Here is a 57671-nt window from a genome sequence, read left to right on the forward strand (position 1 = left end):
AATTTTAGAGGTAAAAGTTCAGATTTTTCAAGAAAGGAGGTTTTGTAACCAAGGATGCTCGCTACTTCTCAAACACAACATTTGACATTAACTCCAATTAGTTTTCCACCATCGTATGTTCCCTGCGTTATTAATCTCTCTTTTTTATATATCGATAGAATATTTTTTCCTTTTTCAAAAGAAAATTCACCATACATATCACCACTATTTTTTAATTCTTTTATCTTTCTTGAAACTTCCGCTTCCTCTTTCTTCTTTATTTCTTCACCAAATATTCCCTGCTCAAGACGATCCAAATATTCATCAACATTGATAGTTCGTGTTTCCGATTTACTAAACACATGCTTTAAAACATTTACTTCTTCTTTAAATTTACGCCACCCCTCTTCTTTTTTCTTCAGTGTCTTAGAAATTAATAGTTTCTCGACCAGATTTCGAAATGCTTTCTTATCATTCTCCTTAGTTTCATTGTTTGAATATAGTGCTTTATTTTCTGTATTTATTTCCTCAATCCGATTGGCATAATATTTATTATCCAAATCATCCACCAAGCAATTGTTTTCAATTTTTTTAATAATTAGCGCGGAAGGTGATTCATAATGCGCCAAGAGAAGTTCAAAAGTATCATTTATATCAATTAACTCATCAACTCCGTCATTATCAATATCTTTAATAAAATCTATCTCACCTAAAACCTTGAATACATTTTCACTCGCTATTGAAACCACATAATATAACCTCGACCGCCAGGCATTTCCTCCTCCCAAATCCGATTGAATACATAGCAGCTTTTCTTTCCTTTTCGGAATCACATAATTCAATTTCTTTAAAGGTCTCAGACTGCCCGACATCAATGATTGTCTAAAACACTCTTTATCATTACTTTTAATAACTACAACATTTGTATCTAAACGGTAATTTTCGTTAGATTTTAAGGCATAAAATTCCATAGTATACGGGTTTTCACCAATGCTAATATTATAGACATCTATCTTCTCATACATATTATTAAAATTACTAACACCCGCATCCTCGCTAAAAGCAAACGAAGAAACGCAGATTATTAATGATCCAATCCACACTAAAGTTCTTTTCATTTATCTCACCCTTTTTATCTATTTTATTATCTTTTTCTTTTTAAGTATGTACCCGATAGTGAATCCTAACAACCCTGCTACGCCAATACCAATAAATGCTTTTAATAGACTCATCTCCCCCCTTTATTATGTTTTCTATTTATTATGATTTTGTTTTTATAAAATCAATATATTTCTTTACCGAGAATGCATTTAATATCTTCATATGAGTATCATCTTTTCCAAGACAAATGATTCCTGGTTTTTGAAGTTCAGGAATTTTTAGTCTATTTACGAGTTCTTCATTCATTCTCAAAATATTGTGTGAAGGAGTTTTTGTCAACTTTATTTCAAATGGATAATATTTTTCACCGATTTTCACTAAAAGATCTATCTCTTCAAGATTTTTTGTTCTCAAGAAATATATATCCGGCCTTTCTCCCTTGTTAAAAAATACTTTTATCGTTTCCTGGATAATATAGTTCTCAAAAAGAGGACCGGCAAGAAGCCCTTCCAGCAAAGCCTCTTTATTTCTTATCCCTGTAAGATGACACACCAGCCCGCAGTCCGTGAAATAGATCTTTGGGTTTTTTGTTAAGCGTTTTCCAATATTTGCATGGTAGGGCTGAAGCAAAAATACAGTATTATTTGCCTCCAAAACGGAAACCCAGCTTTTTATGGTGTTTGCACTCACACCCAATTCTTTTGATATATTATCCATGTTCAAAACCTGCGCACAACGACCGGCAAGCAATTTTAAAAAGCTTTGAAAAGTGTTCAAGTCACCGATGTTATAAATTGTCCGGATGTCTTTCTCCAGAAATGTCTGGATATATCCGGAATACCATGAATATGCGTCAAGTTCAGGTCTGGATCTCGGTTCCGGGAAAGATCCTCTTAGACAGGCTTCCGTAAAATATTGCTCGTCTTCTTTTGCTCCGGCTTTAGAAGTAGAACTCAGCTCGCCAAATGAAAACGGCAAAAGTTCGAAAAGGGCAATGCGTCCTGCCAATGTTTCGCTAAGATTCTTTATGAGAGTGAACTTTTGAGAACCGGTAATAATGAATCTTCCGTACTTATCCCTTTCTTCATCTATCATCATCTTTATGTATGAAAGTATCTGTGGAACATACTGGATCTCATCAAGTATAAGCTTTTTCCCGCCGCGTTCAAGTAGACCTACAGGATCAGATAAAGCTTTTTGCCTGACAATAGGATCATCAAAGCTTATTAAATCATGGGTTTTCCCAAACAATTTTTTAAGTAAAGTCGATTTTCCTGATTGCCTCGGACCGGTTAAAGCTACAGCCGGAAATTGCAAGGAAATCTTCTCGAGTTTACTTTCAATCTCTCTTTTTATGTATTTGTCAGGATGATTCATAATCATATTATTAACATGATAAAAGAACCTTGTCAAGGACAATAATGCATTCTCACTGCAGAATTGTCCACTTGTTAATCTATATGCTGACCCAAAAAGTGGGAAGGAACTGAAGCTGTTTATGCATATTTTCAGATATTTCTATACAACTCAGGATATCTCGATTATTCTGATAGGAAAAGGACTTTACTTATTTTACAAGGGTTTTCAAAAGGATTAAAAAGGGCTTAGGAAACCACTGCTATATCCATTTTTGCCTCGGCAAAAATAGAGCAATCGATAATCGAAATTCGATATTTGATTCATTATTTCGATTGCGGTCAAATCTCGACTCTCGATTCTCGAAAAGTCTTAATAAATCAGTTAATTATATCAGAAAAACAGAGGTTTTTCAAAAGGTTTTTGCAGGGAAATGCATGGTTTTAACTGGGTTTTAAATCTTTTCGCAACCTATTTCCCTACATCTTCATAGCGATTTGGTCGTGATTAGGATAAGCTTTAAAACAGAGGATTGAAGTAACTTTAATCATAAGAATTTCAGTCCCCACTTCTTCACCCAATTAAGCATTACTTTAAATATTTTACCACAAAAGTTACTTAAAACAAAGGGTTTTGGACCAAATAATTCATTATAAAATAATGCTTTTCTTTGGATTTGTGGGAGAGAAAGGAAGTCATTTATGAGGATTTTATTTAGGGGCCGGCGGTCGCCAGAAATGCAGAGCAATTGAGCAATCGAAATTCGAGAATTGATATTGTAAGCGGCATAATACACCCCGCCGGATGGAATAATAGAACTACGGGAAGTTGAGTGGCTGAGTACGGTACTCAAGTTGAGCAAAACTTAATACTTATCCTTTACTCTTTTGCGAAATCTCTTAGTTGACCCGCCAATCTTTAAGGAGGGCCGCCTGGGAGGAGGGTGAAACGGAGCGACCTGAAGGAATTGCGTCCGGCCCGTTTATAACTATTCGTTGATTTTATGAAGTCTTTAAAATGTTACCAAGCTGGTTATTAGTTGCAGTTTTGCAGCACATTTTGAATTACTTTTAAATCTGCAATGATATTCTTCATTTCTTCATCATCATTTGTACCAAAAAGAACACTGTCGTACAAGTTTTTTTGTTCAATATGGAACAGGTGGTCATCACAAATGTTTTTCGTTATCCCTGCTGATTCTTCTTCTAAAATGCGCCTTAAAACCATAATCCGGACTTTATCATAATCAATGTCAAAATCCCCCATCTCTCCCCCTTGCTAACCAGGCGGGTGGTTAAACCCGCCCAGCGCCAATTTTACTCGTTGATTTTATTCTTCTTAATAAATGTCCAAATAAGCTTGATCATCTCGCCCATCCCGCAATCTTTGTTATCAAATATTTCGCGAAAGATTAAGGTTCTATATATTGGGGACAGACACCGAAATATCCTCCTAAGAGATTGGCGGATGAACAAATATGTATTTTACATTATGGTTGTTCAGATGTTGTCAGTCCCTGCTATTTCGCTTCATTGACTTTAACGGCAGATTCATCAAACTTTTTCAAAAGCTTTATTTCCGGAGGAAGAAGAAACTTAGTATTTGAAAGTGAATTTAGCGTTAGTTTCTCTATTTCCGTCAGCACCACGTTTATTCTATATTCAGGCATTGAATTGCTCCTTTCATATTATTCCTTTGTTTACAAGCCTTTTTACCGCTTTTTATCCATTAATTGATTACTCATTAATTTCCAGTTCCGTTTTTTCATCAGCTTGCTAAATTTAACTATTTGAAAATAAACACTTTACAATATCCTTTATTTATAAGGCTATTCGTGAGTTTTTATTTTATTTTCACTGCGCTTTGAAAATAAATCTAATGGAATATCTCTTCCTGGCTTGATGTAGTAAACCACTTTCTTGGCATTCGTTCCCACTTTCTGAAGCAATCCTTCTTCTACCCATTTTTTAAGGACTCTAGTCATTTTCAAAGTATCGGGCACATCAGTTATCTGTCTTGCTATTTTGTTTGTTATTCTATAATTCGATTCAAGATATTTATTGACAATATCCCAAGCTTCAACCTTTTCAATATTATAAAGTATTAAAAATACTGTATTTGGTTTTAAGGAAGTTGGAAAGTATACAGGACTGTATAGATTTTCATCTTCCATGACCCGGAACATTCTGTTTACACCTTCTCCTATATCGAGATTTGGAGCGTCGCTGAACCTGTTGATAGTCCTGAGAATAATTGGATTTCGAGAACATCTTTCTGTTAGAATATTATGTATGCTGATATGACCGGGAAACCCGCCGGGACTCTCTATTTCTATACGATTGTCGAAGAACCGTATTTGAATATCATCTGACACTGAATAGTTTCTATGGATCACAGCATTTGTTACAGCTTCCTGAAATGCCCATTCAGGTATTTTAAATGTTGTTTTAAATGCAGAATTCTTAAGTTTTGGCGGAGCTGAATAAATTATCTCCTTAAAGTACTCCATGGCTTTTTCTATCTGCTTAATCAGGGAACCTTCAATAGTAAATGGCCTTCTTACAAAATTTGGGTCCCCCGAATAATTCGCTTTATTACCATAATAATGAGATATTTTTATCCCGAATTTTCCCTTAAGCAGAACAGAAGGATTTTTCGCAAAAAGAAGTACGCCGCCTTTTGTTAATTTAAAAGCACTATCCCTTTTTATTGCCAATCCATTATCTTTAAAAAGCTGACAAGTTTCTGTTCTCTCCCCTGACACATCTTTTTTAAATTTATTAACAAGCTCTTGGTCTAAATCGTCAAAGCTGCATTCATTTGCGCTCTCGTCTTCAAATTTAATAGCACCTTTTTCATATTTAATCCTGATAATTTCCTGGGACCCAATCTTTACGCACTGATCTCCTCGTCTGACAAAAGTATCTCCATTTCTTAACGAATGTACTTCGTCGCTTTTACCGACACTGATTATTAATATTTTATCCGGCTGTTTTTTAGTATTAACAACAGCTATCTCTAATGTCCTGAATAATTTTAACGGCGGGTCAATATCCTTATTCGCTAATTTAAGAAACTCGGAAACATTATCTACATTTTCTGAAACACCAAACAATCTGTTCTTGCCTTCAGCTTTTAAAGGGTCCTCTACTCCTAAGGCAATTATCCCGCCGGCTGTATTCGCAAAAGCTATTACTGCCTCCAATAATTTTGCCGGCTTGATTAAGGCTCGTTTACAATCGAATGTCTGCCATTCGTTTGTTGATAAAATCAGGTCTAGTAATTCTTTATCTGCGCTAATTCCCATTTTAAATATTCACCTCTACAATTTTTACAGCTATTTTACGACAACCTTTGGGAAACTCTCGGGTAAAAACAATTTTACCACAAAAGTGACTTAAATCAAAGGTTTTTGGATGTTGAAATTCATTGCAGAGTAATGAATTTCTGATTAATATTGACAAAAAAAAGGGGCCTCGCTTTCGCGAAGCCCCTTTGTGATTTCTAGGATTTTTTTGCTTGCCCGGGCTATTTTTGCAACCACTTATTTCTTAACAACTTCCCAATGGCCGCTTTTGGTCGGGCCGATGTGTTTTAGCGTTCCGTCTTCCTGAAGTTTTCTTAGATAATGAATAACGGAACTTTCTGTCATTCCTGTTTTAATTGAAAGTTGCTTTCCGGTTATATTTGAATTCATCTTTATTGCATCGATTATTTCCTGTGCGTTTCTTGTGTGTTTCCTGTGTGTTTTCCAGAACCTTTACAAGGTCCTTTCCGGTAGTTTCAGGACCCTTCCTTTTTCACTGAAAATTTGGCCATTTTTGATCAAGATTCGCTCCAAAAAGTAGGAAGGAACTGGAGCTGTTTAGGCATATTTTTAGATTTTTCTATACAACTCAGGATATGTCGATTATTTTGATGGGAAAACGCTTGGTTTTATTAAGGGTTTTGTGCTTATCAGGAGGCAACACACCTTTCATAGATGTCCCCAAGTCTATTTGTTCTCCTCATGAAAGTAAGTATCCTTCTTTTCCGCGCACAAATCAACAATTATATACGCACACATTGACATTTTATTGTGCACAAATAAGCATTTTATTACGAACATATTGGCAAAATATGCATTCTCGGTGACTGTCACAATTGAAGGCGAGACATGCGCATAATTACTTATAATTTAATGGTTTTAGGGTGACAGTCACCCGGAAAGAATATTCTTATTTTTTTTCCGTTGTAACCGGTTCTTTTATTACCGTTTCATCTGGAGGGGTGTCTGTATTATTCCACTCTTCTTTAAGTTTTCCTTCTTCATTATAACTTCTTGCCATACCATTGGTTTTACCGTCTTTATAGGTAATTTCAGACATTAGCTTTCCGTTTTCATAATATATCTTGAATATACCGTTTTCTTTACCGTCTTTATAGTTTTTTTCCTGCCAAAGAACACCATCTTCATAGTAAGACTTATATAATCCATTCATCTTATTATCTTTGAAATTAAACTCTAACAGTAGTTTCCCGGATTTATAATATTCTTTAACAATACCGTCCGGAACATTTCCGGTAAATACTCTATTCCTTTGTTCATTAAATGTATCTTTCGCTATTTCCTGTCCTTTGTTATAGAAAGCCCATCCGTTTGGAAATCCAAAAGCATCAGTGATGGCTATCCTTGTCACTTCCGGTACTTCTTTCACAACAGCTGTTTTTTTCTTAGAAGATTGCCTTTCTTTCGCTATGCCGGAGCCGGCAACCGCAAGGAGAGATACAAACACTATTACAGCCTTACGTTTATTCATACTCATAAATTTACCCCCTGACTGCTTATATCTCAATTTAAGAGTCAAACGTCTGTTCATTCTTAATTTTTTCTTTACTTTTTCTTAACCGCCTTTATTACTCCGTAGAAAAATTCAACCGCTTCAATGACTATAAGCACGCAGATGATTGTCAGCAATACCCCAACGGCTGTTTTGTTTAAGCCGGCAAATAGAGCTACGATACCGGACAGGTATATAAGTATTACAAAAATACGCCGGACGTTGTAAACAAATATTTTTCCCGGCTCAAGCGGTTTATGCGGATCCCCGTAAAAAAAAGTATCATAAAGCAGTTCAAGTATATTTTCCCAGATTGTCATTTTTCCTCCCCTCCACCCAATATTTTTGTGACACTGTCCGTCCGGAAACCAGCGGCCAGGATATTTCTCTTTTCTTTACTCTCCAGTATAGTACCATATTTTAGTAATTTCACAACAACATTATTTCGCATGAATTTTTTTCAGGAGCCAGGCCATGTTGGCACCGAGGTTGATCATAGTCCGGAAACCTTCTTCGTCCTTTTCCACATCCCCGGAATCTTTTCCGACACCTATATTCCAGTATGACGAGCCGACTAAAAACATCTGTCTTACTTCAAAAAAATGATTAATCGAATCAAAGGCGTGTATGGCTCCGCCGCGCCTTACGGAAACTACGGCCGCTCCAACTTTATGTTTTAAGAGTTCGTTGTTAGCCATACCCACAACTCCGGCACGCTCTATTAAAGCTTTTATAGAAACGGTGCAATCAGCAAAGTAGGTTGGTGAACCAAGGATAATACCGTTTGCTTCTATCATTTTTGCAATACAATCATTTACAATATCACCGGTCTCTGCGCATTTTTTATCTTTGTTGACAGTACATTTCCAGCAGCCCACACAACCCTTAAGATTATGTCCTGCGAGCTGGACCAGTTCTGTCTTGATCCCTTCTTTCTCAAGCACAGAAAACACCTGTTTAATTAAAATGGCAGTATTTCCATCCTTACGCGCGCTTCCGTTAAAGGCTACTACTTTCATATTAAATACCCCCCTTAAAAACGATTCCACTTCCGCCAGTTATGTTAGGCGGATCTCTCGACGATCTGCCCTATAATGTTAGGCGGAGCTTTTGAAGAGCTTACAAGTCTTTTATATAGCTTTCAAAGCATCTGTCATTTGACCTTATACTTTGTCAACCTTCAGTTTTTTACTTCTTATCTCACTCGGGAACCATCTTTCTAATATCATATAGAAAGAAGGTACTATGAACAGAGTAAGTACCGTGGAAATAAGTACACCAAAAATAACCGCAATAGACATCGGAATACGCGTTTCAGCGCCGGGACCAAAGGCAAGCGCTGACGGGATGGCTGCTGCAATTGTAGCCAGTGAGGTCATAAGAATAGGCCTGAGCCGGATAGGACAAGCTGCTATTAGCGCCTCCCGTACCGGTAAACCCTGAGCTCTCATCTGGTTGGTAAATTCAACGAGAAGGATAGAATTCTTCTTTACAATTCCCATAAGAAGTATCAAACCGATCATACTGAAAATGTTCAGTGTAAGTCCGAATAAGTAAAGACCGATAAATGCACCGGAAACAGAAAAAGGAAGAGCCACAAGTATTGTTACAGGCTGGGAGAAACTGTTAAACTGGGAAGCCAATACCATATAGGCAACAAGAATACCAAGAAACATGGCAATGTAAAGTCCAAGGAAAGACTCACCGTAGGTTTTTGTACTGTCGGTCGGGACTGAAAGATACCCGGCAGGAAGAACATTTTTTGCAATTTTTCTCATTTCATCTATAGCTTCCTGCTGAGAGCTGCCCTGAGCCACATTGGCATTGACACTGATAGCCCGCTGCCTGTCTTCCCTGAAGATCGCCTGAAGTCCTTTTTTTTGGTTTATCTTTACGACATCGGAAAGCGGGATAAGCTCGCCCCTGTTATTCCTGACAAGCAGGGACTTAATCGATTCCACCGAAGACCTTTCCGAAGAAGAAAGACCCACCCTGATATCGTACCGTCTTCCGCTATCTGAATATTTCCCTACAGCCGCTCCGGCCATCATTATATTTACCGTATCGGATATCTCAGAAACATCCACGCCTCTATCTCTGGCTTTTATACGATCCGGAATTATTTCAAGCTCCGGCATTCCGGATTGGTAATTAGTATCTATATCAACCATTTTTTTTGTTTTTTCCATTTCTTCCATCATCTTTTCCGAATACTCTACAAGCTTTTCCCACTCGGGTCCGCGGATTGAGAAACTTACGGGTTTTCCCCCTCCCCTTCCGCCGGCCGAGAAAGAAAGCGACGGATCCTGAATGGTTATCCTGACCCCTTTTATTGTCTTTGTTTCTTCTCTTATAACTTTCATAAATTTCTGAGAAGAGATTTTTCTCTTTACTTTTGGAACCATATTTATCATTATCGAAGCGCTGTTAACACTGGAACCGCCCCCTACCGAAGCAAAAATACTTTCTACTTCGCTCTTCCCTTTAAGATATTTTTCGACCTCTTTTGTTTTTTCATCCATCAACGAAAGCGATGACCCTACCGGCGTTCTTAAGCCCAGAATTAAGCGGCTCTGGTCCTGCGACGGCATCATCTCTCTTTTGAGCTCTTTAACTCCGACAAAAACTGTAACCGCAAAAAACAGAGTAGCAGCTATTATGGTAAGATAAGGCCTATTTAAAGTCGAAGGGATCATCTTTTTATATAATTCTGCGCCTTTCTTAAAAGCATTATCAACACCTTTTCCAAGCCGGGTGGATCTTTCCTCTACGGTTAAAAATCTGGAGCATCTCATAGGAGTTAAAGTGAGGGCTTCCAGAAGCGAAAAAAGCACTGCTACAGATAGAGTTACACCAAATTGCAGAAAGTACCTTCCGATTACTCCTTCCATAAATGCTACAGGAAGAAAGATCGCAATAATTGCCGCAGTTGCCGCTATTGCCGCAAAGGTTATTTCCTTTGAACCATTTAGCGCAGCAGGCGCTCTAGCTTGACCTTTTTCTCTATGCCTCACTATATTTTCAAGCACCATAATAGCATCATCAACGACGATACCTATGGCAAGGGATAAACCCAGCAGTGTAAATGTATTTAAAGTATAACCCAGGGCATAAAGAGCCATGAACGTACCGATAATAGAAGTCGGAATGGCCAGGATAATATTAAGCGTTGCCGTCCAGGAACCTAAAAAGAGCCAGCAAACAAGAGAAGTAAGGAGTGCTGCAAGTATAAGTGTAAAATAAAGTTCTTTTATTGATTCCGATATAAAAGTCGTAAGGTCAAACCTGACTCCGATCTCCACTCCTTCCGGCAGACTGGCGGCTATTTCCTTCATTCTCTTCTTTACTTCATCTCCAACCTCGACAGAGTTCATCCCCGGTTGTTTCATTATACCTATACCAACGGCAAATTTACCTTCAGCTCTCGAAACACTTCTTATATCCTCAGTCCCTTTTTCTATTTTCGCCACATCTTTTAACGCTACAGGCACATAGTTAGGCCTGCCGCCGCGGGTGTTAATGGTAATTTCGCCAAAATCTTCTACAGTCTCCGCCTCCCCCCTGGTCCTTATATTTAGTTCTTTATCGGCAGTCTCAACCCTGCCGCCCGGTTGTTCGTCATGTTCCTTATTTATAGTATTTATTATATCGGAGGCAGTAAGCTGGAGGTTGGCCATCTTTTTCTTATCAAGCCAGACCCTAAGATTCGGTTCCGCAAAGCCCCAGACCATAATATCCCCCACTCCCGGAACGGTGGTAAACCTGTCTTGAATATCATACCTGACCAGTTTCATCAGATCCGTCGGCGGCATCTTGTCGGATGAAACAGAAAGCACAATTATCGGCTGATTATCCGGATTACTTTTTCGAATTGACGGTGGTTCTATACCTGCAGGAAGGCGGCGTTGTATCCTTGTAATCGCCGTTTGTATCTCCTGAACAGCCACATCAACATCTTTACTCAAATCAAATTCTACGGAGATATTGGCATTTCCGGTCCTCGAAGAAGAGGACATGGATTTTATGCCTTGAACACCCGTAAGAGCATCTTCTACAGTATCAACAACGGTGAGCTCCATTATCTCAGGTGCAGCACCCGGTAAACTTATACTCACATTTACTACCGGTGAGTCAACATTTGGCAGCTGGCTGACCCCCATTTTTGTAAAGGAAATACCGCCGAATATAATAAGCGCAGCCATAAGCATCCAGGCAAAAACATGATTTTTTATGGATATTTCTGATATCGTCATTTCTTTCCTTTTTATTTGGACTTAATTCCTGTTAATACTTGAGATGCATGACCTTATTTTTACCTGGTTTCTCCCGGCACCAACGCTCCGGCTGACAGCAATTTTGCGCCGGCTAAAAGAACCTCCAGTTTTATCCTGTCCAGCGCTTTTTTTGCATTCTGCAAAGCATTCATCGCCTGTAAAACTTCAAGATTTGTAACCAGACTAAAATCATAATCTTTTTTTTGTTCTAAATAGTTTTTACCGTTCATATCTACAGAATTTTCAAGTTTTTTTACCTGCTCCCGCAGACTTTTCAAACTCCCGTAGGCGGATTTTACTTCAGCTTCCACCTGTCTTTTTTTCTTTGCAAGATTGAGTTCTGCCTCTTTTTCCTTATATTGCGCTTCTTTTACTCTTGCTCCGGTATCTCCAAAATCAAAGAGTTTAAACGTCAGGGCCAGACCCAGATCCCAATTAATTCCTGAAGAAGACCCTGTCCTATACGGATAGTAATTACCGTTTAAAGAAACCCAGGGTAAACCGAAAGCACTCTGAAATACAGTTTCAAGGCGCGCCGCCTCAAGATCCGATTGTAAAGCGGAGATATCAGGTCTCTTTGCCGCAGCTCCAAGATAATATGTCAAATCCTTTAATTCCACTTCTGCTTTTTCTCCACCGTCAAGCTCGGCATCCTTCGGGAGTCCCGTAAGAAAAGCAAAATCATCTCTTGAGGTTAATATACTTCTCATTACGCCTTCAAGATCAGATTCCAGTACCGCAAGCTGGGCCTCGGCCATCAGTACCTCGCTGTATTTCGCTTTACCGATAACTTTTCTTTTCTCAAGTTCAATTATCATATCCTTTGTCTGCGTAATTACCGTTTCAACATTATTTTTATCTTTTTCCGCCGTAATTACGGAATAAAAACTGTTTGCCACCGACGCATACAAAGTCAGCCTTAATGAAGCATTCTGAAACTCCTTGGATTTCTGCTGAAGCTTAGCTTCTTCAATTGCATTCGTTAACTGCCCGCCCTGATATACCGGCTGGGTAAGATTCAAAGCCAGTGAAGCCGCATCACTGTAATTCGAAGGAGAAGCAGCCTGTTGTATTGCATAACTGCCTTTCAGGGAAAGCGGCGAATAAAGCGCCGCGCCCGCTTTTTCTATCCTGGCCTCGTACTGCTTTTTTTGCGCATCCAAAATAGCCCCAAACTCGGTCTTTTGTATAGCCGACTTATAGGCTTCTTCCAGTTTTATGGGCGCGCCAAACATCGCGCATGTGAGCATTATAAGTAATACTAAAATATACTTTATTTTCATTTGTTAAATACCTCCTTTAATACTTCAAGACCCTTTAAAAGCTGTTTTTGTTTTTTGGTGTCTATTTTCTCGATCTTTTCCGAGATGATATTACCGACCACAATTTTGATTGCCTTATACTTTTTTTTACCGGTTGTCGTCAGGGACACAAAATTTCCCCGCCTGTCTGTTTTATCAGTCTTCTTTTCTATAAGACCTTGTTTTTGCAGTGTTGTCAAAGCCCGCGACATGGTGGCTTTATTTATACCCGCCCAAAGGGCAAGCTCATTATTAGTACGAGAACAGACAAAAAGCCTGGAAAGGATACGGAATTGAAAAACGGTGAGTTCCGGCTGAGCCAGAGACCTCATATTACTGTAGATATCTCTGACAACAGAAGGTAATAGTTCGATTATTATCCCGCCTGCTTTTCTTTTCATGCGATTATTATAGCAAATATAGTTAGCAATGACAACCAATAACCCGAAATCCGGAGCAGAAAACATGTCCTTATTAGCTTGCGCAATATTAAAGCTTTCAAATTGATTTCGGGTTTGATGACACAGATAAAGCTGAGATTACACAGATAAAAAAAAGACTTAAAAAGCGATTCCAGATCAGCCAGTAATAAGAGTAGAAAACATGTCCTTATTGGCTTGCATAATATTAAAGCTTTCAAATTGATTTCGGGTTTGATAACACATCCGCCAGTTATTTTGGGCGGATCTTTTGAGGATCCGCCTGACATAATTGGCGGATCTCTCGACGATCCGCCTGACATAATTGGCGGATCTTTTGAGGAGATGAAAAAATATTAAAAAACTCCGGTAATTTACTCTTATCTTTTAGTCAGCTTGCCCGCTATTTCTTTGCAGGCGTCCGAGAGATCGTTCTCTGAATAACATTCAGCCGTTGCAGTTATTGTAAGTTCTCCGGATTCGACATCGACCATTCTGGCGCTTATCATGTATTTTGATCCAAGTTTATTTACAGAACTTACCACCATTTCTTTCATATTTAAAAGCTTTCCCACTTCTATCGCGCACTCTGTCGTAGTACATCCTGAAGACTGGAAGCGCTGTTCTTTAAGCAATTTATCCATATTGGCCCTTTCCAAAACCAGGTACTTTCCGGTACTGAAAAGATTATTACGGAGGAGCTCGGTGACGACCAAAGCTACACTCGGATTTACATTTTGACTTTGAGCATCCATTACTGCTATTTTCATCTTAAGCGTCTGCGGCTGTTTTTTAGATTCTTCTTCTTTTCCCTTCTTTGAAGGTGCAGCTTTCGCAGGTTCGATATCTATTTTGATCAATTTACTTGTTATATCTTTGCAGGCATCTGCAAGATCATTTTCAGAATAACATTCGGCTGTCGCAGTTATCATGATCTCCCCTGATTCCACGTCCACCATTCTCGCGTTTATAAAGAACTTGGAACCAAGTTTATTAACTGAGCCTACAAGCATCTCCTGCATATTAAGGATTTTTCCCAGTTCAATCGCGCATTCTGTCGAAGAGCAACCTGACATCTGGAATTGCTGTTCTTTTATTAATTTATCCATGTTGGCTCTTTCAAGCACTGAATACCTTCCGGTGTTGAAAAGATTATTTCTCAACAAATCCGTTACCACCAGGGCAATACCCGGATCTATATTCTGGCTTGTCAGATCCATAAGAGCTATTTTCATTTTATTAATTTTCCGGATAGTTTTGGATTCTTCGGCATTCTTTAGGGCAGAGGTTCTGCCAAATACAACATTCATGGAGACACGGTGCGAACCAAAGGTTCCGGACAATCCGGAAAGAGGATAACTAAACCCGTAATTTATTCCTATATCTCCAAACATATAAGTCAGACCGGCCGAAATTTCTCTGACTCCGGCTCCGGCCCTGATTGCGGTTGTCCTATCTCCTGTCCACCATTCAATGCCGCCGGCGAAATCCAGGACATATTCATTTCCCATATCTTTGTTTCTATAAGATAACTCTATCCCGGGCACAAAATCCCCCAACCGCAAAGCCAGGCCTCCCCTGTAGTTTACCGGAAGTTTATAAGCTAAAGTTCCCAGGGCAAGAGAATCCGAAGACATTATATTTTCCGCTACCAGTCCGACAGATACGGTCTTTCCAAATTTAAGCATAGCGGCCGCATCCACGCTATATCCCGTTTTACTGTAGCCCGCAGCGGTAAATAAAGGATCAATGCCGGTATAATCATTTTGAGTATAGCTGATACCCAGCCATTTTCCGGTAAGTCCTAATGATAAAAAGTCTTTAAAAACATTAACGCCGGCCGCCAAAAGGATAGTGCTTTCGGAATAAACATCTGATTTTAACAATTGATAACCCGCCCCGACTGTCCCGACGCTTCCCAAAGGCAAAGCTAAAGAAACATCTCCGGAATAAATATTATCATAGTCCATCCCCAAAAACGGTTTTGAGAATATTAATTCAATACTTGTTTTATCGACCAGCACCAAACCTGCGGCATTCCAGCTTATCGCATTGCAGTCATCCGCAATAGCCGTAAATACACCCGCCATACCAAAAGGACGGGCGCCGGCGTTTTCTTCAAATGCCGCACGCACATTCCCCGCAAAGAATAAGAGGGCAATTATAATAACCGGGAAATATGTCGATCTCAGCTTATCTCGCAAGAGTTATACTCCCCCTTTTCTTAACAGCACCGTTTATCTCAACCTGCCAATAATACAGACCGGGAACAGCATTAGACCCGGTATCAGTTTTTCCGTCCCAGGAATTGGAATTCGTAAGCGCCCTTATAAGATCACTTCTCCTGTTGTATATTTTTATTGTTACAGGATCACTGTTATCATTGTCAAAGTAGAAACTGACAGAGTCATTAACACCATCACCATTTGGAGTGAACGGATTTGGATTAGCCAGCACCTTGTCACCGTAGGAAACCACGGACTTAATGGCATAGAGTCCCGTCTTTTGAGTTTGCGCAGTCACTGTTTTGTCAAAAGGATTCACGACACTGACAAGTTTACGCCAGGACACACCGTCAAAGTAATAAACAGCAAGTTTTGTGTTGGCGGAGGATTCCGGTACTCCCGTATTTAAAACCACTCCCCCGTTTATTGAGTAATACAGTGTAAGGGTAGCAGGTTTTAGCAAATTGGTTATCAAAGCATTGGTGGCATTATCTTTCATTCTAAAATTGTAAGCTATCCCGTCCGTTACAGAATCATCTTTAGTAATCAGAAGTTTAACGTCTTTATTTAAACAACCGGGGGGTATGATAATTTTAGTACCGCTTCCGTCGGTCGCTGTCACATTAATATTGTTAACAGCTGTATTATCTACAAGCACTTCCCCGGGTTCAAAACCCGCAATTTCTATGACTGTCACTTTTTGCGTGCTGGTCACATTCGTCCCGCTGCTGTTGGTCACTATCAAATTGTATGTTCCCGCAGGCACACCAAGAGGAAAAGAAACACTTGAAATAACCGCGTCCGAACCCACTGAAATAGAATTTGATATTGCAGAAGTATATGTAGGACTGGTACTCAGCTTTACAGATAAAACATCCGAACCGGCGGTACCGCCAAAGAAACCTGAACCGGTAATCGCTAAAGTAAAAATCGCCGTATTCGTTGCCGGTTCGCTGCCCAGGATAGAAACTGTGTTTACGACCGGAATAGGAGTAGTCACAACGAATTTTTGCGCTGAAGTTGTGTTCACCCCGTTCGTTGTAGTAACACGCACATTATAAGAACCTGCTTTGATTCCGGCGGGTATAACTGCCAGACTTATTTGCGTATCAGTAATATACCCCGGATAAACATTCACAAAAGCTGTATTTGCCGGGTCATCAAGATTTACTGATGTTACGGCGCTTGTTGCCATTCCTCCAAAAAATTCCAAACCGTTAATATTAACATCAAGAGCAGAAAGATTGCTTCCGATTGAAGGGGTAATATTTGAAACAACAGGAACCAAAGGAGAAGTCAGGGTCAATTTCGTTGAACTGGTGGTATTTGAGCCTCCGCCCGTAGTAACAATCACATTATATGTCCCGGGAGTAATACCCGCAGGGAAAATAGATTGAAATATCTTTATATCAGAAGATACCGTTATAGAATTTGTAAGAGCCGACGTAGGTGTGGGGGTTGTGTCCAGTATAACGTTTTGTACATCAGAGGTTGAAGTACCGGCAAAAAAACCTGAACCAGTCACAGAAATTGTTACCGGAGAAGTATTAAGAGAACTGCCGCCCCAGCGATAAACATTACTGACAACCGGCGCGGCCGTTGTTACCACAAATTTCTGAGAGGAAGAAACATTGGTTCCCATAGGGGTTGTAACTTTCACGTTATACGAACCTGCTTTAACTCCACCCGGTATGACAGCCGTATTTATTTGCGTATCCGTAATATTCGCGCTAAGAATATTTATAAAAGCAGTACTTGCCGGATCATCAAGATTTATTGTTGTTACGGCGCTTGTTCCTGTTCCGCCAAAGAAATTCGAACCTGTAATAGTTACAGTAACAGGAGAAGAATTATTAGCTCCGGTTGAAGGAGTAATACCGGTAACCTCCGGGATGGTGTAAAGTAATATTGAATCTGTTATAGAACCCGAGATGTTCCCTGCCCCGTCCTTATATTTCACGTACACTGTCTTTGTTCCGTCCCCGCCTGTCATGGCCCAGCTCTTATTAGTATTATAGGCTTCCAGAGAGCTATAAGCAGATCCGTCATTACTAAACTGCATGCTCACTACCGTACTTGTTGTGTCAGCCGCTGACAGGGTTAAGGTCACTATTGTCATAGCCGTTGTAGCAGCCCCGCTATTTATACTTATACTCCCGGTCGGCGCTGTCGTATCCAGAGTTATCACATCAGTAATACTTCCGCTTGTCCAGTTACCTACGGTATCCTTAAACTTTGCATACACCGTCTTTGCTCCATCTCCAGAATTCAGGGTCCAAGCTTTTGCTGTTCCATAACTTTCCGGGGAAGACCAGGTTGAATCATCATTGCTGAACTTCATTTCAGCAACCCCGCTTGAGTCCGCAGATGAAAGCGCCAGGGTCACAGTGGTATTATTTGTGTAGACGGCGCCGCCGTTTATATTTACCGTGCCTGTGGGTTCGGTAATATCCACAGAGCCGCTCGTCACATTATCAGTTCCGTTACTTACTATGGTCCCTAAAGCGGCGTTTTTTACGCCTGCTATCGTCACGTTGTAGGTTGAAGTGAGTGAAACACTAGCAATAGTTACCGTATATGTACCGCTTGAATAGCCTAAAGTTGCCGACGCAAGACTTATTGGAGTTCCAACCGGACTTTGCACGGCGTAATTTGCTTTGTTTGTAACCGAAGTGAGATCCATAGCCATATCATAGGTCACTAAAATATTGTCAGAACCTGCTTTGCTTGATAATATCATAGGCGTTCCTGACGCTAAATTTACCGTTAAATTCGGGCTTACACTGTCTGTATATGTAAGACCAAGATCCGTCGCAGTTATTACAACTATTCCTGCAGTCACCAGTGTTACGCTATAACTTTTCGTTCCTAAAGTTAAAAATGCCGCCGCAGGTTCCGAATCGGACACATCACTGGTCAACACTTTTGCCTGAGGGTTCGCGGAGGTAACTTTATTCCAATTTGCATCCACGCAGTTAACCGTTGCATTAAACGCTGTTCCCGCAACCTGCGCCGTAAGCGTTCCTGTCTTTCCTGATGCAGAGCCTGGTATCGTTGCTTCTCCGGGCAGCAAAAGTTGTAACTTCGCCGCAGCGCCGGTATTTATAGTGGTACTCGGGCTTACATCCTGTGTATAGTTTGTTCCTAAACCTTGGGTATCTGAAGCAGAAATAACCGTATTTCCTGCAGTCTTTAGCGTCACGGAAAAAGTTTTAACGGAACTTATAAGCGATGAGGCAGCCGGTTCGGTATCGTATATGTCGGTTGTAGTGATTATTACCTCAGGTTGTGCCGCAGACGTCACTATATTCCACCAGCTGTCCACGCAGTTAACCGTTACATTGAACGCTGTTCCTGCAGTTCTCGCTGACGGAGATCCTGTCTTGCCCGGAGTTCCCGTTGTCATGCCGGCGACTGCTCCTTCTCCCGGCAGTAATAATTGCAATTTTACCGCTGTGTTTGGATTAACCGTAATAGCAGGGCTCTGGTTTAATGTCAGCCCCGTACAGGAAGCCGTGATCGTTGTAGACGAACCGGCAGTCCTAAACATTACATTAAAGGTATTTGTCCCCGAAGATAGGACTTTTGCCGAAGGTTCAACATCATAAAGGTCACTGGTCGAGATCGTGACCGTCGGATTTGAAGATGAGATCGTATACCAGTTCGCATCCACAGCATTTACAGTGACTGTAAATATAGAGCCGGCGGTCCTGGCACTCGGCGAACCTGTTTTTCCTGTAGGGCTTCCCGGTGCAACGGCCTCGCCCGGGACCAGAAGCTGCAACTTAACCGCCGTTCCCGTAACGGTAAATATTTTAGTGGAAGTAGAGCTGTCTATTAAACCACCTTTTGCCGCATACGCCACAATAGTCGAGGTGGAAGTCTTCGTAACCGGACCCGAGTAATCCGTAAGCCCCGAGCCATTTGTCGTATATCTAATGGTCGCGCCGGAGGTCGAGGTAGTGATAGTTATAGACACTGAATCTGCGTATACCCCCGCTGCAGTTGTTATAACGGGAGTTGCTGCCTGAATAGTATATGCCGTTGCTGCTATATCACTATCAACTAATCCTGCCTTGAACGCTGCGGCTCTGACCGTCACAGTCGTTGATTGCGTGATTGGTGTAGTATAATCGGTTGATGATAATGTCGGAGCACTGTTATCAAGCGTGTACTTTATCGTAGCGCCTGTCGTACTGGTTGACATTGCTATAGTTACAGAATTTGTATAAGTATCCGCCACAGGGGTTATTACAGGCGTTGCCGCCTTTATAGTAAATATAGAAGTCGAAGTTGAACTGTCTAACATCCCGCCTTTTGTTGTGTACGCCACAATAGTTGAGGTAGCTGTTTTCGTAAACGAGCCCACATAGTCCGTAAGACCTATACCATTTGTCGTATATCTTATTGTAGCCCCGGAAGTTGATGTGGCCATCGTTATATTCACCGCATCCGTAAACATCCCCGCCGCAGGCGTTATCACAGGCGTTGTCGTCTGAATAGTGAACACTGAGGTTGCAGCAGCGCTGTTACTCCACCCGCCTTTTATCGCAAAAGCAACTATTGTTGAATTTGATGTTCGTGTTATCGGAGCTGTATATACTGTTGACCCGGCAGTTGGCGCGCTCCCATCAGTTGTATAATGAATTGTTGCTCCCGATGTGCCTGTTGCCATTGTTATCGTTACTGCTCCGGTATACGTCCCCGCCGCCGGTGTTATCGACGGTGTTGCCACATTTACTATCAGAGTAAACATTGAACTCCCCGTATTACTCTGCCCGTCCGTATTAGCTACACGAACACTCCAGGCTCCTGTTACCTTGCCGTCCACATCAAAGACAGCGCGAAGCTGAGTGTTGGATAATACGGATACACCCGTTCCCGAAATATTCGACTGGCCGCTGAGGGTCAAAAGCGTCGTAGCTCCGCTAAAAATATTGGTACCTGTAATAGTCACAGTTTTACTGCCTATGTTACTGGCCGTCGAAGGCGCAACCCCGGTCACTGTCGGCGCTGATGCAGTTATAGTAAGACACGTTAAGGTGGAAAATTGCGTATCCGGATTTGTAACTGTCACATCCCAGACGCCCGGTGCTTTATCTATGATATTAAAAGAACCAAACATAAAATTGGGGTTGTAAACAGTAACACTTGTGCCTGTTATGTCGTTTTGCCCCGCTTTTGATAGTTTTGCCGTTGCCCCCGAAACAAAGCTGCTGCCCCAAATGGATAAAGCAACCGATGAAGTGTTTGCCTGTGTTGTCGGAGTTATACTCGAAACCGTCATAATTTGACATAAAAAAGTATTTCCGGCACCCGGCGTCTCATCATTACCGTTATTATCTTTTGCTTTCGATTGAATATAATAATATTTTCCATTCGACCAGGTCACTGATGAAGAATCAAAACTCCAATTGGAAGTTCCGGCGGCGCCAAGCCAGGTAGGAACGCCGCCCCAGCTGCCGTTCCAAAATAAAGTGTCAGTTGTATTTTTGATGCTGATTTTCACATTACTAATACCTGCTGAATCAGTCGCTATTCCCGATATAATCGCCAAGGTGCTGAGAGTGGAGCCGTTTGCAGGGAGCACTACAACAGAAACCGGAGGATCATCTGTGACCGTAAATTTTTGCGCGCTTGATGTATTTGTCCCGTCAGTTGTAGTGACCAGGACATTATATGTTCCCTGTTGAATTCCCGCCGGTACAGTTACCCCGCCTATTATGGTATCAGACTGCGCGCCGCTAAAAGTTAAAGAAGTACTTCCGGCATCATCGAACTTAACAGAAATGACACAGCTTGAGGCGGTCCCGGCAAAGAAATAAGAACCTAATATAGTGACGACAGTAGAAGAACCATTGCCGGCTGATGATGGGAAAATACTTGAAACGGCAGGGAGAGGCGCAGTCAAAACAAACTTCTGCGCCGAGGTAGTATTAGTCCCTCCGTTTGTGGTTACTCTTATATCATATGTACCTGGACTATAGCCGGTTGGAACTGACGCGTAATTGATCAAAGTGTCGCTCGCCACATTATACGAAGCGATTAACATTGTGACTACGGGAGCGGAGGTTCTAACAAACTGAAGGGAGGAAACATTCGGCGTACCGGTTCCCCCGTAAAATCCCGTCCCGCTTATAGTGACTGAAGTAGTTGTATTATTTGCGCACGTATCCGGTGCGACTGTATTAACAACAGGTACTGAATCCATTACCACAAATTTATTACCGGAGGTAGTATTCGTCCCTGAAGTTGTAGTAACTTTTAAGTTATACGTTCCCGGCTGAATTCCCGCCGGTATTATTACACCGCCTATCATGGTGTCGGATCCGTAAATACCGGAAATATTTAACGCCGTATTCAAACTATCGTCAAGTTTCATAGACGTGACACAGCTTGACGCCGTCCCGGCATAAAAGTTAGTACCTATAACAGTTATCTGAACTGATAACGTATTAATTCCGGTTGAAGGAAAAATATTGGTGACGGTAGGAAGCAAAGCTTGAACCGTGAATGTAGCTGTTGACGTAGAACTATCAGCCATACCGTTCTTCATGGCAAAAGCAACTATCGTAGCGCTCGTCGTCTGGATAAAAGGAGTCCACCAGTATATCTGGGATGCACCGTTTGGCATTGTCCCGTCTGTTGTGTACCTTATCGTCGCTCCGCTCGTGCCGGTCGCCATAGTTATGGTCACAGAACCGGAATACGTCCCAGTTGCCGGAGTTATCACAGGCGCCAAAGCTTTTACCGTAAAGACACTTGTAGCCGTTGCGCTATCCGTCATACCGCCTTTCATTCCTATCGCCATTACCGTTGCACTGGTTGTCTGTGTGAACGGCACCGTATATATGGCAGAGGCCACAGTCGGAACTACTCCGTCTGTCGTGTACCTTATCGTCGCTCCGGATGTAGCCGTAGACATCACTATCGTTACCAGGTCGGTATAAGTTCCCGCCGCAGGTATTATAGAAGGGATTGATACCTGTGAGGGAGCCGTTACCACAAATTTATCTCCTGAAGTGGTATTAGTCCCTGCAGTTGTAGAAACCCTTACATTGTACGTTCCCGGCTGAATTCCCGAAGGGACCAGTACCCCGTTAATCGAGGTATCAGATATAGAAGCCCCCCCGAAACCCAGAGCCGTACTCCCGCCATCATCAAACCTGACCAAAGTCACAGCACTTGAAGCCGTCCCCGCAAAGAAGTTCGTACCGGTAAGATATATCGTAACCATAGATGCGTTACTGCCCGAGGAGGGGGTAATAGTTGTTACTGAAGGAGCTCCTGCCGAACCAGCTGACTCCCCAGCATCAAATCCGTCTCCCGCCCCGCCATAGTAATAGGTACCAAACGCATTTTCCACGTTAGCAAAAAGCGCTATTAGAACTCCTATTATGATGGATAATTTCTTCATTTAACTAATTTCCTCACATGGTACTTGTTATTTCACAACTAACTAAATGTTAAAAATCAGGGAGCCGTCCTGGCGCAACGGCCGCCATTAAGGTAGTAGCGATACGTAACTGTCATATCGGCAGCGCCTCGGTTAGACACGCAGGTTTCGAAGATCCAACTGCTGCCGCGGAGACCGATACCAATAGCGTCTGTGACAGCCGTTGTAACAAAACCGGGCCAATCAGAACTAGTGGCATCGCCGGAAGAATTTAAACTTCCATCTCCGTGTGTGCCTGTAAATCCTCTGCCTGTTGAATTTCCCACTGTTACACAGAGTTCAGTTACATTCCCACTTAAGTCAAGTACTCCATAATAGCCCGCACCGGAATTTGTTCGAGTAGAAGTTGCATTAGCATAACTACCGCAGCGAAATCCTCCCGGTCCAAACAGATTTGTATTCCCCTGATTTGGAACTTCTAAATTTGTACCTGCATTAGAAAAAGAAGTAGTTGTTACCACAGTCGCATTTCCCCAGGCATGCTCATCATTTACTGCAGGCTGTCCACCTCTACAAGCTTTTTCAAACTCCAATTCTGTAAAAGGTCTAAGAGCCGCCCAGTCAGTATAGGCCGCTAAATCCATCCAAGATAAATAATTACAGACTCCCCACTCTCCATCATTACTTTCATTCATTAGCGCCCAATTTGCCGAACCATAAGCACCTGCGTTATTATTCGCATCACATCCATATTTGCCATTTGAAGCAAGTTTTATGTAATTAAAGTTGCCATAATTATTATTACTTCTATTAGTTACCTGAGTAGTTGAAAGTGTATTTAAAAATTCACAATATTGCCTTTGTGATATTTCAGTTTTCATAATATAAAAAGCATTATAACCTTTTGGGAAACCAGCCGGTATCGGACCTAACTGGTCTCCATTATAAGACGAATCATTATCATAATAGAGATTATCAAATGCTGTACCAACCGTAATAGCGCTTTCTGAAGATATCTGATACTCCGGTAAGTTTTTATCTTTTGCATATGCACCGTCTGATTTTAAAAAGCAACCGGAGTTGTCATTATTGGTATCTCCGATGTAAAAAGGACCTTGAGGAATATATACCATCTCAATTGCAAAGACCTTGACTTTCACCAGATCTGAATCAACGACCCCATCAGTTCCGTAAGCCCATCTGAGTTCTGCGTTGTTCCAATCTACTGAGCCGGAACCGGAAGAAGAACGGTAGATGAATGCACCTTTGTAGGCAGCCCCTGTCATACCAAAACTCATCTGCGAACCGGCAGGCACAGTATTCCCGGTGTTTAATAAAGTACAATGAGCCCCGTCCGACCACGTAGTACCTCCGTCCGTTGATTTTGAAAATTTAGCAAACACCCAGACCGCGTCCCAGTTTGCCGTTGCAGATGGAGCTCCTGCCGTAAACCAGCAGTTATCCCAGGCAATATCAAATTTGATATCATTTGTGTCAGCACCTGTATCTTTATCCACAAGAGAAACATTCGAAACTACGACATTATTGGCAAAAGCAGTAGTAATTGATAATAAAAAAACAAATAATACACTAAACCCCGCAGTGATTATTTTTTTTACTGTTTTTAACACCAAAACCCCCGGCAGACGCCTTTTTACCTCTTTAACTCCCCTAAGTTTAACACACTTTTTAGTATTTTTCTATTTAAAACCTTGTATTTTTTGTTACAGTTTAAGGATAGAAACGTTGCAGGTTGAGCGAAGTCTAAATATCTGTCAATAATCCTTCGCCAAATCAACCTAGGTTGATGACGAGTTACGGGATAAAAATGGTATTAAGTATCCTGCTTATGCAGTTGACTCCGGTGACCACTATATGTAGCAGGTTGCTGAAAAAATCGTTTATCGTGTCATCATCTGCGAAAGCAGGAATCCAGTGTCTCTAAAAATGCTTGTAACGCAAGCTTTTGTAAGTCTGACAATATACCTCAAGCAGGACAAACACTTAAAATTTGAGTTTTTGCAACATACTGCAGGTTGTATGTACTGGAGTCACCTGCATAAGCAGGTTAAGTATTTCTCATGCTTCGAAATACGCTTGATGAATCAAGCGACTACAAGAGTTTTCGAAATACGGCTTGATGCTTATTTGCCCGCATAGTCCCAAAGTTTTACCCGCCGATCTTTATGGCGGGCCAGTCTTTTAGGAGGGAATTGAGCAATGTTCCGGTTTTATTCCTTGAAAAGCATCGGATTCATTTAAGTCCCATTTGAATGCAGATTCAATTATTACTTTACTGTGACAAATAATCAAACCATGGCAAGCCGACTATATTTTCCGATACAGGCTCAATTTCTTTTATAGTAGAAATTATAGCAGTTTTGCCTCTTTTATTTTTAAGAAAAGCTCCCATTAATTTTAGAGTCAAGGCATGCTTTGGCGTTAAGGTTGAAGTTGCTTTTATCTCGAACAGGTTTAGCTTTTGCTTTTCTTCAATAACAAGGTCTATTTCGGCATCATCTTCGGTTTTTAGATAGAAAATATCAGGCGGCAACCCATGATTGGTGAATCTTTTCACCCAATCTATTATAACGGCGGTTTCAAAGATATTTCCCCAGTTCGAACTGTTTAACAGGGTTTCTTCGTTGTGTATACCCATGAGGTACGTAGCCAAGGAAGTATCAGTAAAATATATTTTCGGGCTTTTCTTAAACCTCTTTCCTATATTTGAATAATAGGGCTTCAACAAGAATACCTGATAACTGGACTGCAATACTGACATCCATCTTTTTATAGTAGGAATACTTACGCCTATTTCATTTGCAATGTTTGCCTGATTAAAGATCTGCCCGGTCCGTATAGCGCAAGCATGCAGAAATTTATTAAAAGTGTCTAAATCTTCGACATTTAATATCTGTCTGATGTCTCGTTCCAGATAAGTAGATATATATGAAGAACACCACAATTTTCTATCAACCTGTTTATTCACATTTGGCTCAGGAAATGACCCTTTCAGCACCCAAGCAGCGAGATTCAAGGAATTTACTTTATGTTTACCGGACCTATCTTTAGTGCTTAAGATAGCCTCAGGTGTTAAGCTGTTTTTACCGTTGCCGGCAATTTCAGCAAGGCTTAAGGGAAGTAATTCAAGAACAGCTATTCTTCCTGCAAGCGACTGACTTACATTTTGCATTAAAACAAAGTTCTGAGAACCGGTTAATAACCACATTCCGGGTTTTCTGTCTTCATCTATACGCGTTTTCAAATAGCTTAACAGCTCGGGGACATATTGGATTTCATCGATTATTAAAGGAGCCTTATAAAACTCTAAAAACCCCTTAGGGTCTTCTTTTGCCCTTACCCGTACATCCGGATCTTCCAGTGAAACAAATCTATGAGTTTCCTTAAACTCGTGTTTTAAAAATGTTGTCTTACCTGACTGCCTGGGACCGGTTACAATAACCGCAGGAAATGTTTTAACAGCTTTTCTTATAGTTTTTGCTAAAGTCCTTTCAATATACAACATACGCCCTCCTTGATATATAACATTACATATTATATATCAAGCCGGAGCATTATTCAAGTCTATAATGTCAGGAGTCACAGAACAAAGTAGAAATTCTTTTTCTTTTTTCACTTTCTTCACTTCCTTCTCCTACTTTTGTTTTGCGGATAGAAAAATATAGACGGGGTCTTTTGAGATGGTTGCGAGTATATCTTTTTTCAGGGCTTCTTTGTTCTTTAATTTGTAGTTTTTATTAAACAACTCCCAGGCTTCTTTATCCATGCCCAGATACAGGTAGGTTAGTACGTGCATTATCAAGGGGGACATCCAGGGTTCTTTTTCATTGTCTACCCTGGTTAAGGCGATTTTTTTCAGCTCTTCCAGAAGGTATTTTTTGTACTGCCTATTGGCAGGGAAGTATTGTTTTTTTGCTTCATTGTATTTAAAAATAACCAGCGGAAAGGCAGAATCCATGTGCGGACGGCCAAAAGCATAGTCATATTTTAAAGAGGATTGAATCAGCTCCTGTGTCCCGTCGTTATCAAGGTCAGCGTAACTTACACCATAGCCGGTACCCCAGGCATAACTGTCAAAAACTTCTTTAAATTCCGGGTCAAGAGTATACACAGTGTAATCCCAACAGCAATGCGCGCCGCCGGAATAACTCATAAATACCAGTTCAGCAAGAGGTTCCAAAGGCACGGACCTTTCTGAAGTAACTTCAGAAGTCATCGCGGAAATTTCGGACAAGATACTATCTCCGGTGATAACTTTTTTTTCTATAGTTATTTCTTCTGTCAGATTTTTTAACACGGGCTTTATTTCCGGCAGCTTCTTCATGACGAGTTTTATAAGACCTGTTTTTAGAAAATCAGGATGCAGGGCCCCTTTCTCATCTCCAAGCACTACACCATTTCCAATACCCGCATTATCCTCGGGAAAAGAAGCAAGATTAATCCCGTTTTTACTGACAACATATTTACAGACTACACCCTCCTTAAATTCACAGATGCGCAGTATCCTATACCCGCCATACTCAAGCCTGTCGGAGGGGGCCAACAAGGCATCCATATCCGCCGGTTTTTTTTCCTCTTCCGCGTAAAGAAAAGAAAAGCAAATAATTGATAATAATATTATTTTCATGGTCTTCATTATTTATCCTTTCAACACACGGGTACAGTCCAAAAAAAGGGACAGTCCCCTTACCTTTAGTTGCGAGTGACGGGTTACGAGTGCAACATTAATGTGTTATTATAGCATTTGCAAAACACCGGACACTGGATCCCGGATAAAAACACTCCAGGATGACAAAAACATGTTATAATTATTTAATATTTTTATCGCTTTCTTCATCCGCCTAGGCGGATTTCGCGAAGACTTATGGTTTGATATTTAGACTTCGCTCAACTTCCTTCCCCTGCTGTTCTATATATTTATACACGGGATCGGTGAGTAACCTTAGGCGAATTTTTTCCTGCATTCCCCATTTATCGGGCATTACATAATCATTTTCAAAATACTTCCAGGCCTCTTTTTCCTGTCCGGAATAAATGAGAGGGAGCAAGGTTTTCAATATAGAACCGAGATGAACGCCTCCACGGTCTTTTTTTGTTAAAGGTTCCTTAGCCCAATAATCGTTCCCGACCATTTTTTTATAGAGATGATTGGCGGGAAAGTATTCGCCTTTTCCGGTATCATACCTGAAATAAATATCAAAAATTGCGGAAGTCGCATGAGAACACCGGTCAAACTCGTCAAAAATCAGATCCGTCTGTATCAGTTCTTTAACATTATCATTATCAATATCATCCACACCCAGCACAAAGCCCGTTTTCCATTTTTCCGTCTCAAATACAAGACGTAAATCCGGTTCTATTGCATACACCCAGTAATAATATTTTTTTACTTCCGACGTCAGGAAGGTTTTAATTATTATTTCTTTTTTTCCGTCTTTTTTTAACAGGTTTGCAAATCCAAAGGCGGCAGTATTTACGGTATTTTCTTTTTTACCGTTTTGAGCCCTCGGAAACTCCCGGATTACAGCATCACCTTTTTTCAACGTAATACGACTGTAATAAATATTTTTTTCTTCCGTGATTGTTCTTTCAAGAGTATAACCTTCATAGGTAAATTTGGACTCGCCAAGCATGTAGCGATCCAAAGAACCTCCCTGAAATACAGCAACCGACGGCAGGAAAAACAATACTATTTTATAGATTAAGTTTTTAACCCTCATTTATACAAGAGAAAAGAGAAGACAGAACCGCCTTCTTGCGGGCAATCAAACCAGATCTGCCCGCCATGTGCTTCCACTATGCCTTTAGTAAGGGACAGCCCAAGACCAAATCCCGGAGTGTTTCTTGTGACCTCGTTATCCACCCTAAAAAACCTCGTAAACACTTTGGAACGCTGCTTCTCCGGAATTCCGGGACCTGTATCCGTAACAATAATAATTACGGATTCTGTTTTATCCTCAAGAAGAACACCAATAAATCCCTCTTTTGTATATTTTATCGCATTTGACAACAGATTAATCAAAACCTGCTTTATCCTGTCAGGATCTAAATTGATCATAACCTGCTTCTCCGGAATGCCAAGTTTTAAACCGAGTTTTGATTCCTTAAAGAGAGGAGCCAGCTCCTGCACTACTTCCTTAATCAGATTTACAATATCACATTCTATCTTTTCAATCTTTATCTTATTGCTCTCTATCCTGGAAAAATCCAGCAGTTCCGAAACCAGCTTAATCTGGCGCTGCAGGTTATTACTGATTATCATAAGCAGTTTTTTTGCTTCTTCTGTCGGCTCGGCAGAGTGAAAGAGCATAAGGTCAAGAGAACCCTTCATGGCTGTCAATGGCGTACGCAGTTCATGTGAAACATTGGAGATCAGCTCCGTCTTGAGTTTATCAATTTCTTTAAGGCGCTCATTACTTTCTATAAGCTCATTTTTAAACATTGCATTTTCCATGCTCAACGCAAGCGACAGGGAAAACATAGATAGAATATCCAGATCTTCATCACTGAATACTTTACCTTCCTCCAGCATATTCAAATTCAGCACACCCATCAGTTTTTCATGCACAGAAAGAGGAACAACAATGGAAGATCTTATTTCCCCCCTGGGCTCGAAATTTTTGAATATAAACTTGTCCACATTACTGCCGAGTTTAACAGCTTTCTTATTCTCCGCAACCCAGCCTGACACTCTTTCACCTATGGAAACCTCATACTTATCCGTCTCTTTTTGATTCATTCCCTTTGCGGCAATTATACAAAGTTTTTGCGAAGTTTTATCATATAGCATGACCGAACCGCTGTCGGCTTGAAACATCCGGCAAATCAGGTCTAATATTTCAGGAAGAGTCTTACTGATATCTTCAGATTCGAGCACAATACGGTTAAGTTTTTCAAGCTCAAAAGATCTGCGAATAATAGAAAGTTTTTTTCTTAACCTGTATTTCTCTATTAAACTTTTTACTATGACATTGAATTTGTCAAAGTCCAGCGGTTTTAAGACGTATTCTTCAGCCCCAAGTTTTAACGCACTAATTGCGTCTTCCACAGAACTAAAACCTGTTATAGCAATTACTATTGTTTCAGGGCTTTTTTCTTTGATCAGCTTAATAAGGTCAAGCCCGTTCCCCCCCGGCATTTTCATATCTGTAATTACAAGGGCATATTTTGACAGCTCTATTTTTTTGACGGCCTCTTTCACACTGTCCGCGGTATCCGCATCGTAAAGATCGCTTAAATTTAGCGCAAGTAATTCACGAACAGCCTCTTCATCGTCAACTATAAGTATTTTATCTCTCTTATTTTTATTCATTAAACCTTCGGCTCCTTACTTTTTTTATGCCCAGCAAACATATTAGCACTTTCTTTCCCCATATTAAACAACAAATCCAGAATAGAGAGATTTGCCTCAAAACCTTCATAAACCTGGGAGTATACAGGGTGTTTAAACTCCTGATATATCAATTCTATTCCTGAAGCAGTAAATTTTTCTTCTTCAAGGTAATCCCTGGCACCCTGCCCCGAAAGATAAATATCCGCCTTCAGTTTTCTGCAGATACTCACAATCCTGTCAGTCTTAAAGCCTGAAGTGGAGAGTTCGGACTCCAGATATAGAGGGATATCAATTCCCAGATAATTCAACATATATTTAATTATGCAGATATTCAGCTCCGCAAGCCTTTCCCAATCTCTAGCGTAGAGAGTTTTCAGGAACCCTTCATGTTCCGCATAAAACGGGGCTTTGCTGTAATTATGCCTCAAAGCTTCAAAGTGATCCTTTCTCCAATTTTCTGTATTGTCTATTTCCACCTCGCGCATAAGCTGCTCATATTTACCTTTAGTCAAAACCGGTACCGTCAACCAAAGAAAGCCTTCTTTTGTACGGATCTTGTTCCTGTTTTGGAACTCCCTTTTCTTATACTGCACGTTATCAAGAAACACAAAAGCATCACTTTTGGCAAGCTTATCAAAATAACCGAGCCAGGGTATATATTGCGGTTGATGTACCGACAACTTCATTGTATTTTCTCCGTATTACGGTCTATAAATATGGGATTACTGATTATTAAACCCCCGTCTTTTAACGCAGCTTCCAGCCTGTAATAACTTTTTCCCTGCTCCGGAATTAAGACTTTAAAATCCATTTCAAACGGAGTCACCCCGTCTTCTATTTTTTGCACAAAACCGTCCTTAATAAGTGTTACGGTCAGCTTTTTCTTGCTGGCATCATTCATTGAAATCCTGACCTTGCCGGTTTCTGAAAACTCTTCAAGCACCGGAAAAGAGGTGAGAATACCTCTTTTTAGCACATAAAACTTTCCGGCCTTTAAGGCTGCTAAAAACTCTTTTTTTGCGCTCTTTTTTGCGTTGACAACATTTTGTACGCTGTCAAGGCCGATACCTTCCCCTTCTTTTCTGTAATCCACTTCTCCAAACGCAAAAGAAGGAACTTTTCTCTGCCCTGCCGTATACTCGGCAAGAACTTTATCCCAAAGACCGCCGCATCTGCCGATAGTTTTATACCCTTCTTCCAGGATACTTATACCGTTATAATCCCCGGTATTTGTAATTACTTCCGCATAGGCCGGGGTAAAAAGAGTCAGCCCCATATTAAAGAAACGGCCTTGCACCGACGTTACCACGGGAAAATCAATATTACTATTAGCTTCAGGATGCGCCCAGACCGTAAAGCCTCCCTTCTTTCCGACATAATCTATGACATTTTGGTAAGGCATGGAACCCTTATAGCCCGAATACTGATCAAAATCCGGTGCTGTGAACGGATAATTATTAACCAAAAATATTCCGCCTATAATAATAAGTACCACACCAAACTTTACAAGATACACCCGTTTGAAAAACAGAATCCCGAGTAAAACCGGCAAAAAAGGCCAAAGAAGAAGCGGGTTATACTTCCAGGAGTTCCTATTACCCGTAGTCGGCAGCTGCTCCATATCTTTCAACGAGAGTCCGAAAACCAGAAGATGCTTATGCCAGTCATTAAGAACTAGAGAGCTTCTTCTGGTATCCCAGAAATAAAACGGGCTGGTTTCCACCCCGGGAAGCACCAGCATTTCAGGATATTTTTCCTGTACACTTTCCAGCTCGGAAAAGTATCTTTCCACGCCGTTGCTAAAAACAGAATTAAGTTCCAAGCCGGCGCGCAAAACTCTGCGTAAAGGAAAAACACCGTATTTAACTTCTATGAGATCGTGATCGGTAATTATCGCCGCGTCCAGTCCCTTTGCTTTTGCTCTGGAGACTATTTCTTCAATAGAATAAGTACAGCCATAACTGTAGTTGCTGTGCAGATGCAGCGCGGTTCTGACAGTTGTTTCGGGCGTAAAGTGGACTCCGCCCCCGGCAAAACCCAGCAGAACCGGGATGATTAAAGCTATTTTAAAGATTTTCATATAAGTTTTTTAACCTTTCCAGCATCTTTTCTTCGCTGTAATATAGAAGCGCCTTTTCTCTGCCGTTTTCTCCGAGGCGCTTTGCTTCATTTTGGTCATCCAAAAGTTTATTAATTGAAAAACACAAAGCTTCAACATTTCCAGACGGAACAAGCAGTCCAGTTTCTTTGTCGATTATGATTTCAGGCAGACCGCCGACTCTTGTTGCTACTACAGGCTTATTGCTTAAACCTGCTTCCACGGCTGCAAGACCAAAACCTTCATTATTAGAGGTCATTACAAAAACATCAATTATAGCCAGTATTTCCGAAAGATCCTCGCGGTGTCCCAGCATTTTAAAGACACCTGTCTTTATTTCTTCTTTTGCATTCTCTTTTATTGCAGCTTCTAAAGAGCCGGTCCCCGCCATAACAGCCGTAAAATCAGTTCTCTCTTTACTCAATTGCTTTATTGCTTTTACAAACAGATCGGCGCCTTTTATCGGTTCCAACCTGCCGGCAAAACCCACCACTTTTTTTTCCGGAGCAATTCCAAGTTCTGCTTTATTGGCAGCTATATCATATTCTTTTAAATATGGAGCAGGAGCAATACCGTTTGGAATAACCACATATTTCCCATCTTGACCTATCTTTCTGTCCAAATGGTCTTTCTTTTCGGCGTTGGAGAAAACTATTATTTTTTTTGTAAAACGCGCCGCCAGCCTTTCCAGCAAAACAAAAATAGAAGAAACAAAAGGATTAAAGTAGCCGTAAAAAACATGACCGTGGGGTGTATGCACGGTATTTTTAAAATTCGTAACAGCACAAGCCGCGCGGCCTAATATTCCGGCTTTGGAAGTATGCGTATGAACCAGGTACGGATTTTCCCGCAGTACCAGGTCAATCAGATCCATGAGCGTGTTTAGATCTTTAAGAGGACTGATATTCCTGCGGAACTCTTCCAGCCAGACAATACGGCAGCCGGAAGCTCCCGCAGATTTTTCAACCTTTTCTTTTTCCGTCTTGAAAGAGCCAAGAGCCAGAACCACATCGTATTCCTTAGAAAGTCCTTCCATTAGAGAAAGAATATTAGAAAGCGTGCCGCCATGTTCGAGGCGGGTAATGATGTGGAGTATTTTCTTTTTTGCCATGCACTTTTCCTTGACTAGCTAAACTTGCTTTCAAGATTCCCGTCAGTTTGTAAAGTTTGTAAGGTTTGTAAGGTTTTTAAAGTTATTTTCAACTGTGTTATTATAATATTTAAAAACCATTACTAAAAAACTAGAATTTAGTCCCTACAACTATTTTTTCTGCTCTTACCTTATTAACCTTAGAAACCTTACAAACTTTATAAACTTGTTACTAGCTTCGCTAGTAACGATACATTTCCGTGCACTTAGGACACACTCCAAAGTGCTTTTTCGCTTTCAGTTCTACGCGGAATTTTCTCATCTCTTTACCGTTCCAGACTTCCTTAAACGTTTCATTATTAATATTTCCCGCTGCAAAACCAAGACTGTGACAGGGGAGAACCTCACCATTCGGATATATGTAGGCCACAACCCAAGGGGAAAGACACCTTTTTGGATATGCATTTGATACAAAATCTTTTTCAGTGTAATATTTAAGTGTCTCTTCTTTGTTGAAATCCGGATAGACCGTGAGTAAGAACGGATGATTGGATGTTTTGAGGGTTTGAAGGTCAAAAGCGAGCTGGGCGATATTTATATCTGCAACTGAAGGTCTTATAAAACCGGACCAGTCTTTTGATTCCACTCCAAACTTCTCTTTAAAATATTTATTATGACTTTCCACGGTTTCGCATTCGGTAAAGATAAGGTGATGCAGGTTAAGCGTTCCGGCATGTAGCTCTTTTGCAACCGCAGGCATTTCTTTAATACTTTTATAGTTAAGATCGGAGATGGTACAGACAATATTGATAACCGGCTTTGCCGTTTTCTTCTCATCTTTAAGCCGCGTTATTTCATCCGCCCCTTCTTTTATTCTGGCAAAAGCCCCTTCCATATTACGGACCTTATCATGAAGTTCAGCCGGACCGTCCACGGAGAGGGAAACCACATCCACACCCTCGTTTACTATTGTCACCGCATGCTTTTTAATAAGTGTGCCATTTGTGATAATTCCGAGATGCAGCCCTCTTTTCTTTATCTCATGAACAAGCTGTTCAAATTCTTCATACATCAAAGGTTCACCGCCAAACAGGGTAACATGGGGGTTAAAGACCTTTACTTCGTCCAGAAGCTTTATATATGAAGCAATATCCAGTTTTGCATTTACCTTGGCAGGATCAAAGGCCTTGTTGATACCTTCATCCCCCCATTGACCGCACATTTTACAGCGCAAATTACATTTGTACGTAAGGAAAAAGGTAATACTTTCCGGAAAAGGCGCCCTGCCGTTTTTACTAAAGCGGTAACTTGCCGAAGCCTGGGTCCTTTTTACAAACGCATTAAGAGCATAGCCCGGTTCCAACAGCGCCTTTTTAATATTTCTTCCAAAAGTTTTTATCGGAAACATTTCACAACCTTTTCAGCGATATACTCTATTTCTTTGTCTGACAAAAACGGATTACAAGGCAGGACTAAAAGCCGTTCCGCAATATATTCTGCATTTTTAAACTCTCCGGCTTTGTTCTCTAAATTAAAGACCAGATGCACCGGCTTAAAATACATCCGGGAAGATTCAATGCCTGCCTTTTTTAACTTCAGCTGTATTTCTTCAACTTTGTTTTTATCTTTTATCAAAAGAGGAAATCTATTAACAATACTTCCTTCTTTTACCTCCGGAAGTTCCACCCCGGAAAGATCTTTCAGAAGCAAAAGATATTTTTTAGCAAGTTCAAATCTCCTTTTCATATTTTCCCCGGATTGGAATATTTCTCCGGCACCAAGCATACTCTGCCAGGAGGACAAAAGCACTTCATTTATATATTCAGGAGGTTTAGTCTGCCTCATTCCTTCAATAAACGGAAGCAGCAGATTATAAACCAATCTGCTTTTAGAAAGACAGAATGCTTTGAACTTTGCAAACGTGACAATATTATTTATGAATGAAGGAGAAGTATACGCTGTTCTTACTCTTCTTATCTCCTCTGCCAGCTCTTCATCATTGGTAAGAACCGCACCTCCATTTAAAAGCGGGAAATTCTTTCCCCGGTTAAAACTTATAAGCTGCAAATCCCATTTAAGCGGCGTAATAAAGCCCTGGGCGTTATCTTCTATAACAAAAAACCCGTCATTTTTACCGGCAGGAGAGCTTTCCAGGCCGAAAAGCCGCACCGGAATAGCTGCCAAGGTCTTGCTGTTTGCTTTCGTTTCCTTACACCCCGAACTAAACCCGAAATCCTTGGTATCAATGTCACACAGAACAGGTGTAAGTCCTGCTTGTTTTATTGTGACGTACAGCGCCAGAGGAGTATAAGAAGGAATAATGACCTCAGTCTTTTCACCTTTTGTTATATTTTTCATGGCAATAAGGGAAGCCAGAAGAGCCGCATTCCCGGAACCAAACACGATCGCTTCAGAAACTTTTGCTTTTTTCTTGAGAGAATCTTCAAATATTAAGACACCTTTCCCTTTCTGCCTTAAACTTGCAAGAAGAGCCAGTATGAGTTCATATATTTTTATATCAGTATCAACCAACTTTGCCCGTATCAAGTAATCCCTCCATTCGAAGATATTGACGATTTACGAATGACAATTGACAATTTATTGTAGTATATTTAATAAAATTTTTGTTCAACTTACTGTCCTTTCTTCCCTTTCTTCTTTTTCTTCACTTACTGTTCTTGCTTCGCTTGCTTCTTCACTGCTTCTATCACCAGAATCGGGGCATACTTGCCTTTTGGGAAGCCGCAAGTATGGACCTTTTTCTCATTGTATCCTAAAATACTGTCAAAATCCTCTGCCTTGTAAGTGACCAGAGGAACTTTGATTTCTGTGTCATAGTATTTGGCAAGCCCATACTGAACTTTCAGGAAAGGACTGCGTTTATTCCTGAGGTCAAAAAGAACCTTTCCGCTTGGTTTAGTAACCCTTAAAAGCTCAGAAATAATACTATTAGCTACCGCTTTACCTTTTATATTGATCAGAAGATTAACTGCCGCGGCTGTATCAAATGTATTGTCAGCAAAAGGGAGCTTCTCGCCTTTTCCAAACACCAGTTTTACGCCCGGGTCATTGCTAAACCGAGCTTTTGCTTTATTCAGTATTTCTTCCCATAAATCAACACCCGTTAAACTCAAATTAGGTTTATGCTTTCTTAAATCAGAAAGAAACAACCCTTCCCCGCACCCGATTTCAAGGAAAGAGCCGTACTCCGGAATAAGTTCCAATAATTTATTCCTAACCTTTACCGGCCAATACCCCGCGGAATACTCACCTTTCTCATCTTTCCTGGAAACCACTTTTCTAAGTAAATCTTCGAGTCTTTTCAAGCTATTCTACTCCTAATAGTTTAATTATCGCAGAATGTACTTCTTCCACCGTAATTTTTTCAAAACAATCCAACGAAGAACATTCTAATTTATTGCAGGGTGCACAATGAACGCTTTTACAAATGACTATTTTTCTGTTTAAAGATATGTAAGGCCCGGCCAGAAATGGATCACTGGAGCCGTACAGTCCGACTGTTTTAGTGTTAAGCGCCGCGCCAACGTGGATAATACCGGTATCGTTGGTCAGCAAAACCGAAGCCCTTTTTATTACCGCTGCAATATTTTTAATATCATTATTTTTCAATATCACAACTTTCTTAAATATTTTTTTGACTACCTGCACAAAAGCGGTGTCTTTATTCCGGAGAAGGATTATCTTTATATTTTTAATTTTTATCAATTTCTCAATAAGACTTAAGTAATTTGCGGGAAGCCATCTTTTCGTTTCCCATCTGGCCTCTTGATTTATAACTATAAATTTTGCTTTAGGGCTTATTCTGTTTTTTGCGAGGAAGTTTGAAGCGAACTTATAATTAGCTTTTTCAAGTTTAATCCCGATCTTCCCACCGGGTTTGAACCCGAGTTTTTCCGCAAGTTCAGCGTGATAATCAACTTCGTGCTTCTTATATTCCTGTTTCTCGACAACAGCGGTTTCATAAATAAATGTGGTTCCGCTGTTACCTCTGCCCGTATTCTTTCTTGCCCCGACGGCAAAAAGCATAAGAGCAGTCTTAATTGCAGAGGTAAAAGATACCACAGTCCTGAGGTTTATAGAAAGGTCATATTTTTCTTTCCTCAGCCCGGAAAGCAAACGGAGATACTTAAAAACAAACATGCGCCTGATATCACTGCTTCCCGCAGAAAGTTCGACGACCTTGTCAAAAAGCTTTTGATTTTCAATAATACCATAACTATTGGTCACGGTCAGAAGGGTAATTTCAGCTGTTTTATGCCTGTCCCTGAGCCCGCGTAAAAAAGGAACCGAAAACAACATATCACCCAGACCGCCAAGGTTTATCACCAGTATTTTCATTTTTTCCTTATAGTCCACAATAAATTTAAAGCCAGCGCCCCTCTAAAAAGCGGGATATACGCCAGATACGGCCTTCCCGGATCAAAATAACTTGTCGTAAAAGATATTTCTTCGGCTATCATCATTCTTTCAAATCTCCGCCTGTAAATCAAGCCAAAATGAAGAGGATTTTCCTTATACCGGCGCAGTAACCTCATTATTATTCCCCCTATCTTCTCTCTCATATTGTTTGGAGTGTATATAACCGCGATTCCTCCTGGTTTTAATATTCTTTTGATCTCTTTCAGAAGCTGTACTTTGTTTTCATCGCTGATATGTTCTATAAAATCCACACAGGCAATACGTTCGAAATAATTATCATCATAAGGAAGCGTTTCAGCAGTATCGGCCACTATAAAATCCGGCTTAACATTGAATTTTTCGCATAATTTTCTCGCCATATTTATAGACTCTTCAGAGTAATCAACCCCGTAAGCCATAGCACCAGCTTTCGCCGACCTGAAAGCAAAAGTGCCCACTCCGCATCCCAGGTCCAGAACTTTCATTAAAGGCGCAACCATTAATTTTGACATAACATATATTACACGCCGTTTCATATCCGTTGCTTTCGGCTCATAATAATTGTCAATCTGAAACTCTTCGCCTTCTTTCAAAATATTATTATCATAATCCTTATTGGTTATTTCCACCATTTCACCTCTCTCCTTTACCCAATACTTCCTCAATTGCAGCTTTAACAGTTTCAGTTGTTATCAGCTCTTTACATTCAAAGGACCTGCAGTCTCCGGGATGACATCCCTCGCAGTTCAGCTCAGAAAAAACCGCCTTACTGTTTTGGCTCAAAGGACCCCAGACTTTATAACTGTCCAAAGGATGTGCGTTCCCAAAAATAGCAACCGTCGGAACTTTTAACGCGGCTGCAATATGCATAGGACCCGTAGAATTGCCTACAAATACTTCACTTAAAGATATCAAAGCCGTCAGAACCCCGAGAGTCAAACCGTCCGCTATTACCGCCCCTTCCTTTACCATAAAAGCCGTTTCCAGAACATAACCATATTCATCTTTACCTGCGGTAAGAACCACTTTCATTTTCCTTGTATCTATCAGCCATTTTGCAACTTTTGAATATTCCTCTTTTGACCATCTTATGTATTCTTGCCTGGAACCTGGATGCACAACGGCAAATTTTCCTTTTATCTTATTTTTTTTCAAGAAATCCTGCGCAACGACTTTGTTCTCAGGAGATACTTTTACTTCAGGCAGGCTCTGCTCCTGCATTACTCCGATCTTAGCGGCCACTTCCAACGCTGAAATGACCTCATGTCTAATTCTAACATCCCTGTCATCCTTAAGAATCAGGTTAAGAAAAAAAGACCCTCCGCTTCCGGAATAACCCGCCCTCCATTTTGCCCCGGACATATAAGCGAGCCTATTGAACTGATAACCGGGATGAAAGACCAGGGCTGCGTCATAATTATTTTTCCGCAAAAACATCTCACACTCCTGCCTTGAAGAAAAAGACTCATATTCTATGACAGCATCGATGTTCTTATTTCCAAATAAAAGTTCTTTCGTATAACGGCGGACAAGGATGTCTATTTTTGCCGCAGGGTAACTGTCTCTTATAGCTTTTAAAGCCGGTGTTGTCAGGATCAGATCTCCTACGCGGTCCAACCGTATCAGAAGTATCTTTTTAATTTCTTCCTTTGAAAACACTCCCGGCTTTCCATTAAGAAAAAGGAAAAGAAAAGAACCCGCGGCTTCAGAGAGAAGGTACATTTTTTTTCTAAGAACCCTGTAAAGCCTTCTGAAAAAAGTAAATTTTTTAAAGCTTGGTTTATTAGTCACAGTTTTTCCGCCTCCGACGCAAGCTTTTCGGCTATAGCTTTCCAGTCATAACTCCTGATATTTTTAGACCAGCTTTTATCCCATTTCATTTCGGCTGCCTGTCTGAGCTCTTCCAGCCATTCTTTTTCAATCAACGGCGCAATGAGGATATTCGGAAAACTAAGCCTGGTTATCTCAACAAGAGGGGATGCTACCACAATCTTTCTGGCCGCCGTATACTCAATAACTTTAATATGAAAAGAAACATTTTGAAATTCATTAACAACACTCGGAACAATTCCTACATCCGTAGCTTGGAAATACTTATTAATTTCCTGACTGTTTACAGCCCCTGTGAATATAATATCTTTTGCTGCATACTTTTTCTTTAGCTGCTGATCATCCTGGACAGGTCCAACGATCAGCAAAGTCGCGCCGGGCATGTCCTTCTTAAGTTTTGTAAATGCTTCCAGAATAAATCTCAAGTCCACCCATTTCCCCACGTTTCCAATCACACTAAAAACAATCTTGCCCTCCAGTCCCAGTTTCACCTTTAATTCCTTTACCGCAGCGACAGGCATATTCTCAATACACTCAAGGTCCACCCCATTGACCAACGGCATTGCTGTTTTATTGTGATTTTTTTTAAGCCATTCCGCCAATCCCACAGACACCGTCAAAACAAGGTCTGCTTTTTTTAACTCCGCGGAAACAAACTCCTTCTTAAAATCATCGAAATTGTCATTACTGCTCATGTAGGGCAAATCAACAAGATCATATATATATTTAAAATTCTTTCTCTCTCCTGCATCTTTGCAAGGCGCGGGAAAAGCATGAATGGAAGAATTGAGCAATATATCTATTTTTTCTTTCTGCATTATCCTTTTTAACCGCAAACGGTTCAGCGAAGCAGAAATCTTCAAAGGCCGTCTGAATATCGGCACCCGGATCGCGCGAACATCCCCTTTTTTGTAAAGCTTCACCCGTCTAAATATATCCATAAGCATGTTTTTCAGGCGCTTTACCTTTGAACCGGAGAATTCAACTGCCCAGGTGAGATAATAAACATTATATTTGACGGATAACGCTTTCGCCAGCTCAAGCTCTCTGACCCTCACAGAATCTTCAGAAGGAATATGTGGAATGACCAGAAGTTTCTTTTTCTTCTTATTTATTTCTTTATTTTGTATTTCCTTTTTTATCAGGACATATACATCTTCTATCCTTTTTCTCCAAGAATTTTCACCGGCAGCCCTTAGACGCCTTTCCCTGTCTTCGGGCGGATCAAAGGTCAAGAGCCTCTTAACCGCTGCAAAAAACTCTTCTTTGTTCGAGGTAATGTCAATTAACCCTTCAAATTTCATTATCTCCGGGAACTTAGAGGTAATAACAGGTTTCCCGGTAGAAAGATAATCATAGATCTTTGTAGGCTCCACTTCTGTATTTGCCGGAACATAAGGCATAATGCAAACGTCAAAGCCATTTGTATATTTCGGCAGTTCCCAGAAGTCGACTCCTCCCGTAAAATGAATATTAGAGATTCCCTTAAGAGAGCTGATATCGACACGCTTACTGTGATAATCCCCGACAACAACTATCGAACACTCCGGCAGAGCCCCGGCAAGATATGCGAAAGTTTCCACGTCAAATCTTTCGTTTACGGTACCCATATAGCCCAGAACAGGCTTTTTCACCTGTTTCATTATTTCAGCGAGCCCTGAATTATTTCCCGGCGCGAAAATCTCCGATACCGTCCCGCTCGGAAGAAAGAGCGAGTTTTTATTCACTCCTTTTGCTTCGTTCTCCATAACCTTTGACACTGTAAACACCAGGTCAACCCGCTCCAGCATCTTACGCTCTTTATTTAAAACATCCTTTCTGGCATTACCCTTCAACTCCGTAAAATATTCCCCCCATTTTTCTGCCCAGTCAAAACAGGATACTTTACAGCCGTCAAACCATTCTGCGAGGTAATAATCATACGGATGATAAAGCCAGAGAATTGATTCTTTCGTTTTCGGCAGGCGCCGCAGGAGCTTCATCATTCCAAGAGAAAGCGCCCGGTTTATTTTATTAAGCCACTCCACTCTCATAAAAGGAAGAATAAAAAGCGGAGTTAGAATAAATAACTCTTTGGTATAGTTATCGGCTCTGACTAAAAATGCCCGTTTCCACCTTGCTTTCCATTCGTCATTTTTTAAAGCATTTTTGGGAGAAAGAATAAAATCATGCAGGCTTACGGGCGGTTCGATATAATAAACTTTATCAATTTCCGGACGCCTTGAAAACTCCCTTGAAAAATGCTGTTTCCTCGCCCATCTTTTTTCCCAGTAATTAATTGAAAAACAAAGCACCTGGGTGTTTTTCAGTTCTTTCTTTTGCAGGGCGCTTTCCAGCAGAGCCATTATCTTTCCTATCCTGACTTCCCAGGTGTTCTTTTTGGCATGTTCAAGTCTTTTTTCTTTAAAAGCAGGGTCTTTTTCAGCAAGAGCATTTTCAATATATGTTATAAATTCATCCCTGTCTTTGGCAAGAGAGGCAACATCTCCGAATTTCAACAAGGAAGGAAGCGCTGTTGAAACCACAGGTTTGCCGCTCGCAAGGTACTCATTAAATTTGATAGGGAAGCAGGCATCGGTATATTCATTTCTCGCATAAGGAATAATGCAGACATCAAACGCTTTTACATATCCGGGAAGCAAAGAGTAATCCCGCCCTCCGAGTATCCTTATATTTGAACGGCTCTTAAGTATACTAATATCGGTGTTACTTTCCCCAATACCAATTCCTCCTATCAAGACCAGGTACCAATCAGGTCTTTTTTCCGCGACATAACTTAAGAGTTCAAAGTCCACTTTATAAGAGCTTATTACGCCATAATATCCAATAACATGTTTTTTTAGACCTTTAATATCTTCCGGTATTTTAGTCTCAGGAAGAGCTGCCTTGGAAAAATGCTCATAATCTCCCACATTTTCCACAAGATAAGTGCTTGAATTGTATTTATTCTTTTCAGAAAACAACTTCTCACTCGTAGCGACGACTACATCCGCCTTTTTAAGTAGTTTTGTTTCGGCTTTAACAATCCATTCTTTGATCTTTTTATTTTCATTGTAAGCAGGCGTTTCAGAATATTCATCCACGCAATCATACAACACCAGGGATTCGTTAATTTTTCCTATAAAATAACTAGATTCAGGATGATAAGCCCAGAGTATCGGGTTCTCTATCTTAAGTTTTTTCATCCATTTCTTTACAGAAAACAAGACTATAATATTGTTAATGGCCCTGAAAACTCGAAAATATCGACCCAGATAAAAAACATGAGGCGAAATAGTCATAAGATTTTCATTTAATCTCTTATATCTTTTAAATATATCCAGAACATGCCTCTTGCCCCTAATCAAAGAAAGGATAAAACCTTCAAAGGAACCATCTTTAAAAACGTACAATATATTATTATCCTTAGATAATCTATTCATTATATGCTGTTTATTAGTCCAGGAAAAATCATTCCAGGGTTGGGTCGAAAAGCATATTATTTCATGATTACATTTATTCATCTTAGTATTTTTCTGACTCCTCTTACTTTATTTGTCATTTGCTCTTTTTCATTATATGATATAGTTTCCATTACCCACCACCTATAAAACAGCGTACTGACTGGGGAGCCTTTCTTCACTTTCTAACTAAGGCAAGCAACGTTTCCGCTTTACCTATATTCTCATAACTGACTACGCTATAGTCATTCTTACTAATTTCTTCCGCAGCCGGCCTTCTTGAAATTTTAGCTTTCATTTTTACAAGGCCTGAATATATTTTCTTTCTCAACGCTGCCGGTATAACCCGCCGAAGCCTTAAAGGATCCAGATTCAACGCTTTATTTACCGATTCTGCTGTTTTTGAAACATCTTTGACCTTTTCACTTTCTATTATACCGCAAACATCAACATGGCTAAAATATTTTTTAAGCAAATCCTTAAATTCCGTCTTGGTATACTCCTTAATATGACCTCGAACAGCAAGAACTTCTTCAGAAAAACGCTCAATGTTGGGTGTGGATAAAATAGCTATTCCGTCAGAAACAAGCACTCGCCTAATTCCTTCGAGATACTTTTCAGGACATATCAAATGCTCTATAACCTCAAAAGAAACAACAGTTTCAAAAGACCCATCAGGAAAACTGACATTCTCTGCATCCATTACTTCGTACTGAACATTAGCTGCTTTAAAATTATCCTTATTATATTCAATTGCTTCAAGCGAAATATCTACACCTATTACTTCCCGTGCTTTTTCGGAAAGAACAAGAGGTCCTTTTCTTGCGCCACACCCCAGATCCAGAACTCGTTTGCTGCTAACGTATTTTAGGGCAAATCCGTAACGCGCCATGTTTAAAGCAACTTTAGCAGGGTCCTCCTGATAATAATACGCCATTCCCTTTTCTTCCCCGTTTGAGGCAGAAAAATACAATTTTTCTATTATTTTACTGTAAAGAAAAGCAAAGCTTGACTTTATATTGGAATTATAATTACAGCTGCATCCGGGACAATCCTTCTTGAACATTTTTATCGCATAATTATACCATTGTTTCGAGAAGACAATTTCTTTAATATTATTTTTTCTAATGCTCCCAACAGGAGGCAGAAATGCACAATTCTGCAGGTTTCCATTTGCATTCAACCAGACTTCTCCCGACAGCCCAACCAAACAGGGAATATCCCGGCTTGAAGGGTTTCTAAAATATTTTTTAATGAATTTTATCCCCGCAATTGAAAAAGGCAGCACCTTTGGATTTCTTTTTTTTATCTTCACTAGTTCATCAACTACACCATCTAGAGCTTTGAGATTTTCCTTATTTACAAACAACCTGTCACTCTTCGTTCCTGCAGAATAATGGATGTTTTTATCAATAAGACGCGGAGACATTGTCACATCCAGTGCCTCGCACAATCTCAACAAACCCAGTATTCCGTTTTTATTAAGAGTATTTGACATAATCATCGGACTGATCTGTATATCAATCTTCTTTTTATTGCTTTCTGTAGCAGCTTTTAAATATATAATCGCTTTAATAGCTTTTTCAAAAGCCCCTTTAACGCCTCTAATCTCATCATTTAACTCTCCTACAGCATCCATGGAGATTGTAAGTCTTTCCAAACCGCTCTTCACTATCTTTTCAGCCATGTTTTCATCTATCAGTAGTGCATTTGTGATAATTTCAACATGCAAACCGTTTATTTTTGCTTCTTTAATTATTTCAAAAATATCTTTTCTGATCAGCGGTTCCCCGCCATAAATAGTAACTTCCTTTACCCCGACTTCCTTTGCTTCGGCAAAGACTCTGACTATTTCAGAGAAAGTAAGCTCTTCTTTTTTTTTATCCTTCCAATAATTGCACATCATGCATTTACTATTACACATATTTGTAATAGCAATATTCATCGACGAAGGTCGAATACTAAAACGTCTTAAGAGGAACGGGAAATATCTGGCTGTTGAAAATAATATCACCCTAAATATATTGCTTAATATTTCAGTAAAAATATACATATTCTCCTCAATATATGCCATTAATCACATCATTTAGATTGAAGACTGCTTATTCTAAACAATCAAATATTTCTTCATCTTTTCTTACTATTTCTCTTATTTCAACATGTCGTGCTTTAAATATTTTTGGCAGATGGTGCAAGGCTTTTAAAAACGCCAAAAGAGGCCACACTCTCCCTTTTAACATTCCTTTGATTATTCGTATAGGAATAAATAAGATGTGTTGAAAAAGATATTTCTTGCTGCTTATATTCTTCCATATCAGATAATACATATTTCTCTCACCAACCATCTCAACCATATTCCTACTAAAATATTTAGATATTGTTTCATGCTCTTTATGTAAAACAACACTTCTTGGTTCGTATATTATTTTCCATCCGCGTTTTAAAGCGCGGTAACAAAGATCTGTCTCTTCTGAATAAAACGGTAAAAACAAGTCGTCAAAGCCTTTCAGCTTTAAATATTTCGCTTTTAAAAATGCAGCCGCACAACCTGCCACATTTTTAGTATACTTCATTTGAATATCCCTCTTTGCAATTTCCTTAAAAGGAGTGTAAATCCATCCATTTCTAAACTCCAGATACCGCCACAAGATATAATCTTCTTTGATTTTTTCTCTATCTCCTATAGATTTAGTAGCAATCTTAACCGCGAATACGTCTTTTTCAGAAAAATGTTCCGGCAAATATTTAAGAAAGTTTTTGTCAACTACAACATCATTATTCAAACAAACAACTATATCAAATTTACTTTTAGCTACTCCATAATTGCAGGTATAACCAAAACCGTGATTCTCGTTAAGCTTATAATATCCAATCTTGCTGTACTTTCCTTTTAATAATTCAGCAGTCTCATCATCCCCCCCGTCTTCAACAATAATAATCTCACTCTCCCCGTCGTAACTATCACATGCACTAACTATTGAAGGCAAGCTCTTTTCTAAAATGTTTTTCCCTTTATAATTCGGTATAATTATGCTAATCCCCTGCATTACGCTCTTTCTCCCTATATAATTATTTTTGTACTCTTTTTTTTCCTTATTTCTTTGCGTGAAATAATAGTTGTTCACGGTTGCCGGCAAAATGAAACACTACCGAAATACACAGACATGAAACATTAAAAAAGAATCTTAGTATTTTCCATAGCGCCAATCGCACTGGTTTTCTCTTTAACATTTCTTCACCTGACTTTGATTCTATTGCAGTCATTTTACCTAAACCAACGGCCCTTAATATACTTAGCTTCATTGAGTTTGTATTATACGAGACATCATTTATATAATCTTTTTTAATAACGCTAAAACCTGCTTGTTTTAGCATCATATATAATGTAACCGGTGTAAAATGAAATAAATGTTGAGGCGCGCATAATGCAAACCAATTATTCTTAAAAATTACCCGCTGCCAGCTATTATAATTTGGACAATTAATAATAACACTTCCACCAGGGCCAAGTAATTTATAAACTTCTTTTAATACAGCTAAAGGATCTGTGGCATGCTCAATAACATGCCACATAGTAATAACATCAAAGTAATTCTCTGTTAGTTCAAGCGAAGTAATATCTCCATTGAACACATTGTTTTCCCCTAATTTTTCTTTTGCATATTTGCAAGCAGCAGTCGAAATATCAACACCATATGCTTCCCATCCCCTGTTTTTAAGTATCTCAAGAAAACCTCCCCTTGCACATCCTATATCTAGTATTTTTCCTTTCTTTTTTGTTTTTTCTACTATGCTGATTTTATCTCTGCCTGGAAAAATTGACATAATTTTCGTCAGTTTATCTTCCGGAGGCACTTCGTAGAATCTGTCAGGATAATATTTGCTAAGTTCTTCGTTGCTTAATGGAGGGTATATAAAGACCAGTCCGCAATAACAGCATTTACCTATATCAAATATTCTCGAAGAAAACAAATAGTACTCTTTTACCCTTAAAATATTTTTAATTTCATTATGTTTGCATAGATTACAAGAAATACGTACCATTCAATCTCCTCACAATACTCCAATATACCTCAAAAACTCCTTTAAAAGCAATCCAAGCAATCTTAATCTAGCATATATTTTAAAATAAACATAAGATATTTTAGATTTTGAAGCGTTCCGCAAGATAGAACATTCCTTTTTCGAACCTTCTTCAATTATGCTTAATATCTTATTAGCACGTATCTCGTAAGTATACTCAGATAAAACCAATTCCTGCCCAACTTTAGCAATTCTTTCTCGTTCTTTAACATTCTTTAAATAATAATCAATTAACTCCATCAACGTATTCTCGTCATAATAAATCAAATTTTTTTTATCTTCAAATAATTCATCCTGCCCGTTGCTAATTTTCTCCGTGAGCAGAAGAGTACCGGCAGCCATAACTTCAAACACCCTCATATTTAAATCACCTTTCGCCGCAATGTTTACAGCTATTTTTGATTGACTATAAACTTCTGATATTTTCGAAAAAGGAACAGACGATTTAAAATCATTCATTTTATATTTTCTTGAAAGCTTTTCTAATAAAATACTGCGTTTTGACTTTGCAGCACCCAAATGACCAACAAAACCAATATCATATATTCTATCCAATTTTAATTCTTTATGAATATCCTGATCACATGCAAGCGGCAACCAAAACACATTTTTATTTCCCAATATTTTAAATTCTTCAATATAGTCTTTTTGCGCAATAAATATATAATCAAAGAATTTAGATACTTCCCTTCTTATCTTCAAATCTATATGGACATCAATCAAATAACATACCGTAGGGCAATCTAATTTTTCTATACCCCGCGGTAAAATAAAAAGGCCATCAATATATATAAATACATCCGGTTTCGATGACAATTTGCTTATATATTGATTTATATCTGGGCAATTTTTATTATCCCCAATATAGCTTACGTTATGTCTTTTTTCAAAAGCTTTTTTAAAATAATTACCGGTAGTGTTTATAGATTCACCATAAGCCAACAGAATATTCATCCGAGCTGTTCTCCTTATTAAACAAACACATCATCCTATATTATTTTATCCCATAATACATTTTTTGAATTCTTCAGATAATAGAGTTTTTCTCCGTCCATAATTTTCAAAATATAATTCATCCCCATAATGCTTTTAGCTTCCGCTTGATTTTTCCATAATTGAGCAATAACATCCGGCCTTTGCTTCCCTACAGAATATTGATAGTCCCACTTAAGATGTCCAGGATAAAATTTTTTATATACAGGAACATCCTGTAAAATATGCATTTTTTCTCTTGCTATTTTCTTGTCGTTTTTTCCCAATAAATCTACGCTATATCTTTCCGAAAAATACGGAATAGAGCCTGCCCATACAACTGCAATTTTGGCTTCTTTGTTCGTTGTCTCTTTTATATTATTTGCTATTGATACCATTCTAACACTATCAATTGCATAATAATTCTCACCACACAAAATCAGATCTTTCAGAGAATCTATCCCATTAAAAGAATTAATTCTAATTGTTAGCATTAAAATTAATAACATATAAAATACAACTATTTTATTTTTCAATAAATGTCCCAATTGTCTCGTATTTAAGAATATGCAGCCTAAAATAAGCACGCAAAGCAAAAACATGGCAACAGGGATATACCTCGTAGTTTGACCCCATAATGCCCAAGCATAAGCCTCACTATACCAGCTACAGACAATAATCAATAGTATAACCCAAAGAAGCTTTCTTGCTTTACTTCTCCAGATAATGGGCTTACCTCTAATATATTTTTCCAGTATTTTCGTTAAAAAATACATACTACCGGAAAGAAAAATAAATAATAATGGCATGGCAACTGAAATATATCTATTTGCACCGCCCCAGTTATCCCACGCATCCCCTCCGACATAAATACTATATGCCATAACTGATAGAATAGGCCAAAGCAATAAATGCATTTTATTTATCCAAAACTTGCGTGACACTATTATACAGGCTATACAAACTAGCAATCCAAATTTCAGTATAAACACCAGATAATAAAACAGTCCTCTAAGCAATCTTAAATCTACTGGAAAACCGGTCATTTTCAAATAATAAGTATTTGGGAATATTTCGCCATAATACAAATATCTTAAGCTTGTCTGAACAGCTGCAAATGTAACTATTATCAGTGATGCCCTCAACAAACTACTTATCCTTTTTTCTTTTAATATTAAACAACCGGTCAAAATCAAAGCAAAAGCCGGCACAATGAAATCAATCCGAATAAATGTGCCAATACCCAGCAATAATAAATATTTATAATCTTGCTTGTCTTTTTCTATTGAAACAAGTAATAAATAAACCGAACAACAAAGCGTTAAAGTCAGTAAACTGACTTCCATTCCACTCAAAGACCACATTATTGATGGAAGATAAAAGGAAAACAATACACAGGCACCAAAAGATATGTAAGTATTTTTAAATATCTTGTCTGATATTTTTTTTATAATGAGAATATTAAGGACTGTAAATATTGCCCCGCTTAATTGAACAAATAGCGATATTTTCTCTTTAGTTACATGAAAAATATGAAAAATACTCATTAAGACGACCCAAAGCGGGTTTGTAAACCCTTCAACCAGCTCTCCCTTATTCCATACAAGACCATTTCCATTTGCCAAATTCTCGGCAAACCTCATTGAGATCATCGCATCATCAAATAAAACAAAATATCGAATATTATTAGCAATAAAACTTGTATTAAAGATATAACAAATCTGGTAAAAAACAACTACCAGAATTAACATCAAGAACATTTTATTCGCTTTGTTCAAATATTCTCCTTAGTAATTAATTTAGTATTTTAATCAACTTTTAAATATATAATTTCAACTATTCTATCATAACCACCTGACAATAAAGGCACTAAACGGGTGAAGACTTAACAGAAGCTTCTTATCACTTTCAGAAAAAAGAAAAAGAATTTTGCAAAACAGCATTATTAAACCAACATAAACAACAAAACTTATACCTAAACTATATATTCCTCCAGCCTCCAAATAACTTATAATGAACAAGCTACAAATCGAGCCCACCAATACTTTTATAGAAAATACCAACGGATAAAATTTCCGAACATTCATAGAAACTACTATAAACTCAATAAATTGCGTTATTATCACAGAAATGCAAAAAGCCAGAATTGCACCTACTGCGCCTAAATATGGCACTAAAATAAATACCAAACCGATATTTATAACACCGCATACAACTCGAATTACAAGTACCTTTTTCTCTTGCCCCACCGTGTAAAGAGTATTTGTAGCCAAATGTGTTAACGCCAGGACTCCCAACGCACTAAACATTGTATAAATCTGAACCAGCTGCACACTGGGCAGATATTTCTCTCCTAACACAACCATTATTATAGGATGCGCAAACCACCCTAAAAATAATATAACAGGTATCAGAGTTATTATTAACATTTTAGCTAATCCATTAATTATTTTGCTTAAACCTTCTTTTCCATGTTTCGAACTAACTTCTGAAAGAATTGGCAAAAATATACCAGCCAAAGCAGAGATAAAAATACCGGGTAAATATCCAAAAAGCAATGCTGTGGAGTAGTATCCGACCTGCAAAGTATCTTTTAACAAAGCTCCTAATAAGAGAATGTTAATCTGTCCATTTATCAAAAATGTAGAAAGATTTATAAGCCAAATATAAAAACCAAATTTTAATATCTCATTATTCATTGTTTTATCATACAGTGGTTCTATTTGCACAGGGGAACGTTTATAAATCATCAGTCCCATGAACAATATAAACACAACAGAAAACAGAAATGACCATAAAGCATACAAAAGGGAAGGTGTAAACAACAAGAATAGAGATCCTACCAATACTAATCCGAATACTTGTGAAATTGTTTTAATTATGGTAAGCTCGCGTATCTTCAATAGCGAAGTAAAATATGCCAGTACCATATCTCTTAATCCTATAGACAGCAAAATACCTACAATCAAAAGGCGGTAGCTTAAGAAAGCTTTTTCCGAAAAATAGTCAGAAAAAAAAGAATCTGCAAAATACACCATAACAGATATAACCAATAATATTGCAAATCGTATTATTAATAGATTTTTATATAGATTATGCATTTTCCCGTAAGATTCAGCTCTATTAAGCTGCGGAACAAACTTGTTCAAAACAGATTCAAAACCAAACGAAAAGAAAAGAAGCAAGGTGGCGGCAAAAGTCATTATTAGATTATACGTTCCATATGTCTTCGGACCAAGAGTCCGCCCTACAATTATCGAGAAACAAGCGGCAAGACCAAATTCTAATATTTTGTTAATATAATTCCACGCCATTCCTTTGGCAATTCTTATATTTAAATGTTCTTCCTTTATATTATTCATTATTTTTCGTTTCCTTTTCTTTATCTGATCGTATTTTCATTTATTGACAAAAACACTATTTATATCCTGCAATATCAAATCTACTATTATTTCAGTGAAGCTTTACATCGATGTTTTTAGAACTTTCCCTATATAATACAGCAACCAACGCCGATAAAAACCAGAAAGGTTCCATAACTCTTACGATAATAAAAGTATTCGCGGTCAGAGCGTGAAATAAAAGTGCAATGAAAGAAACGGAAAATCCAAAAGCAATTGATTTTGTAAACTCAGTCTGACATATTTTGTACGTCTTGTAGCCCATTTTGTAAATGGCAAAAACCATCCAGCAAAACAATGCAAACCCGATAATGCCAACTTCGCCAAGCACTGTAAAATATTGACCGTCAATAAAACTTACTCCGGTCACACCATAGCCGGTAAGCAGATGCTTTGGAAGCTTCACTGTTACGAGATTCTTCCAGCTCTCAATTCTGGCCATACTTGATTCATCAAAATTAACTTTTCCCGCTCCTGTGTCTATCTGCCTGCCTTGAAAGGTTTCACGCACCCGTTCGGTAATGTTTGCAGGGAGAATCAAAGGCACAATGACAACCGCCGCAAGTAATACTAAGAAATACGTTAACCTGTTTTTTTTAGTTAGAAACAGAGTAAACAGAATCATTATCCCAAATGCGATATAGGAAGCTCTGGACAATGTTTGCCAAAAAGGCGGCATAATAAAAGCAAAACCCGCCAACGCAAGAAGTTTTTTTATCTTATTTTTATAGTTTAATATGACAGCTGTGAAAATCGCCAACGCCATAATAAAATAGCCGCCTAAACTAGCAGGTTCACCGGCAGTTGCCACAACCCCGATCGGATCTTCAAAAGGCGCAGTTATTCTTTGGCCTGAGCCAAGCTGAGTATAACCATAAGCAGTTACAATAACCAGTGTTACAAGCGCTGCAAAGAGATAGCGCTTCACTTCCTTTTCATCTTTTACGACGTTGCTGACCATGAAATAGATCAGAAAGTATTCAACATACTTCAATACGTAGAAAAACCCCTTTACAAAATTTACATCTCCGATAATTACTCCTTTCAGGGTAAAAACAACACACGCTAAAGTATAAGCTACAACAGGGACATTTAAGGGTGAGCTTTTCAGAAGACCTGTTGTTTTATCTATAGCTATTTTTGCAAACCAGGCAAAGAATACTATAATGAGAATAAAATCATCAACTCTCAAGACAACATCCCGTCCGGGAACAGAAGCAAGCTTGATTTCCGGGGAGAGCATCATGGAAAAAACAAGAATATAAATTCCAAACTCTATTCTGAAAAATGCGATTATTCCGACTAACAGTCCGAGGATTATACCGAGCAAGACACCTGAGTTGGCTTGAGGGATTAAAAAGGCGATAAAGAGGGCTATCAGAGCAAATACTGCAAAAAAAACCAGCTTATACTTAGCCATCTTTGGGGTCTTTCTTTTCTTCTCTGTAGTATCTGGAACTGTAATAATAACTGCCGTAATGCGGCATCATTTTAATGTTAACATCGTTCAGAACTATGCCGAGAATATTGGCATGAACATTATCCAGCTGGGATTTCGCGCGCCTTAAGGCAAGTTTGGAAGTACGGCCTGCTTGATATATAAGTACAACGCCATCAACTTTTGAAGCAAGTATAGTGGAATCCGCAAAAAGAAGGACAGGAGGGCAATCAAAAATAACCAGATCAAAATTTGCTTTAAGTTCCGTAAGTAAATTATCAAGACTCGCGGAACTTATAATATCAACCGGGTTTGTGTACATTCTGCCGCAGGTAATGATCTTCAGGTTCTCAATCCCGGGAACTTTAATAATATTATCCAGTTTGAGCCCGCTCATTAAAATATCGGAAGTCCCTTTAAGCGCTTCTTTCCAGGTAATATTCCCGAGTAAAACATCGGAAAGCCCGTTTTCCCTCGGAAGCCCGAATATCTTATTTATAGAAGGCCTTCTTAAGTCCGCTTCCACCAGCACCACCTGCATGCCTGCTTCTGCCGAGGAAAGAGCATAATTAATAATTGAAAAGGTCTTACCTTCCGCAGGACCAGAGCTTGTAAAAATCAATGATTTATTTTTATTTTTAGCCACCATGAAAGAGATATTTGTCCTAAGAGTATGATACGCTTCGACAAGTACTGACTTCGGAGAGTACCAGAGTATAAGATGTCTTTTTAAATAAGCGTCTTTATCTTTTTTCTTAAACAGGCGTCCCAGCAGTCCGCCTTTTTTTTCCAATTCGTCCGTGGCTTTGGGAATTATTCCGACAACAGGAAGACCAATAAAGCTTTCCAGATCCTCAACCGAGCCGATAGTGGTATCAAGACTTTCCATGAAAAACGCCGCCACCGAGCCTATTATTATACCGAGAAGCAAACCAATTATCATATTTAACTGTTTATTCGGCCTTAGAGGATATTTTGCCGCCATGGCTTTGTTTACAATAGTCGAAGTTTCGACTTTTCCGGCTTCAGCTATTTCAGCTTCCTGATATTTGGTCCTGAGATTATTGTAGAGGGATTCATTAATAGAAACTTCCCTGCTGAGTCTTATAAGCTCACTATCCTGTTCCGACAGGTCTTTTATTTTTTCTTCCACGTACTTTATCTCTTCTTTTTTCTTTTGTACTTCCGGGTGCTCTTCCGTATACTGGCGCTTTAGCGCAGAAATCTGGGAATTAAGTTCAATAAGCTTACTGGCATAGGCCTGCGCCATACCCGAGATACCGCCTTTGGATTTAAAAACTTTTAAGCTGTCTTCCGCCTTGAAAAGTTCCTTCTCCTGCTGTGCCAGCTGTATCTGAATGTATTTTTTCTGCTCTTTTTCTGCCTTGCTTTTTTCTTCAAAACTCTTTTCTATATAGCATTCCGCAATGGCATTCACGAGCATAGCGGCTACTTCTGCTTTATCAGAATAACCGGTAATCTGTATCATATTGGAATAACCGATTTGCTCCACCTCCAGCTCCCCCATAACATCCATGACGCTTTTATTGGATCTGGTTTTTATAAGAGCTCTTCTTATCACATCTTCACTCTTAACTATTCTGATTTCCGAGCCGATTGTATCCACGCCCATACTTGGCATCATCATATTATTTTCCGGCACACCTATTTTAATAGAAGAACTTGCCTTGTAGACTGCCTTTTGCAGGTCGGTAAAAATATAAGTGGCAACCAGAAGAACAATAGAAGTGAAAAGTATAATATATTTATGCTTAGTTAACGTACGCCAGTAATCGTATATTGTCAGCTCTTCTGTTTCTATGACCATTAAGGCTCCTTCCATAAAGATATTTACAATTGACAATTTAATGTAGTATTATTTATAAAACCACCTAAAACTATTGTTACACGTAGCACGTTACTCAGGTTATCAGCCCAGGTGGATTTCGCAAAGGACTCATGGTTTTACATATAAACCTTTGCTCAACTCCCTCACTGTTTTTCACAATTTGGCGGGGCTTTTTCCCGCCTTCATTAAATTGTCAATTGTAAATCGTAAATTTCTTTTCTGCGCTTACCTGAAAAGCAGTATTATCGTTACTACTGTTGATGCAAGGTAGACCGTCGGCATTACATTATTCAAAAACCAGTTCCAGCCGGCCACACCTTTTTGCGGAACATAAACTATATCATCGGGTTTAAGTTGAATATCCTTCTTCAGCTCGCCTTTTGTTATTACATCTTCCATGTTCACTTCTAATATGGTTCTCTTATCTCCCGTGCCCCTGAATACTTTTACCTGAGATAGCTCGGCTTCTATTGAAAAGCCGCCCGCTAAAGATACCAGTTCAAGCACGGTAATACCGTCACGGTAATCATAACTTCCTGAACCTTTTGCCTGCCCCATGACATAAACCTTGCGCTTGCCGAATTCTTTCAATGTTACTGAAACCACTGGTTTTGTAACGTATTTTTCATATTCTTTTTCAATTCTGCTAGAAAGCTCTTTCAAGGTTATCCCTGAGGCCTGGATTTCACCTATAAGTTTTAATGTTATCTTACCATCACTTTGCACCTGCACTTCTTTGGAAAGATCGTCGGTGGGAGTAATTACAATATTTAATGTATCTCCGGCTTTAATAGTGTAGGTCGTAAAGCTTTTATTAAAATCCGAAGAAATGTCTTTTGCACTCTGAGCCACTGCTGACGTTACAAACAGCAGCGAAATTAGAACTAATAATTTTTTCATCATAGTCATCTCCTTCTAAATTCGATTCCACTTCCGCCAGTTATATTTGGCGGATCTCTCGTAGAGATTACAAAGCTACAGGATTCCACTGATACAAACACCAGACACTGGATCCCCGATAAAAACACTCGAGGATGACAAAAACACATCACGAAAGCTTATAGCAAGTTTTTGTCACTTTCTTCCCTTTCTGCACTTGCTTCTTCCGCCTAGGCGGATTTCGCAAAGGGTTCATGGTTAGATATTTATACCTTTGCTCAACTTGCTGTGCCTCTGCGCATCTGCTCTTCCGAGCATCTGTTTCACTCAGTCCACCATTTGTGCATGGAAATTTCCATAAGACCTTTTTTATCAAGCCCTGAAAGTTTATCCTCGTCTACTGCGTCACTTATTTGTGTCATGGCGTTTTCCAGTAAATTCACATACTGCGGCTTCTCCTGATATACTCCGTCTCTGTCAAAAATAACTTCTACTACCGGACGGGTCGGGAATTTTTTATTTGCCTTGATTACAAAGCCTATTTGACCGCTGTTAAGACGCACATAACTTCCGGGCGGATAGATAGACAGTTCTTCTATTAATTTTTTCACCACAGAATGCTCGAAAACTTCGTCAGAGGACCGTATGAACATTTTAAGCACCTCATGAGGAAGCTTCCTCTCCCGAAGTTTGCGGGGATGGGACAGACCTTCATAAATATCAACAAGACCTATTACCTTTGCCATTTCGTTAAGCTCTTTAGTATCATAAATACTGCCCGCAAAATCCTTTGTCTGTATCTGCTCGTAAATTTCCCTTGTAAGCCTCTCATTGTCGCGCTGTTTTATGACTCCTTTTGTCAAATCAATATGTGTCCCGCCCCAGGCTTCGTGAAGCAACGCAGACGTTCCAAGAAAGAGTGATTTCTCTTTTGAATAAGTAAGACCCAGCCCTAGTCGAATTGCAAGAATACAAGTATTAGACAAATGAGAATACATCGTATTATCATTTGTAGTTTTTGCAGTCAAAACAAGAAGTTCATCATTACCTTTTTCAAGTTCTTCCAGCACCACCTCTACTACGTTTTCCGCGCTGCTTTTTACCTCAGCAAAATCACCTTTGCCATTCAGGGCTACAGTTTCCCGAGAAAAATTTATAAGCATTTTATAGGTACTTAAAGCCCGTTTTTTTTCGGCATCTTTACGAAAAGGAGAAATTACAGTTTTATTTTCCACAATCCTTTGAGGAACTTCTATTTCTTTTTTAGGTTCACCGGAAACAACAGGAGTAACGGGAGAACCACAAGGTACCGAAGAGCACAGTCCTTTCTCAATGAGAGGACTTTTGAATATGCTCGTACCCGGCGGTTTTAACTCAGGGACCAAAGGCACAGTTTCCACAGGCGGTTCAACCGGCTTCGGCGGTCCCTTGGGCATTATTTTCGATAGTTTCATAAAACCCCACTGAAAACAAATTACTAAGTACTAATGACTACTAATTATTGAGGTTATTATATACATTATAACAACCTCAAACAGTTTTACTTACTATATTATATACAATATCAATTACATTAACAATTCCAAAATTTGTCCAAAAGCACCTTTTGGACTGATGGCACAGATCTTAACCGCGATGACACAGATATAACCTATTTATTCTTCTATTTTTACTCAAATATCTTATCAACGCTTCTTTTTCGAGTTTCAAATTTCTAATTTCGAGTTTATACTTACTCTACTTTCCTTCCCACTCTCATAAGGACAACTATTATTCCAAATATCAGGACAGCCTGAAAAAGTAATAACAGAGCTTCTTTCTCTGATGCACGGGTCAAAGCCAGAGCTGAAAGCCCCAGAATTAGATTTAACACGTAAAGAAAAATCACCGTCGCCTTCTGAGAGAATCCGATATGCATTAAACGGTGGTGAAAATGGTCTCTACCGG

General features: G+C 39.4%; 39 protein-coding genes (1 of these 39 running past the window's edge). 1 reads left to right on the forward strand and 38 read right to left on the reverse strand.

Translation table 11 applies throughout. From position 1 onward, the window contains the following. Positions 1 to 68: 68 nt before the first annotated feature. The 13 genes from A2536_02610 to A2536_02670 all read right to left on the reverse strand — a co-directional run bounded on the left by A2536_02610 (position 69) and on the right by A2536_02670 (position 24502). Positions 69 to 1097: a hypothetical protein gene (locus tag A2536_02610; GenBank protein ID OGF47649.1), complete on the reverse strand. Its 1029-nt coding sequence runs from the start codon at positions 1095 to 1097 to the stop codon at positions 69 to 71. A 142-nt stretch (positions 1098 to 1239) separates the two neighbouring features. Next, positions 1240 to 2457 (reverse strand): hypothetical protein, encoded by a 1218-nt coding sequence (locus A2536_02615; protein ID OGF47712.1) that lies wholly within the window; start codon positions 2455 to 2457, stop codon positions 1240 to 1242. A gap of 1014 nt (positions 2458 to 3471) precedes the next feature. Beyond that, entirely contained in the window at positions 3472 to 3702 is a 231-nt protein-coding gene (locus A2536_02620; GenBank protein ID OGF47650.1) for a hypothetical protein, read from the reverse strand. A 562-nt stretch (positions 3703 to 4264) separates the two neighbouring features. After that, entirely contained in the window at positions 4265 to 5743 is a 1479-nt protein-coding gene (locus A2536_02625; GenBank protein ID OGF47651.1) for a hypothetical protein, read from the reverse strand. A gap of 910 nt (positions 5744 to 6653) precedes the next feature. Continuing rightward, on the reverse strand, positions 6654 to 7241 hold the full coding sequence (locus tag A2536_02630) for a hypothetical protein (GenBank protein ID OGF47652.1): 588 nt from the start codon (positions 7239 to 7241) through the stop codon (positions 6654 to 6656). A gap of 68 nt (positions 7242 to 7309) precedes the next feature. Next, the gene (locus tag A2536_02635; GenBank protein ID OGF47653.1) at positions 7310 to 7576 is read right to left on the reverse strand and encodes a hypothetical protein; all 267 of its coding nucleotides are present in this window, start codon (positions 7574 to 7576) and stop codon (positions 7310 to 7312) included. 120 nt (positions 7577 to 7696) lie between these two features. Next, positions 7697 to 8275: an FMN reductase gene (locus A2536_02640; protein OGF47654.1), complete on the reverse strand. Its 579-nt coding sequence runs from the start codon at positions 8273 to 8275 to the stop codon at positions 7697 to 7699. Between the two features lie 144 nt (positions 8276 to 8419). Then, a complete protein-coding gene (locus A2536_02645) occupies positions 8420 to 11509 on the reverse strand; it encodes an acriflavin resistance protein (protein ID OGF47655.1) in 3090 nt (1029 codons plus the stop codon). A gap of 59 nt (positions 11510 to 11568) precedes the next feature. After that, positions 11569 to 12813 carry a hypothetical protein gene (locus A2536_02650; GenBank protein ID OGF47656.1) on the reverse strand — a complete coding sequence of 415 codons (1245 nt, stop codon included), beginning with the start codon at positions 12811 to 12813 and terminating at the stop codon, positions 11569 to 11571. Continuing rightward, complete coding sequence (locus tag A2536_02655; GenBank protein ID OGF47657.1) at positions 12810 to 13298, reverse strand: hypothetical protein; 489 nt, start codon at positions 13296 to 13298, stop codon at positions 12810 to 12812. Before A2536_02655 ends, A2536_02650 begins: the two co-directional genes overlap by 4 nt. Positions 13299 to 13630: 332 nt before the next feature. Beyond that, complete coding sequence (locus tag A2536_02660; protein ID OGF47658.1) at positions 13631 to 15454, reverse strand: hypothetical protein; 1824 nt, start codon at positions 15452 to 15454, stop codon at positions 13631 to 13633. Continuing rightward, positions 15444 to 22892, reverse strand: a complete 7449-nt coding sequence (locus A2536_02665) for a hypothetical protein (protein ID OGF47659.1) — start codon at positions 22890 to 22892, stop codon at positions 15444 to 15446. The genes A2536_02660 and A2536_02665 overlap by 11 nt, the downstream gene beginning before the upstream one ends. Positions 22893 to 22948: 56 nt before the next feature. Beyond that, positions 22949 to 24502: a hypothetical protein gene (locus A2536_02670; protein ID OGF47660.1), complete on the reverse strand. Its 1554-nt coding sequence runs from the start codon at positions 24500 to 24502 to the stop codon at positions 22949 to 22951. A gap of 304 nt (positions 24503 to 24806) precedes the next feature. On the opposite strand from A2536_02670, the gene A2536_02675 reads away from it, so the two are divergent. Beyond that, the gene (locus tag A2536_02675) at positions 24807 to 25031 is read left to right on the forward strand and encodes a hypothetical protein (protein OGF47661.1); all 225 of its coding nucleotides are present in this window, start codon (positions 24807 to 24809) and stop codon (positions 25029 to 25031) included. A 133-nt stretch (positions 25032 to 25164) separates the two neighbouring features. Here the strand turns inward: A2536_02675 and A2536_02680 are convergent, their stop codons facing one another. The 25 genes from A2536_02680 to A2536_02800 all read right to left on the reverse strand — a co-directional run. After that, entirely contained in the window at positions 25165 to 26397 is a 1233-nt protein-coding gene (locus tag A2536_02680; GenBank protein ID OGF47662.1) for a hypothetical protein, read from the reverse strand. A 129-nt stretch (positions 26398 to 26526) separates the two neighbouring features. Next, entirely contained in the window at positions 26527 to 27528 is a 1002-nt protein-coding gene (locus A2536_02685; GenBank protein OGF47663.1) for a hypothetical protein, read from the reverse strand. 226 nt (positions 27529 to 27754) lie between these two features. Further along, the gene (locus tag A2536_02690) at positions 27755 to 28612 is read right to left on the reverse strand and encodes a hypothetical protein (GenBank protein OGF47664.1); all 858 of its coding nucleotides are present in this window, start codon (positions 28610 to 28612) and stop codon (positions 27755 to 27757) included. Beyond that, positions 28609 to 30204 carry a hypothetical protein gene (locus tag A2536_02695; GenBank protein ID OGF47665.1) on the reverse strand — a complete coding sequence of 532 codons (1596 nt, stop codon included), beginning with the start codon at positions 30202 to 30204 and terminating at the stop codon, positions 28609 to 28611. Before A2536_02695 ends, A2536_02690 begins: the two co-directional genes overlap by 4 nt. Further along, the gene (locus A2536_02700) at positions 30204 to 30911 is read right to left on the reverse strand and encodes a hypothetical protein (GenBank protein ID OGF47666.1); all 708 of its coding nucleotides are present in this window, start codon (positions 30909 to 30911) and stop codon (positions 30204 to 30206) included. Before A2536_02700 ends, A2536_02695 begins: the two co-directional genes overlap by 1 nt. Continuing rightward, positions 30908 to 32305, reverse strand: coding sequence for a hypothetical protein (locus A2536_02705; GenBank protein ID OGF47667.1), 1398 nt, complete (start codon positions 32303 to 32305; stop codon positions 30908 to 30910). Before A2536_02705 ends, A2536_02700 begins: the two co-directional genes overlap by 4 nt. After that, positions 32292 to 33434 carry a hypothetical protein gene (locus tag A2536_02710; GenBank protein OGF47668.1) on the reverse strand — a complete coding sequence of 381 codons (1143 nt, stop codon included), beginning with the start codon at positions 33432 to 33434 and terminating at the stop codon, positions 32292 to 32294. The genes A2536_02705 and A2536_02710 overlap by 14 nt, the downstream gene beginning before the upstream one ends. A 220-nt stretch (positions 33435 to 33654) precedes the next feature. Beyond that, positions 33655 to 34821, reverse strand: coding sequence for a hypothetical protein (locus A2536_02715; GenBank protein OGF47669.1), 1167 nt, complete (start codon positions 34819 to 34821; stop codon positions 33655 to 33657). Then, positions 34809 to 35960 carry a hypothetical protein gene (locus A2536_02720; protein ID OGF47670.1) on the reverse strand — a complete coding sequence of 384 codons (1152 nt, stop codon included), beginning with the start codon at positions 35958 to 35960 and terminating at the stop codon, positions 34809 to 34811. The genes A2536_02715 and A2536_02720 overlap by 13 nt, the downstream gene beginning before the upstream one ends. A gap of 122 nt (positions 35961 to 36082) precedes the next feature. After that, on the reverse strand, positions 36083 to 36739 hold the full coding sequence (locus A2536_02725; protein ID OGF47671.1) for a hypothetical protein: 657 nt from the start codon (positions 36737 to 36739) through the stop codon (positions 36083 to 36085). 1 nt (position 36740) lies between these two features. Beyond that, positions 36741 to 37772, reverse strand: coding sequence for a hypothetical protein (locus A2536_02730; GenBank protein OGF47672.1), 1032 nt, complete (start codon positions 37770 to 37772; stop codon positions 36741 to 36743). Then, a complete protein-coding gene (locus A2536_02735; protein ID OGF47673.1) occupies positions 37769 to 38464 on the reverse strand; it encodes a hypothetical protein in 696 nt (231 codons plus the stop codon). Before A2536_02735 ends, A2536_02730 begins: the two co-directional genes overlap by 4 nt. Position 38465: 1 nt before the next feature. Beyond that, the gene (locus tag A2536_02740; GenBank protein ID OGF47674.1) at positions 38466 to 39623 is read right to left on the reverse strand and encodes a hypothetical protein; all 1158 of its coding nucleotides are present in this window, start codon (positions 39621 to 39623) and stop codon (positions 38466 to 38468) included. After that, the gene (locus tag A2536_02745) at positions 39620 to 43165 is read right to left on the reverse strand and encodes a hypothetical protein (GenBank protein OGF47675.1); all 3546 of its coding nucleotides are present in this window, start codon (positions 43163 to 43165) and stop codon (positions 39620 to 39622) included. The genes A2536_02740 and A2536_02745 overlap by 4 nt, the downstream gene beginning before the upstream one ends. A 115-nt stretch (positions 43166 to 43280) precedes the next feature. Then, positions 43281 to 45005, reverse strand: coding sequence for a hypothetical protein (locus A2536_02750; protein OGF47676.1), 1725 nt, complete (start codon positions 45003 to 45005; stop codon positions 43281 to 43283). A gap of 199 nt (positions 45006 to 45204) precedes the next feature. Then, positions 45205 to 46227, reverse strand: coding sequence for a hypothetical protein (locus A2536_02755; protein ID OGF47677.1), 1023 nt, complete (start codon positions 46225 to 46227; stop codon positions 45205 to 45207). Beyond that, positions 46196 to 47146, reverse strand: a complete 951-nt coding sequence (locus A2536_02760; GenBank protein ID OGF47678.1) for a hypothetical protein — start codon at positions 47144 to 47146, stop codon at positions 46196 to 46198. Before A2536_02760 ends, A2536_02755 begins: the two co-directional genes overlap by 32 nt. A gap of 9 nt (positions 47147 to 47155) precedes the next feature. After that, positions 47156 to 48139, reverse strand: coding sequence for a hypothetical protein (locus A2536_02765; protein ID OGF47679.1), 984 nt, complete (start codon positions 48137 to 48139; stop codon positions 47156 to 47158). Positions 48140 to 48174: 35 nt separating this feature from the next. Beyond that, positions 48175 to 49935: a hypothetical protein gene (locus A2536_02770; protein ID OGF47680.1), complete on the reverse strand. Its 1761-nt coding sequence runs from the start codon at positions 49933 to 49935 to the stop codon at positions 48175 to 48177. Positions 49936 to 50001: 66 nt separating this feature from the next. Continuing rightward, positions 50002 to 51519, reverse strand: coding sequence for a hypothetical protein (locus tag A2536_02775; GenBank protein OGF47681.1), 1518 nt, complete (start codon positions 51517 to 51519; stop codon positions 50002 to 50004). A gap of 91 nt (positions 51520 to 51610) precedes the next feature. Continuing rightward, complete coding sequence (locus A2536_02780; protein OGF47682.1) at positions 51611 to 52978, reverse strand: hypothetical protein; 1368 nt, start codon at positions 52976 to 52978, stop codon at positions 51611 to 51613. After that, entirely contained in the window at positions 52971 to 54824 is a 1854-nt protein-coding gene (locus tag A2536_02785; protein ID OGF47683.1) for a hypothetical protein, read from the reverse strand. Before A2536_02785 ends, A2536_02780 begins: the two co-directional genes overlap by 8 nt. Before the next feature lie 246 nt (positions 54825 to 55070). Next, positions 55071 to 55748 (reverse strand): hypothetical protein, encoded by a 678-nt coding sequence (locus A2536_02790; protein OGF47684.1) that lies wholly within the window; start codon positions 55746 to 55748, stop codon positions 55071 to 55073. Positions 55749 to 56047: 299 nt separating this feature from the next. Beyond that, the gene (locus A2536_02795) at positions 56048 to 57178 is read right to left on the reverse strand and encodes a hypothetical protein (protein ID OGF47685.1); all 1131 of its coding nucleotides are present in this window, start codon (positions 57176 to 57178) and stop codon (positions 56048 to 56050) included. A gap of 278 nt (positions 57179 to 57456) precedes the next feature. Beyond that, positions 57457 to 57671: the 3' portion of a hypothetical protein gene (locus A2536_02800; protein OGF47713.1), read on the reverse strand. Its footprint extends 841 nt past the window's final position; the window shows 215 of its 1056 coding nt (coding positions 842–1056); the start codon falls outside the window, past its right edge — the gene reads right to left on this strand; it ends in the stop codon at positions 57457 to 57459.

Source organism: Candidatus Firestonebacteria bacterium RIFOXYD2_FULL_39_29, from assembly GCA_001778375.1.
GTDB lineage: Bacteria > Oederibacteriota > D2-FULL-39-29 > D2-FULL-39-29 > D2-FULL-39-29 > D2-FULL-39-29.

Bases quoted from the DNA above. Each gene is read 5' to 3' on its own strand.
- A2536_02625 (OGF47651.1), bottom strand. From the start codon at position 5,743: ATGGGAATTAGCGCAGATAAAGAATTACTAGACCTGATTTTATCAACA.
- A2536_02685 (OGF47663.1), bottom strand. From the start codon at position 27,528: ATGAAGACCATGAAAATAATATTATTATCAATTATTTGCTTTTCTTTT.
- A2536_02790 (OGF47684.1), bottom strand. From the start codon at position 55,748: ATGATGAAAAAATTATTAGTTCTAATTTCGCTGCTGTTTGTAACGTCA.
- A2536_02795 (OGF47685.1), bottom strand. From the start codon at position 57,178: ATGAAACTATCGAAAATAATGCCCAAGGGACCGCCGAAGCCGGTTGAA.
- A2536_02710 (OGF47668.1), bottom strand. From the start codon at position 33,434: ATGGCAAAAAAGAAAATACTCCACATCATTACCCGCCTCGAACATGGC.
- A2536_02750 (OGF47676.1), bottom strand. From the start codon at position 45,005: ATGTGCAATTATTGGAAGGATAAAAAAAAAGAAGAGCTTACTTTCTCT.
- A2536_02615 (OGF47712.1), bottom strand. From the start codon at position 2,457: ATGAATCATCCTGACAAATACATAAAAAGAGAGATTGAAAGTAAACTC.
- A2536_02735 (OGF47673.1), bottom strand. From the start codon at position 38,464: ATGGTGGAAATAACCAATAAGGATTATGATAATAATATTTTGAAAGAA.
- A2536_02695 (OGF47665.1), bottom strand. From the start codon at position 30,204: ATGAATAAAAATAAGAGAGATAAAATACTTATAGTTGACGATGAAGAG.
- A2536_02645 (OGF47655.1), bottom strand. From the start codon at position 11,509: ATGACGATATCAGAAATATCCATAAAAAATCATGTTTTTGCCTGGATG.
- A2536_02760 (OGF47678.1), bottom strand. From the start codon at position 47,146: ATGGTACGTATTTCTTGTAATCTATGCAAACATAATGAAATTAAAAAT.
- A2536_02610 (OGF47649.1), bottom strand. From the start codon at position 1,097: ATGAAAAGAACTTTAGTGTGGATTGGATCATTAATAATCTGCGTTTCT.
- A2536_02715 (OGF47669.1), bottom strand. From the start codon at position 34,821: ATGTTTCCGATAAAAACTTTTGGAAGAAATATTAAAAAGGCGCTGTTG.
- A2536_02765 (OGF47679.1), bottom strand. From the start codon at position 48,139: ATGAATATTCTGTTGGCTTATGGTGAATCTATAAACACTACCGGTAAT.
- A2536_02630 (OGF47652.1), bottom strand. From the start codon at position 7,241: ATGAGTATGAATAAACGTAAGGCTGTAATAGTGTTTGTATCTCTCCTT.
- A2536_02640 (OGF47654.1), bottom strand. From the start codon at position 8,275: ATGAAAGTAGTAGCCTTTAACGGAAGCGCGCGTAAGGATGGAAATACT.
- A2536_02680 (OGF47662.1), bottom strand. From the start codon at position 26,397: ATGTTGTATATTGAAAGGACTTTAGCAAAAACTATAAGAAAAGCTGTT.
- A2536_02690 (OGF47664.1), bottom strand. From the start codon at position 28,612: ATGAGGGTTAAAAACTTAATCTATAAAATAGTATTGTTTTTCCTGCCG.
- A2536_02745 (OGF47675.1), bottom strand. From the start codon at position 43,165: ATGAATAAATGTAATCATGAAATAATATGCTTTTCGACCCAACCCTGG.
- A2536_02655 (OGF47657.1), bottom strand. From the start codon at position 13,298: ATGTTTTCTGCTCCGGATTTCGGGTTATTGGTTGTCATTGCTAACTAT.
- A2536_02780 (OGF47682.1), bottom strand. From the start codon at position 52,978: ATGGCTAAGTATAAGCTGGTTTTTTTTGCAGTATTTGCTCTGATAGCC.
- A2536_02635 (OGF47653.1), bottom strand. From the start codon at position 7,576: ATGACAATCTGGGAAAATATACTTGAACTGCTTTATGATACTTTTTTT.
- A2536_02705 (OGF47667.1), bottom strand. From the start codon at position 32,305: ATGAAAATCTTTAAAATAGCTTTAATCATCCCGGTTCTGCTGGGTTTT.
- A2536_02785 (OGF47683.1), bottom strand. From the start codon at position 54,824: ATGGTCATAGAAACAGAAGAGCTGACAATATACGATTACTGGCGTACG.
- A2536_02665 (OGF47659.1), bottom strand. From the start codon at position 22,892: ATGAAGAAATTATCCATCATAATAGGAGTTCTAATAGCGCTTTTTGCT.
- A2536_02775 (OGF47681.1), bottom strand. From the start codon at position 51,519: ATGAATAATATAAAGGAAGAACATTTAAATATAAGAATTGCCAAAGGA.
- A2536_02620 (OGF47650.1), bottom strand. From the start codon at position 3,702: ATGGGGGATTTTGACATTGATTATGATAAAGTCCGGATTATGGTTTTA.
- A2536_02650 (OGF47656.1), bottom strand. From the start codon at position 12,813: ATGAAAATAAAGTATATTTTAGTATTACTTATAATGCTCACATGCGCG.
- A2536_02700 (OGF47666.1), bottom strand. From the start codon at position 30,911: ATGAAGTTGTCGGTACATCAACCGCAATATATACCCTGGCTCGGTTAT.
- A2536_02730 (OGF47672.1), bottom strand. From the start codon at position 37,772: ATGAAAATACTGGTGATAAACCTTGGCGGTCTGGGTGATATGTTGTTT.